This is a genomic window from Providencia heimbachae ATCC 35613, assembly GCF_001655055.1.
Taxonomy (GTDB): Bacteria; Pseudomonadota; Gammaproteobacteria; order Enterobacterales; family Enterobacteriaceae; genus Providencia; species Providencia heimbachae.
Genome location: NZ_LXEW01000041.1, coordinates 1 through 57,671, shown reverse-complemented (window position 1 = coordinate 57,671; position 57,671 = coordinate 1). Strand labels below are relative to the sequence as shown.

49 protein-coding genes and 2 pseudogenes (1 of these 51 running past the window's edge) are annotated in these 57,671 nt (G+C 41.0%); 16 read left to right on the top strand and 35 right to left on the bottom strand.

Features of this window, described 5'->3' with window-relative positions; translation table 11 throughout:
- From M998_RS15280 to mdlC, 4 genes are all read right to left on the bottom strand, one after another.
- Positions 1 to 764, bottom strand: the 5' portion of a protein-coding gene (locus M998_RS15280; RefSeq protein WP_068909660.1) for a hypothetical protein. 130 nt of this gene lie to the left of the window's left edge; 764 of the gene's 894 nt are visible here — the first part of the coding sequence; the start codon lies at positions 762 to 764; its stop codon lies off the left edge, out of view.
- 311 nt (positions 765 to 1,075) lie between these two features.
- Positions 1,076 to 1,279, bottom strand: coding sequence for a hypothetical protein (locus tag M998_RS15275; RefSeq protein WP_068909658.1), 204 nt, complete (start codon positions 1,277 to 1,279; stop codon positions 1,076 to 1,078).
- A 115-nt stretch (positions 1,280 to 1,394) separates the two neighbouring features.
- Positions 1,395 to 1,799, bottom strand: a complete 405-nt coding sequence (locus M998_RS15270) for a RidA family protein (protein WP_068909657.1) — start codon at positions 1,797 to 1,799, stop codon at positions 1,395 to 1,397.
- A 219-nt stretch (positions 1,800 to 2,018) separates the two neighbouring features.
- Complete coding sequence (gene mdlC / locus M998_RS15265; protein WP_068909655.1) at positions 2,019 to 3,650, bottom strand: benzoylformate decarboxylase; 1,632 nt, start codon at positions 3,648 to 3,650, stop codon at positions 2,019 to 2,021.
- A gap of 820 nt (positions 3,651 to 4,470) precedes the next feature.
- Here mdlC and gltS point away from each other — a divergent pair.
- From gltS to M998_RS15240, 5 genes are all read left to right on the top strand, one after another.
- Positions 4,471 to 5,676 (top strand): sodium/glutamate symporter, encoded by a 1,206-nt coding sequence (gltS, locus tag M998_RS15260; RefSeq protein ID WP_068909653.1) that lies wholly within the window; start codon positions 4,471 to 4,473, stop codon positions 5,674 to 5,676.
- Positions 5,677 to 5,874: 198 nt separating this feature from the next.
- Positions 5,875 to 6,783 carry a LysR family transcriptional regulator gene (locus M998_RS15255; protein WP_068446330.1) on the top strand — a complete coding sequence of 303 codons (909 nt, stop codon included), beginning with the start codon at positions 5,875 to 5,877 and terminating at the stop codon, positions 6,781 to 6,783.
- 57 nt (positions 6,784 to 6,840) lie between these two features.
- A complete protein-coding gene (locus M998_RS15250) occupies positions 6,841 to 8,082 on the top strand; it encodes a D-amino acid dehydrogenase (protein WP_068446333.1) in 1,242 nt (413 codons plus the stop codon).
- Between the two features lie 3 nt (positions 8,083 to 8,085).
- Complete coding sequence (locus M998_RS15245; RefSeq protein WP_068446335.1) at positions 8,086 to 8,439, top strand: RidA family protein; 354 nt, start codon at positions 8,086 to 8,088, stop codon at positions 8,437 to 8,439.
- Between the two features lie 269 nt (positions 8,440 to 8,708).
- Complete coding sequence (locus tag M998_RS15240; RefSeq protein ID WP_068909651.1) at positions 8,709 to 10,355, top strand: alpha-keto acid decarboxylase family protein; 1,647 nt, start codon at positions 8,709 to 8,711, stop codon at positions 10,353 to 10,355.
- 144 nt (positions 10,356 to 10,499) lie between these two features.
- On the opposite strand, the gene M998_RS15235 is transcribed toward M998_RS15240, so the two are convergent.
- Positions 10,500 to 11,474: an XdhC family protein gene (locus tag M998_RS15235; RefSeq protein ID WP_068446339.1), complete on the bottom strand. Its 975-nt coding sequence runs from the start codon at positions 11,472 to 11,474 to the stop codon at positions 10,500 to 10,502.
- 9 nt (positions 11,475 to 11,483) lie between these two features.
- Entirely contained in the window at positions 11,484 to 12,044 is a 561-nt protein-coding gene (locus M998_RS15230) for a nucleotidyltransferase family protein (RefSeq protein ID WP_068909649.1), read from the bottom strand.
- A gap of 245 nt (positions 12,045 to 12,289) precedes the next feature.
- Between M998_RS15230 and M998_RS15225 the strand changes: the two genes are divergently transcribed.
- The 3 genes from M998_RS15225 to M998_RS15215 are packed head-to-tail and all read left to right on the top strand — an operon-like array spanning position 12,290 to position 16,865.
- A complete protein-coding gene (locus tag M998_RS15225) occupies positions 12,290 to 15,085 on the top strand; it encodes a xanthine dehydrogenase family protein molybdopterin-binding subunit (RefSeq protein ID WP_068446342.1) in 2,796 nt (931 codons plus the stop codon).
- Entirely contained in the window at positions 15,082 to 15,633 is a 552-nt protein-coding gene (locus M998_RS15220) for a (2Fe-2S)-binding protein (protein WP_068446344.1), read from the top strand. The genes M998_RS15225 and M998_RS15220 overlap by 4 nt, the downstream gene beginning before the upstream one ends.
- Positions 15,630 to 16,865, top strand: a complete 1,236-nt coding sequence (locus tag M998_RS15215) for a cytochrome c (protein WP_068909647.1) — start codon at positions 15,630 to 15,632, stop codon at positions 16,863 to 16,865. The genes M998_RS15220 and M998_RS15215 overlap by 4 nt, the downstream gene beginning before the upstream one ends.
- 48 nt (positions 16,866 to 16,913) lie before the next feature.
- Here M998_RS15215 and M998_RS15210 read toward each other — a convergent pair whose 3' ends face one another.
- The gene (locus M998_RS15210; RefSeq protein WP_068446347.1) at positions 16,914 to 17,474 is read right to left on the bottom strand and encodes a DedA family protein; all 561 of its coding nucleotides are present in this window, start codon (positions 17,472 to 17,474) and stop codon (positions 16,914 to 16,916) included.
- 396 nt (positions 17,475 to 17,870) lie between these two features.
- On the opposite strand from M998_RS15210, the gene M998_RS15205 reads away from it, so the two are divergent.
- From M998_RS15205 to M998_RS15195, 3 genes are read left to right on the top strand one after another with little or no spacing between them, the layout of a single operon-like run.
- Positions 17,871 to 20,789, top strand: a complete 2,919-nt coding sequence (locus tag M998_RS15205; RefSeq protein WP_068909645.1) for a xanthine dehydrogenase family protein molybdopterin-binding subunit — start codon at positions 17,871 to 17,873, stop codon at positions 20,787 to 20,789.
- Positions 20,786 to 21,352 (top strand): (2Fe-2S)-binding protein, encoded by a 567-nt coding sequence (locus tag M998_RS15200; protein ID WP_068909643.1) that lies wholly within the window; start codon positions 20,786 to 20,788, stop codon positions 21,350 to 21,352. The genes M998_RS15205 and M998_RS15200 overlap by 4 nt, the downstream gene beginning before the upstream one ends.
- Positions 21,353 to 21,363: 11 nt before the next feature.
- The gene (locus M998_RS15195) at positions 21,364 to 22,704 is read left to right on the top strand and encodes a cytochrome c (protein ID WP_068909641.1); all 1,341 of its coding nucleotides are present in this window, start codon (positions 21,364 to 21,366) and stop codon (positions 22,702 to 22,704) included.
- 259 nt (positions 22,705 to 22,963) lie between these two features.
- Here the strand turns inward: M998_RS15195 and M998_RS15190 are convergent, their stop codons facing one another.
- From M998_RS15190 to M998_RS15175, 4 genes are all read right to left on the bottom strand, one after another.
- Positions 22,964 to 24,262 (bottom strand): c-type cytochrome, encoded by a 1,299-nt coding sequence (locus M998_RS15190; RefSeq protein ID WP_068909640.1) that lies wholly within the window; start codon positions 24,260 to 24,262, stop codon positions 22,964 to 22,966.
- On the bottom strand, positions 24,255 to 26,531 hold the full coding sequence (locus M998_RS15185) for a xanthine dehydrogenase family protein molybdopterin-binding subunit (RefSeq protein WP_068909638.1): 2,277 nt from the start codon (positions 26,529 to 26,531) through the stop codon (positions 24,255 to 24,257). The genes M998_RS15190 and M998_RS15185 overlap by 8 nt, the downstream gene beginning before the upstream one ends.
- Positions 26,528 to 27,001 carry a (2Fe-2S)-binding protein gene (locus tag M998_RS15180; RefSeq protein WP_068909636.1) on the bottom strand — a complete coding sequence of 158 codons (474 nt, stop codon included), beginning with the start codon at positions 26,999 to 27,001 and terminating at the stop codon, positions 26,528 to 26,530. Before M998_RS15180 ends, M998_RS15185 begins: the two co-directional genes overlap by 4 nt.
- Before the next feature lie 480 nt (positions 27,002 to 27,481).
- On the bottom strand, positions 27,482 to 27,670 hold the full coding sequence (locus tag M998_RS15175) for a lysozyme inhibitor LprI family protein (protein WP_068909634.1): 189 nt from the start codon (positions 27,668 to 27,670) through the stop codon (positions 27,482 to 27,484).
- Between the two features lie 68 nt (positions 27,671 to 27,738).
- Between M998_RS15175 and M998_RS15170 the strand changes: the two are divergent.
- Positions 27,739 to 28,047 (top strand): annotated as a pseudogene (locus tag M998_RS15170) (Fic family protein); the annotation flags it as partial.
- Here the strand turns inward: M998_RS15170 and M998_RS19680 are convergent.
- From M998_RS19680 to rlmF, 3 genes and pseudogenes are all read right to left on the bottom strand, one after another.
- Positions 28,044 to 28,208, bottom strand: coding sequence for a hypothetical protein (locus M998_RS19680; protein ID WP_169817214.1), 165 nt, complete (start codon positions 28,206 to 28,208; stop codon positions 28,044 to 28,046). The pseudogene M998_RS15170 and the gene M998_RS19680 sit on opposite strands and share 4 nt — an antisense overlap.
- Positions 28,209 to 28,343: 135 nt before the next feature.
- Positions 28,344 to 28,470 (bottom strand): annotated as a pseudogene (locus M998_RS20110) (IS3 family transposase); the annotation flags it as partial.
- Positions 28,471 to 28,627: 157 nt separating this feature from the next.
- Positions 28,628 to 29,593 carry a 23S rRNA (adenine(1618)-N(6))-methyltransferase RlmF gene (gene rlmF / locus M998_RS15165; protein WP_166696097.1) on the bottom strand — a complete coding sequence of 322 codons (966 nt, stop codon included), beginning with the start codon at positions 29,591 to 29,593 and terminating at the stop codon, positions 28,628 to 28,630.
- 867 nt (positions 29,594 to 30,460) lie between these two features.
- Between rlmF and mutS the strand changes: the two genes are divergently transcribed.
- Entirely contained in the window at positions 30,461 to 33,028 is a 2,568-nt protein-coding gene (mutS, locus tag M998_RS15160) for a DNA mismatch repair protein MutS (RefSeq protein WP_068446361.1), read from the top strand.
- A 1-nt stretch (position 33,029) separates the two neighbouring features.
- Complete coding sequence (gene miaE, locus M998_RS15155) at positions 33,030 to 33,797, top strand: tRNA isopentenyl-2-thiomethyl-A-37 hydroxylase MiaE (RefSeq protein ID WP_068909633.1); 768 nt, start codon at positions 33,030 to 33,032, stop codon at positions 33,795 to 33,797.
- A gap of 83 nt (positions 33,798 to 33,880) precedes the next feature.
- On the opposite strand, the gene rpoS is transcribed toward miaE, so the two are convergent.
- The 15 genes from rpoS to cysJ all read right to left on the bottom strand — a co-directional run bounded on the left by rpoS (position 33,881) and on the right by cysJ (position 49,508).
- On the bottom strand, positions 33,881 to 34,867 hold the full coding sequence (gene rpoS, locus M998_RS15150) for an RNA polymerase sigma factor RpoS (protein WP_068446364.1): 987 nt from the start codon (positions 34,865 to 34,867) through the stop codon (positions 33,881 to 33,883).
- A 54-nt stretch (positions 34,868 to 34,921) separates the two neighbouring features.
- Positions 34,922 to 35,983: a murein hydrolase activator NlpD gene (gene nlpD / locus M998_RS15145; RefSeq protein ID WP_068909631.1), complete on the bottom strand. Its 1,062-nt coding sequence runs from the start codon at positions 35,981 to 35,983 to the stop codon at positions 34,922 to 34,924.
- A gap of 315 nt (positions 35,984 to 36,298) precedes the next feature.
- Positions 36,299 to 36,925, bottom strand: coding sequence for a protein-L-isoaspartate(D-aspartate) O-methyltransferase (locus tag M998_RS15140; protein ID WP_068446368.1), 627 nt, complete (start codon positions 36,923 to 36,925; stop codon positions 36,299 to 36,301).
- Positions 36,922 to 37,683, bottom strand: a complete 762-nt coding sequence (gene surE, locus M998_RS15135; RefSeq protein ID WP_068909629.1) for a 5'/3'-nucleotidase SurE — start codon at positions 37,681 to 37,683, stop codon at positions 36,922 to 36,924. The genes M998_RS15140 and surE overlap by 4 nt, the downstream gene beginning before the upstream one ends.
- Entirely contained in the window at positions 37,661 to 38,719 is a 1,059-nt protein-coding gene (truD, locus tag M998_RS15130) for a tRNA pseudouridine(13) synthase TruD (protein WP_068446372.1), read from the bottom strand. The genes surE and truD overlap by 23 nt, the downstream gene beginning before the upstream one ends.
- Entirely contained in the window at positions 38,685 to 39,197 is a 513-nt protein-coding gene (ispF, locus tag M998_RS15125; RefSeq protein WP_068909628.1) for a 2-C-methyl-D-erythritol 2,4-cyclodiphosphate synthase, read from the bottom strand. The genes truD and ispF overlap by 35 nt, the downstream gene beginning before the upstream one ends.
- Positions 39,198 to 39,209: 12 nt before the next feature.
- On the bottom strand, positions 39,210 to 39,935 hold the full coding sequence (gene ispD, locus M998_RS15120) for a 2-C-methyl-D-erythritol 4-phosphate cytidylyltransferase (protein WP_068909626.1): 726 nt from the start codon (positions 39,933 to 39,935) through the stop codon (positions 39,210 to 39,212).
- Positions 39,936 to 40,002: 67 nt separating this feature from the next.
- Positions 40,003 to 40,302, bottom strand: a complete 300-nt coding sequence (gene ftsB, locus M998_RS15115; protein ID WP_068446377.1) for a cell division protein FtsB — start codon at positions 40,300 to 40,302, stop codon at positions 40,003 to 40,005.
- Positions 40,303 to 40,461: 159 nt separating this feature from the next.
- Entirely contained in the window at positions 40,462 to 41,073 is a 612-nt protein-coding gene (cysC, locus tag M998_RS15110; protein WP_082787594.1) for an adenylyl-sulfate kinase, read from the bottom strand.
- Positions 41,074 to 41,078: 5 nt separating this feature from the next.
- Positions 41,079 to 42,521: a sulfate adenylyltransferase subunit CysN gene (gene cysN / locus M998_RS15105; RefSeq protein WP_068909625.1), complete on the bottom strand. Its 1,443-nt coding sequence runs from the start codon at positions 42,519 to 42,521 to the stop codon at positions 41,079 to 41,081.
- Between the two features lie 52 nt (positions 42,522 to 42,573).
- The gene (gene cysD, locus M998_RS15100; RefSeq protein WP_068446383.1) at positions 42,574 to 43,482 is read right to left on the bottom strand and encodes a sulfate adenylyltransferase subunit CysD; all 909 of its coding nucleotides are present in this window, start codon (positions 43,480 to 43,482) and stop codon (positions 42,574 to 42,576) included.
- 15 nt (positions 43,483 to 43,497) lie between these two features.
- Positions 43,498 to 44,910, bottom strand: coding sequence for a siroheme synthase CysG (cysG, locus tag M998_RS15095; protein WP_068909624.1), 1,413 nt, complete (start codon positions 44,908 to 44,910; stop codon positions 43,498 to 43,500).
- Between the two features lie 328 nt (positions 44,911 to 45,238).
- Positions 45,239 to 45,973: a phosphoadenylyl-sulfate reductase gene (locus M998_RS15090; protein ID WP_068909622.1), complete on the bottom strand. Its 735-nt coding sequence runs from the start codon at positions 45,971 to 45,973 to the stop codon at positions 45,239 to 45,241.
- Entirely contained in the window at positions 45,970 to 47,703 is a 1,734-nt protein-coding gene (gene cysI, locus M998_RS15085) for an assimilatory sulfite reductase (NADPH) hemoprotein subunit (RefSeq protein WP_068909620.1), read from the bottom strand. The genes M998_RS15090 and cysI overlap by 4 nt, the downstream gene beginning before the upstream one ends.
- On the bottom strand, positions 47,703 to 49,508 hold the full coding sequence (gene cysJ, locus M998_RS15080; RefSeq protein ID WP_068909618.1) for an NADPH-dependent assimilatory sulfite reductase flavoprotein subunit: 1,806 nt from the start codon (positions 49,506 to 49,508) through the stop codon (positions 47,703 to 47,705). The genes cysI and cysJ overlap by 1 nt, the downstream gene beginning before the upstream one ends.
- Before the next feature lie 362 nt (positions 49,509 to 49,870).
- On the opposite strand from cysJ, the gene queD reads away from it, so the two are divergent.
- The gene (queD, locus tag M998_RS15075) at positions 49,871 to 50,236 is read left to right on the top strand and encodes a 6-carboxytetrahydropterin synthase QueD (protein ID WP_068446392.1); all 366 of its coding nucleotides are present in this window, start codon (positions 49,871 to 49,873) and stop codon (positions 50,234 to 50,236) included.
- Positions 50,237 to 50,537: 301 nt separating this feature from the next.
- Here the strand turns inward: queD and queE are convergent, their stop codons facing one another.
- Positions 50,538 to 51,209: a 7-carboxy-7-deazaguanine synthase QueE gene (gene queE / locus M998_RS15070; RefSeq protein ID WP_068909616.1), complete on the bottom strand. Its 672-nt coding sequence runs from the start codon at positions 51,207 to 51,209 to the stop codon at positions 50,538 to 50,540.
- A 176-nt stretch (positions 51,210 to 51,385) separates the two neighbouring features.
- Here queE and hutT point away from each other — a divergent pair, with 176 nt between their 5' ends.
- Complete coding sequence (hutT, locus tag M998_RS15065; RefSeq protein WP_068909614.1) at positions 51,386 to 52,768, top strand: L-histidine transporter HutT; 1,383 nt, start codon at positions 51,386 to 51,388, stop codon at positions 52,766 to 52,768.
- A 65-nt stretch (positions 52,769 to 52,833) separates the two neighbouring features.
- Here hutT and megL read toward each other — a convergent pair whose 3' ends face one another.
- From megL to M998_RS15040, 5 genes are all read right to left on the bottom strand, one after another.
- Positions 52,834 to 54,018 (bottom strand): methionine gamma-lyase, encoded by a 1,185-nt coding sequence (gene megL, locus M998_RS15060; RefSeq protein WP_068909613.1) that lies wholly within the window; start codon positions 54,016 to 54,018, stop codon positions 52,834 to 52,836.
- 15 nt (positions 54,019 to 54,033) lie between these two features.
- Positions 54,034 to 54,426, bottom strand: a complete 393-nt coding sequence (locus M998_RS15055; protein WP_068909611.1) for a helical membrane plugin domain-containing protein — start codon at positions 54,424 to 54,426, stop codon at positions 54,034 to 54,036.
- 15 nt (positions 54,427 to 54,441) lie between these two features.
- Positions 54,442 to 55,629: an NAD(P)/FAD-dependent oxidoreductase gene (locus M998_RS15050; protein WP_068446402.1), complete on the bottom strand. Its 1,188-nt coding sequence runs from the start codon at positions 55,627 to 55,629 to the stop codon at positions 54,442 to 54,444.
- 210 nt (positions 55,630 to 55,839) lie between these two features.
- On the bottom strand, positions 55,840 to 56,400 hold the full coding sequence (locus tag M998_RS15045; RefSeq protein WP_375342655.1) for a DUF1287 domain-containing protein: 561 nt from the start codon (positions 56,398 to 56,400) through the stop codon (positions 55,840 to 55,842).
- Positions 56,401 to 56,497: 97 nt separating this feature from the next.
- Entirely contained in the window at positions 56,498 to 57,289 is a 792-nt protein-coding gene (locus tag M998_RS15040; protein WP_068909607.1) for an endonuclease/exonuclease/phosphatase family protein, read from the bottom strand.
- Between the last annotated feature and the right edge of the window lie 382 nt (positions 57,290 to 57,671).

Sequence of the window (57,671 nt, the reverse complement as noted above, 5' to 3'; positions counted from 1 at the left end):
TGATGAAAGTTTTTATTTAACTCATCATGAATATCTGTGTCATCAGAGTCTTTTATCTGTATAACCAAGTTAATTAACTGTTCCGCGATAAATTGCATTTGAGGATCTGAAAAGCTTACCATCGGTATATCATAGCTAAAATGCATATTAATCGAATTTATAGGATTTTTATTTGATGGTTCAGGCAGGAGGTTTTCACTGTATTCATTTGAAAAATATTTAATTAATTCAACCTGATCAAAACATTTAGATTGGATATTTCCATCTAATTTATTATTGGATATAGTGATAGTATCAGGAAACGCTTCCCCAACCGGATAGCGACATCTAAATAAATTTGCATCGATAACTTGTGCATCCGCACTTCTTATGGGCAATTTAAGTTCGTGACTATTAATGACTACATGGTGATTTACAGGCTTAAAGCTCCCCTCTTTACCATCAACAGCGAAAACTTCAGATAAACTGTAATATACAAGGTGGTTAGGGTTAAGTATTCCACCAGAGTTATGCTCGAATACCATAAAAGTCATTGTATTACCTTGGCTATCCTCCATGATATGTTGCCCCGTAGAGAGAGATATCACACCATTATTGCTTGGTAATACCTCATAATTTCTACCATCGATTTTAAATGAAATATTGCTGGTTGTTGGATTACTATAATAAAATTTACCTTTATCTCCCGTGAGATCAAAATCATCACACGCCGATAAGAAAAGTATCATCGTAAAAACAAATCCCATCTTTAGTATCATTTTCATTCGTTTTTCCAACCAACCTAAGAACGTATATTATTATTTTTTCTAATATTTTACTGTGATAACTATAAATACCAGCATTAATGAAGAATGGTGAGTAAATATCATTTACCTTGAATAGAATAACAATCTATTTAGAATGGTTTTAATCCATATTTATAAAAATAACTTTACGATATGTGCTTTTGTTTATCTTTAACGTAAAAATCTGTTCCACACTAAAATTATAAGTATTGATAATAGTTAGAATACTAATTCTACCATTGGTGTTAATCATTGATTAATACGCATTAGAGATACAAATGCTTGTCACTTTAATCAACTTTTATTGAAAAACAATTACAACCACAATAAAAGCGAGTCACCATGGCTAGCTTAGGCTGTTTTCCTTTCCTTTTGCAGACTGAATTTTCAATTTCAATTGCATGCTTTATTTCATTGATTTCAAAACGAGAAAGACGCTTATTTTTCCCCGTTTCGCTACGAATGCGTTCTCCGCCCATTTTATGACCAGACACATCAACCCCTTTAGGATAATGATTTACAATGATTTAATAATAGCGCTAAAAAACAGAATAGATGTTAGTTCATCATCTATTCTGTTTTTCAATATCGTATGCCTAAAAGCTTATTTTAATTTAAAACCGCATGAGCCTCTATTTCTATCAGCCATTCAGGTAAAGATAGACCCGTAACAATGATCCACGATGATGCTGGAGGCGCTAAATCAAACTTTTCCTTTAATGCTTTAGCAATATCGATTTGATCTTCAGGACTATCATAGCCTTGTTTAATATAGATCCTGAGCATAACAACATGAGATAAATCACCACCCGCATCTCGTAAAACATGTTCTATATTGAGAAGCGACTGTACCGTTTGTTCATACACTCCACCCGATACCGTTTGTTGATCCGCATTTACACCCACCTGCCCTGAAAGAAATAGTTGGCGTGTACCCGTTGTTTCAATTGCCTGACTGAAACCGTATTGTAGCGAATCAAAAACTGAAGACGGGTTGATTGATTTTTTTTGCATATATTCTCACCAACTAAACAATAGTGAGCTCAATGCTAATATAAACGCTGAATAATTCAAGACGCAGCTAGGCGACAAGGAGATTATTTGCAAGGAACATAGGTAAATTATTCGATTGAATGCAGCCAATAACATGCAACTTGAAGTATGACGAATATATCTAATCCGATAAAAAAATAGCCTCCACGAGAGAGGCTATTCTTATGATATTTTAAGCCGCTAAATAAGTGGCGGTATTGCCGGTAAAATCGGGACTTCGATAACGGTGGGTCCTTTACGAGCAAACCCATCTTTACAAGCTTGCTTAACTTGCTCAATAGTATCTGCTTTTATTGCAGTGCAACCATAGCCTTTACCTAACGCGACAATATCCAACCCCGGAATATCAAGACCTGGGACGCCGGGAGTTTTCTCAAGTACAGCAAATGATTTTAAAATTGCATACTCACTATTTTTCGGGATCACAAAAATAATGGGTAAATTATGTTGCGCTGCAGTCCATAACCCTTGTATTGAATATTGCATCGAGCCATCACCAATAACAGCCATAACCGGACGATGACGGCCATTGTCCCTTTCTGCTAATGCAATACCAACACTAGCCGGTAAATTCCAACCTAATGAGCCACTTGCAAACGTATAGAATGAGTCAGGTGTTTCAATTGGCCATGCACGGTGTAATTCACCAAGATTGGATGGTGACTCTTCAACAAGGATAGTTTCTTGAGGTGAAATTTCTCGTAGTGCTTCAAATAGCTCAGCCGCACTTAATACTGAGGAGTTTGATTTTTCTTCAGGTGCTGCAGGATAAGAAGCCATTCCATGAGATTGTTTCTCCACTGCTTTTATTAATGCAGGCCTTGCGATAACTCGCTCAGTTAACCCTTCAATGGCTAACACCGCATCGCTCAATAGGCTATCGCCAACTGGCGCTCTACCGATTTCAATCGGGTCATCAGTAATATGCAATAACCGCAAACCTTCTGGAATATAACTGCCTGCTACATAAGGATAATACCTAAAAACAGGCGCACCAATAATAATGGCTAAATCATGCCCTTTTAATTTTTCACAAAGTGGTTCAATCGCGAATGGCAGCCCCCCAGCATAAAGGGGATGAGTCTCTGGAAACGGTGGGCGCTCTGATGCAGGAGCTGCCCATACCGGCACATTTAGCTTTTCAGCAAGCTTTATGCCGGCGTCCCAACCTTGGCCTCTTGCAATCGCAGAACCATAAATTAATAGCGGTTTTTTTGCCGTTGATAACGCATCAGCAAATTCTTGTAAACGATCCGGATCATAGCCTATACGTGTAGGTATTGAACGTACTACGGCAATCTCTTCCTGTGCGGGTTTATCCCAATCATCCAGAGGTATTGAAAGAAAAACGGGCCCAGCAGGGGGTTGGATCGCCATTGCATAAGCACGCATAAATGCCGCGGGAACATCTTCAGCACGCGCAGGCTGATAGCTCCATTTGACCCATGGCTTTGGTAATACTTCAGGTTCAATATTCGTTAACCAGGGTTCCATTAACAGCATTTCACGGGTTTGGTTTCCTGCTGTAATAATAAGCGGTGTTCGATTCATATAAGCGGTTAATATGTTGCTCATTGCATTACTTAAACCTGCAGAGGTATGTACATTAACCATCGCTACCTTACGCATGCCTTGAGCATAGCCATCTGCAGCGGCAACCGCTGAAGATTCATGTAACGTTTGTATATACCGAAAATCACTCGGAAAATCTTTTAAAAATGTCTCTTCTGTCGAACCGGGATTACCAAAAACAGTTGTAATATCAAGCTTACGTAGCAAGTCGAATGTGACTTGGCGGATGGTTTTCTTCATTAAAAATACCCCATAGAAACAACAGATAGCTTCATTTACGTACTAAAATTAAATTTCAGATGATGAACAATATCTTCAAATAATTTTCATCATAGCAAAAAAGGGAAACAGCTAATATCACAGGCAGCCAACTCGATATATTAAAAACATTAGCCAAAGTGAATCAAAAAAACAATATTCCTGATAAAAACAGAAGGTTAATTAATGTACTTATTTTGATGGTATCAATAAGATGGTTAAATAAACCAAGGATCAATTCACAAACAAAACAATCATACGAACTCTTATCGTAATGATTGCATTAACTCCATTTAAATAAACAGGCTAATTTAACTGGTGATGTAAATATTTCTCAAATTAATTCACAGTAAACATCATCAAGTTTATAAATTATTTCTCTGATTGAAATAGCAATACCTCTTCAAATAAAAAAACGTATTTGCCTTAATAGCTTTATTTCTTTAAATGATTACTTTTCTTTTTTATGTGACTCGTCACATTTCTTACATTTAGGCTTCTGAACCGAAGATAGCAAAATTTATTCATTTATCAATTCAATGATTGGAACCATTTCAACCATTAATTATGGTAAACACCTATGACTAGCGCCGTTTCTCTAAGATAAATAGCAAAATATTTAGTGATAAAAAATCGAACTAACCTAAATACACTTAGTTTAGGTGGCTTTATGGTTAACTAAAAGTTATAGATACCCAAACAAAACTCATTGTTAAACAAAGGTTAACCAAAGTAGTTTGTTTCGTCACTAATGTTAAATAACAACAGTGAACGCTCTGGTAACCTAACGTGAGGTAAAATAATGATCCTAGATGCCAGCTACACTTTATTAGTAGCGTGCTTAGCGCTACTCATCGGAATGTTTGTTGTAAAATACACTCCTTTTTTACAAAAAAATCATATACCCGAAGCGGTTGTTGGTGGCTTTATCGTTGCAATTATTTTACTTATTGTTGATAAGGTTGCGGGTTATTCATTTACATTTGATGCCTCATTACAAAGCATATTGATGATAACTTTTTTCTCATCAATTGGATTAAGTTCAGATTTTTCGCGATTAATCAAAGGTGGTAAGCCTTTAGTTTTACTCACAATTGCAGTAACTATCTTAATTGCTATCCAAAATACCGTTGGGATGGGAATGGCAGTTATGTTAGATGAAAGTCCATTTATTGGTTTAATTGCAGGTTCCGTTACTTTAACCGGCGGCCACGGTAATGCAGGCGCTTGGGGACCAATACTTGCAGATAAATATGGTGTTACTGGTGCGGTTGAATTAGCAATGGCATGTGCCACTATGGGCTTAGTCCTTGGTGGGCTAATTGGAGGCCCAGTTGCGAGACATTTATTGAAAAAAGTTACCATCCCTAGTGCAACTGAATTAGAAAAAGAAACCATTGTTGAAGCTTTTGAGCAGCCCAGCGTTAAAAGAAAAATTAATGCCAACAATGTGATTGAAACTGTCTCAATGCTGATTATCTGTATTGTTGCGGGTAGCTATATTAGTGAACTCGTCAAAGATACCCTATTACAGTTACCCACTTTTGTTTGGTGTTTATTCGTGGGTATTATCATCCGTAATGTGCTTACTCATATATTTAAACACGAGGTATTCGAGCCAACCGTTGATGTACTCGGTAGCGTCGCATTATCTCTATTTTTAGCCATGGCATTGATGTCGTTAAAATTCGGTCAACTCGCCAGTATGGCAGGCCCAGTACTATTAATCATTGCGGTACAAACCGTTGTCATGGTTCTATTTGCTTGTTTTGTTACCTTTAAGATGATGGGCAAAGATTATGATGCAGTGGTTATCAGCGCAGGACATTGTGGATTTGGTATGGGAGCAACCCCCACCGCCATTGCAAATATGCAAACTGTCACAAAAGCATTTAGTCCATCTCATAAAGCCTTCTTAGTTGTCCCTATGGTTGGTGCATTTATTGTTGATATATCCAATAGCATATTGATTAAAATCTTTCTCGAAATAGGAACTTATTTCGCTTAATTTTTCAGTTATACGGTTCAGTCTATAATAGGAATATATGGGCTGAACCGTAAAATTTAGCATTCTACCTTCCAATTATTCCCCTTAAATATATCTTTAATTGTTTTTTATTATTTATAAGTGACTACATCACCGGATTGATTGCTATTTTTTCTGTAGAATAAGTGTATTAGCAAAGTATTTTGTAGGTTATGGACAATGAAATTAAGGCATCTTGATATTTTTTATGCAGTAATGACCTGTGGATCATTAACCCGTGCGGCGGAGGTATTACATATCTCTCAACCTGCTGCCAGTAAAGCACTGAAACATGCAGAACAACAATTAGGTCTGGTATTATTTCAGCGGATAAGAGGAAAATTAATACCTACGGATGAGGCGAATCTGTTATTTGAAGAAGCTAAAGCGGTTTATCAAAATTTAGATAGACTCAGAATTTTAGCACAAAATTTATCTCGTAACCCACAAGGGAAGCTCGCTATTGGTTGTTTACCTAGCTTAGGACTCAATTTAGTCCCCGAGGTTACAGCTCTCTTTATTAAAAAGCACCCCAATATAAAGCTCACTATTGGCACACACCACACAACAGATATTCTGCAACTATTAGCACAACAAGATTTAGATATTGGAATTGGTTTTAATCTTTCTATTGAAGGTGGCATAACTGTACTTCCTATTGCCGATATCCCACTGGTTTATGTCGATAGCCTGCCCCCCACTCAATCCCCTGTTTCATTATTTGATATTGACCAAGCGCGTTGGATCCACCCAGGATCAGATTCTCTCGCACAATTACTCCAAAAACTTCATGAGTTTTCCGAATCAAATATTAGCGTGCACACCTACCATATGGCGGCAGAATTTGTCCAAGCGGGGCTAGGTTGTAGCATCACGGATATATTTTCAGCTGAACACACCCTTCCTGATTCAATGATCTATCCATTAAAAGAAGAATTGAAATTAGCGGTCTCCGTTTTTCATCGTGCTGATAAACCGTTAACAAAAGCGGCGCAAAATTATGTCAATACATTGTCACTCACGCTTGAAAAAAGAAGTAACCTAGTTAACCAAAAGTTATACTCAGGTAAAGAAAACTCAATTGTTTAGTTAGCTTATTCGCCGTTAAATAACCATTCCTTAGTTATTTATTGGTGACGGAATATTATGGCTAAACATGTGGTGGTTATTGGTGCTGGCGTTATTGGATTAAGTACCGCGTATGCTTTAGTTAAAGCAGGCCAAACAGTCACACTGATTGAGTCTGAATCTGATGTCGGTATGCAAACCAGTTTTGCAAACGGAGGTCAACTTAGCTACCGCTATGTTTCCCCTCTCGCTGATGCGGGCGTCCCATTGCAGGGTCTACGTTGGATGGGAAAAAATAATTCACCTCTCAATTTAAGAGTTGAACCGTCGCTACAGCAATGGTCTTGGCTCGCTCAATTTACTTTAGCCTGCAACCGAGCAACCAATAAAATTAATGGTACCCACTTATTAAGGTTGTCATTGCTAAGCCAAGAAATTATGAATACATGGCGCAATAATGGTGATCTTGCTGATTTTGCTTGGGAAAAATCAGGTAAGTTAATTATTCATCGTGATAAAAAAAGCTTTAATAAAGCGAGCGAAACTGTCGATAAACAATTTCAAAAAATTTTAAATACAAATGAAGTTATTGAATTAGAGCCATCGCTAAAAAATATTCAATCCCAATTAGTTGGTGCAATATACGCACCCGATGATGAAAGCGCCGACTGTTATTTATTTTGCAAAAATATCCTACAATATTTATCAACACAGCCTCAATTTAATCTTTATCTACAACATTCTGTTCAATCTTTTATTAAACAAGATAACCGCATCACTGGCGTCGTCACTCACCAGGGAACGCTTATTGCTGATGATGTTATTGTTTGTGCCGGAAATGGTAGTCGAGAAATCTTAAAACCATTAGGCATCAATGTGCCTATTTTAGGCTTAAAAGGTTATAGCTTAAGTGTCGATTACCCAAAAACTGAACATATTGTCCCCAAAGTCAACGTGACAGATTACGGTAATAAAATTGTCTATGCGAAATTGAACGATCAACTACGCATTGCCGCAATGGTCGATATCGGTTATGACAAATTTGGCTTACGTGAAAACCGAATTGCTGCGCTTAAACATATTATTAAAAAAACATTTCCTGATTTGCCAAAAGTTGATAATGCAGAAAGTTGGTGTGGTTTGCGCCCATCAACCCCAAAAGGACCACCAATATTAGGAAAAACGCCATATCATAACCTTTGGCTAAATATTGGTCATGGAAGTCTAGGGTTTACATTAGCGGCGGGTAGTGCTGTCATCATTAGTCAGTTAATAACAGAACAAAAATCTCCCATTTCTTTATCCGGATTAACGAGGTAGTACATGTCCATCAAACGTAATAACCCAAAACCACGCTTAGCTGATAGCGTCGAATATGCAGGCTTAGTTTACTTATCAGGGCAAGTACCAAGTGATTTAACTGGTGATATCACGAAACAAACTGAAGAAGTTTTTGCAAAAATTGATGCATTACTTGCTGCAAGTAATAGTGATAAAACACGTATTTTATCTGCGCAAGTTTGGATTAAAGATATAAACCGGGATTTTGCTGCATTTAATGCAGTTTGGGAATCTTGGATGCCTGTTGAAAATAGCCCTGCCCGAGCCGCCGTTGAAGCGAATATGGCTAGAGAGCAGGTGCTTGTTGAAGTTATGGTTACTGCCGTTCAACGCTAAACCTAGATTAAAATATAATGGCATTAAATCTGTATTGATAAATACGAATTAAGTGCCATTTTTTATCCTCTATCCGTTCCCCCCTCCTAAAATTAAATCCAATAAAAATATTTGCCAAATTTTTTTACTTAGTTCTATAGCAAAAAAAACACTCTCTCTTTTAATTTCTCTACTACCATTAAATAGGTTACCAACAATACTATCTTCTGGATAAATTCAATTATAAAGCATATTGACTCATCGAATTAACAATACACTGGAGAAATAAAATGACCAAGACGGTTATTGAGCATATTTTATCTAGGTTGCATGACTTAGGGATTTCGGATGTGTTTGGTGTCGCTGGCGATTACTCTTTTCCAATAAATGATGCCGTTTGTGCAAGTAGTAATATGCGCTGGATAGGCAATTGTAATGAGCTAAATGCAGCCTATGCGGCTGACGGATATGCAAGAATTAAAGGTGTCGCAGCACTATCAACCACCTTTGCGGTTGGGGAATTAAGCGCACTCAATGGGATTGCGGGGGCTTTTGCCGAAAGATTACCCATATTTCATTTAGTTGGTATGCCAACTAGTGCGGTTCAAAATAGTCATCGGTTAGTTCACCATACTCTTGGCAACGGCAATTTTGATACCTTTTATCATATGAGCCAGCATGTTGTTTGTGCCCATACCATTATAACCCCAGAAAATTGCCTCGAAGAAACGGAGCGGTTAATTGCTTGGGCACTACGTGAACGTCGCCCTGTTTATTTTGGCATCCCCTCTGATTATGCAAAAATGCCAATTACAGAGCATTTTGTAAAACCCTTTAATTTACCAAGAAGTCACCAAATAACATTATCTAAAGTCATAAATTTAATTTCGCAAAAGATGATCCACAGTCAGAATTCCTGCGCACTTATAGGCTCGCTCATATTACGTTTTAATTTAGTAAATCAAGTTCAAATGCTTATTGAAAAGACAAATATTCCCTACGCAACGATGTTTATGGATAAAAGCGTATTAAGCGAAACAAATTCTCAATATATTGGTATTTATAATGGCCGTTTAATGAACCCACAAGTTACTGAGTTAGTAGAGAATTGTGATTGCGTTCTAAATATTGGTGCATTAATGACAGATGTCAATTCAGGGGGATTTACCGCTAACATTAACCCTGATCATTTAATTCAAATTATGGATGACCATGTCATCATCGGGTCGACGGTATATTCAGAAATTTACCTGCACGAGATACTTCCCGCATTAAAAGATAATTTGCCCGTTATTTCTAATCAAAAATTAAGCGCCAATGGTTTAGGTCAACCCATCCAATCTAAATTAGGTGAAATAACAGAAAGTTATCTATATCCCCGACTAGAAAAAATCTTCGAACAAGATGATATTATATTTGCAGAAACAGGCACATTTTCTATGGGATTAGGTTTTGCACTTTTACCTAAAGATGTCTCTTTTCACACTCAATCTTTATGGGGTTCTATTGGGTGGGCGACGCCTGCCGCATTTGGTGCCGCGATTGCCGCGCCAAACCGACGCACTATTTTAGCCACGGGGGAAGGTTCTCATCAGCTTACCGTTCAGGAAATTAGCCAATTTGCACGTTTTGGACTTAAACCCATTATTTTTGTTTTAAATAATGATGGCTACCTTATTGAACGCCTTTTATGTGACGAACCTGAAAGCTATTACAATGACATTGTTCAATGGAATTATAGTCAAATTCCAGCCGCGCTGGGGTGTGAGGGATGGGTCTGCAAAAAAGTCACCACATGCGATGAACTCGATAAAGTGCTTAATATGATTGATTCAGCAGATACCGCATTTTACATTGAAATCGTGACTGATAGATATAATTCATCGGAATTACTCAGAAAAATGAGTGAATTTGCATCATCTTTATATTCATCTTGATCATGATTCTATCGATACCGATTCAATTAGTATAGTTTCAATCAATACACCAATAATGCGTGTTGTACGAGGATAGCTCAGGGAGCACATACACAAGTATGTGACCTGAGTAGCCGAATGAAGCCAACACCGCCACAGCATGAATTATGACGTGTATTGGTGTGTATTTTTGTGGAAGACAATATCGGCCATAACCGCTAGCGCAATCTCTGAGGGTGTCTTACTGCCGATGGGAATACCTATCGGTGCATGAATACGATCTAATTCCGCGTTGGTCATTCCCCCTGAGCTAATTAGGCGTTCCCGTCGACGTGCGCTGGTGCGTGATGAGCCCATTGCGCCTATATAAAATGCTGATGTATTTACTGCTTCCATCAATGTTAAGTCATCTATTCGAGGATCGTGAGTTAGGGATACGATTGCGGTATTGGCTGTACAGCTATTTTCTTCTAAGTATCGTGCGGGGAATAGTGGGATCACATCAATTTGTGGTGATATTTGATCGGCGAATCGGGATAGCTCCTCTTCACGATGTTCACAAATAATCACTTCGAAACCTAATGTTAGCGCAAAATCTGCACAATATAATCCAACATTCGAAATACCGGCAATAATCAGCCTAGGAGGAGCCGCAATATATAACTGAATCGTGTTATCTTGGCGCTCAATTTGAGTAAGGTGAGAGGCATTAGATGCTTGAGTTATTTCACCTCTCATGGGTAATGTCACTTTTTTGATAATGGCGGTATAGCCTTGAAGTGCCCTTTGTATATCGAGCAGGTAATTGTATGATGCGTTCCCATTAGGTAAATACTCAATCAATACATCTAAACTTCCATCACAGGGTAAGTTAACTTTTGCTTCAATACCACCTTGCCCATAACGCACTATGTGGCTGGCGTTAAGGTATGCACCATCTTGTATGCGCTCGATAAAATCCTCTTCGATACAACCACCCGATAGTGAACCTGAATATTGCCCATCTGCTTTTGCGACAAGAAGAGAACCGGGACTACGAGGCGATGAACCATAAGTACTGAGTACTGTACATAACCATACTGGCTCTGTTTTTATCCACGTTATCGCTTGAGTTATAACAAATACATCTTCGCGTAGCATATTTGGATCCTATTTATCATCGAAAGTAGGGTAATCAATATCTCTGATAATATTTGCATCATTTATGTCTAGTTGATAAACAAAATGATGCTGTAATATTGATTTTGCACCATCATCTCCCGATAAATCCATTAATTGTTGTCGATACTTTGCGGATATTCCTACTGGATGAGCGGGCATTTTATTATATATTGGACGAACTAAAGGCCACTTTTCCAATTCTTCAGCCACTTTAATAAAAAGTTCACTATTTACATAAGGCATATCTGCTAAATGAATTAACCAGCCATCCCAATGTGCCGTATTTCTCACACCAAAGGCAATAGACTCACCTAAGCCATGACTATTTAATAATGAAAACGGAATATTAAATTGTAAGCAACTGTTAATAACACCCTGATTTTCAGTCCGTGTAACGACATGGATAGGCAGCCCACTTCTAATTGAATTATCGAGCGTTTTTTCAAATAACGTTTGAATTCCCAAGACACTATTGAGTTTATTCCCCTGACCACCAGCAGCTTGAAAACGCTCACTTTTTCCTGCTGCCGCAATAATTATTCCAATCATGATGGTTTACATTAAGCATTAATATATTTATTCTTTATAATATAAATAAATAATATTAAATACTATAATTAAGTTTAATTGGTCATCCATTTGTTTTAGATGCTCGAATAATGACATCAATCATTAGCGTTGCATTTAACTATTCCAACCAAATATTGAACCAAATAAACAACTAATATGTTTAATTTTCGAACAAATAAACAACTAGAATGTTTAAACTATAAAAATAAGTGTAAGGGCGTATTATGAGCAAAAGCAATGTCGAACTCTCCCGCAGACACTTTCTAAAATGTGCCGTTATTGCGGGTATCTCCGTTTATTTAGCCCCTTTGTATAGTCGTGCTTTTGATGTGTTATTTGAAGAAAAAATTCTTCAATCCCCTGACTGGGATCCTATTGATAAACGCATCAAATTTCGCATAGATGGCTATGCAAAAGTCCAAGGTGAAAAAGTCTTTGCTCGCGATATTCGAGCGCGAGACATCCCTCATTGGCCAAAACAACAAGGTCATGCATTTTTACTGCGAGTGACTCAAGCCGATAAAATTTATGAAGGTTTTGACCTAAGCCTACTGAAAGATGGGCTAATGCCAGATAGAATTGTCACTGCTGCTGACTTAGAGAAAGACGGTGTCGCATTCCCTGAATTTTATGGTGATGACTTACTGCTGCCTACAGGGAAAACCCCTGCTTATCTCGGTCAGGCAGTTGCCTTACTCATCTATCATGACTTTGCAAAATTTCGTTTTGCCAAAGAAACACTAAAATTTCGTGACGATGTTATTCAATATGGCGCACTCACCGGACCGCTACAGCGCGACCCATGGGGCAGCTATCGTGGTGTCCGTATTGGGGCTGAAGATCCATTTGCTGCCGATATCTATTCCAGCTTAAAAGATATGCCAATTTCACCGATTGGTATGAAAAAGCACCTTCCAATCTGGCCTGAAGGTCGTGAAGGTGGCAAATTAGACGAAGAAGGCATGTATCATGCTGACCAATTAGCTAAACAACTCGAAAATCCGCCTGAAGATTGGCTGGTCATCAAGCGTAATTATTTCTCACAATCTATTGATACTGCAGCCCTTGAGCCAGATAACGCCAATGGTTGGTATGATGCAAAAACACAATCATTTCATCTGGTGATACCAACGCAATCACCACAAGAAGTTGCCGCCTCACTACCTGAAATGCTAGCAAAATCGCATTTTCCGATTAAGCAAATATTCTTACACCCTTGCTTTACCGTGGGTTATGGCTCAAAAGATCACACACCTTTTCCTTACTATGGTGCTATGGCAACATTATATGGTGATGGTGTTCCAATTCGTTTGGCAAATGATCGTTATGAACAATTCCAATCGACCATCAAACGTCATGCGTTTGATATGGATTATACTTTAGCGGTCAATAAAAAAACGCATAAAATTGAAGCGCTTAGTGCTTCATTTGTCGGTGATGGCGGCGGACGCTGTAACTTCACGCCTTCCGTTGTGATGGTTGGTGCAACAGGTGCACAAGCCATCTATTACATTCCCCGTAGTGATTTATCGGCAGTTGGAATTGCCTCTCGAGCTGTTGATGCCGGATCTGCTCGTGGCTATGGCACACTGCAAGCCATGGCAGCAACCGATATGCTGATGGAAGAAGCGGCTAAATTACTGAATGCTGACCCGATTGAGTTTCGTTTAAATAATATCATTAAGTCAGGGATGAAAAATACGCAAGGCGCGATCCCCGGCGGTGCTATCCGCGCAGATGAAGTATTAACTCACTGTGCAAAACATCCGATGTGGAAACACCGAGCTCAACGCAAATCCGATTACGAAACCAAAAATCCGGGAAAACTTTTTGGGACAGGCATTTCCTGTGTACAAAAAGATTTTGGGACCGGGGCAGAATCCTCCTTTGCTCGCGTAGAACTTACGCCAGAAGGCAAAATTGCTATCTACCATAGTGGGGCTGAAATTGGGACAGGTATGTCCACATCGCAATCCGTCGTCTGCGCTAAATGGCTAGGAAAACCCGCAGAAGAAGCGCATTTTTCAGTGGTTGATTGGTCTATTCTGCCGATGGTTTCAACTGGAAACCCATTTGCTATGGCGCAAGAAGAACAAGACCGCCTAGCGCAAGACCCCCTCTGGACGCCAAATTACTGCTCTCCTGCCAGTGCCAGTAACTCTGCCTATTACTTCACTCACAGCACTGAAGAAGCTGCCCGCTTAGTATTCGAATTTGGCTTGTGGCCTGCAGCAATGTCGATTTGGCAAGAAGGCATCGGCGGCGGTCAAGCTACACCTCTGGTTGTGCGCCGTGAGGATGCTCGCTGGGTAGAAAATGGATTAACCGCTGATGGCCTTGAAGTTCTCTCTTTATCTCGCTTAGTTGAGCGCACATTCAAAATGGGTGGATTAACCGGCGCTGTTTGCCATGTCTTTAATCGCTGGCAATGGGCAGAAGCCGATTACCAAATTAATGACGAACTTCATCGATTACCTGTTGATGGGCTTTCATTACGCTTTGCCGATAAAGATTACCAAGTGTGGAAACGCAAAAAAGCTTATTACCCTGATACACAACGTAATAATGCGGGAGTCACTTATTACAGCGCCGTCGCAACAGTATCGGAATTAGCCATCGATACAGCGACTGGGCACGTTGAACTCCTTGATCACCATAGCGTCGTTGAGTGCGGTAACTTGATTGTGCCTCAACTGGTTTCAGGACAAATTCAAGGAGGCCTAGCGATGGGGATAGGCCATGCGCTTCATGAATATTTACCTCTCTATGAAGACGGGCCCGGCAATGGAACATGGAACTTTAACCGTTACCATCTGCCATTAGCTAGCGATGTGGCGGTCTGGAAACAGACCAGCGAAGTGTTACCCGGCTTATCAGACACCGATCCACCAAAAGGGGTGGCTGAAGTTGTGATGATCCCGGTCGTTTCTTCTATCGTAAACGCCATCGCTGATGCAACAGGGCACCATTTCTTGCATCTACCTATCCGTCCTAACGATATTTTAGAGGTATTACCATGAGCCTAAACTTCCTGCCACTTACGATTAATATTAATGGTCAACAGTATGGGCCGATGGATGTGCCTGAAGGTCTCATGATGATTGATTTTCTTCATGAATATGTTGACCTCACGGGCTCACGATTGGGTTGTGGCCAAGGTATTTGCCACGCCTGCGTGGTGATATTAGATAACCCATCAGGTACCAGCGAAGAAGTCCGAACTTGTATAACCGGCGCGCATTTTTTCAATAACAAGCAGATACGTACCATCGAAGGGGCTGCGACTAAAGAAGAGGATGGCAAAGTTAAGTTATCTTCTGTGCAGCAAGCCTTTGTCGAGCACTTTAGCTTCCAATGTGGTTATTGCACACCGGGATTTGTCAATGCGGCAACCATTTTTATTGAAGAATTACAACGTAATCCTATCGCCACAGAAGATTTGGAAGATGCTATCAAACAAGCATTGAATAATCATATTTGCCGTTGTACTGGCTATGTTCGCTACTATGAAGCCGTTCGCGATATCGTCCTACGCACCCCTGGCTTACTCAAGGAGACCATAAAATGATTAAACGCATTTTACTGTGGCTCATCGCGATCGGTATCGTGGTTTGGGCTATTCTCTATTGGTATGAAAGCCGGACGCTAGATGGGCCAGCGCAACAAGTTAACGCTTCTGAGCAAGAAATCGAGCGCGGTCGCTACCTTACACTAGCAGGTGATTGTGCAGCCTGTCATACCGCTGCTGACGGTGCGCCAATGGCTGGCGGCTACCCTGTTGACACCCCGTTTGGGGTAATTTATAGCAGCAACTTAACCCCCTCTACCGATTTCGGTATTGGCCGTTGGACAAAAGCCGATTTTCATCGCGCATTAACAGAAGGGATTTCGCCACCAAGTCGCAATCTTTATCCTGCAATGCCTTATACCTCTTATAAAGGGATGACCCGTGAAGATTCAGACGCCATATACAGCTATTTAATGAGTCGTAAGGCCGTTGATGTCGCTCCACCTGAAAACTCACTCCCGTTCCCATTTAATCAGCGCATGGCAATGATGGGATGGAATTTATTATTCTTCAATGACAAGCCATTACCCAATAGCTCACAAGGTAGCTCTCCTGAATGGGTCAGAGGGAAGTATTTAGTTAATGTCCTTGAGCATTGTGCCGAGTGTCATACGCCTCGCGGCATAATGGGCGAAATGGAGATGGATAAATTTATGAAAGGCGGTTCATTAGGTCGCTTCACTGCACCAGACATTACACCTGAAGCTCTGGCGGCAAGAGGATGGACGACAGAAGATCTGCACCAATTTTTCATGACCGGACTCGCTCCTCAAGGCTCAGCGTATAGTGATATGCACCCAGTGATTTATTTGAGTTCACAACACCTAACTTCTGACGATAATAAAGCGATTGCGACTTATCTGATGGGAGATAACCCGCCAGAAACCTTAGCAGCGAAAACCGGTGTTGGCAGTGCACAAGGTCGCCAACTTTATCTCGAATCCTGCTCTGGTTGTCACAACTATGATGGTAGTGGTAAACCGAATGTTGCGGTTGCAATGAAAGGAAACTCAACGCTGCGTGATGCTGATAGCACAAACCTCATTAATACTATTTTAGATGGTTTGCCTGAGCAGCCGTTCCCAAATAACCAAAACATGCAAAGTATGCCAGGCTTCGCGAATAAGCTTGATGATAAGCAAATTGCCGAGCTGGTCAATTTCTTACGCGTTGAATGGGGCGGGCAACCCGCTAATATTACGCCTGAGCAAATTAAAGCGCAGCGTCAATAATTGTTGTTAAATGCAAAATAAGGCTTATTGGTGATAAATCAATAAGCCTTATTTTTTGACAGTATGACGCCTTTTTTTACGCCAAAATAGCAACAATAAAATAAAAATAATGGCAAACAAAAACCATGATAAGTAAGAGTGAATGGGCAGTGCCAATATCATAGAACTGACAAAATAACCCACAGAGACAATTGAGCAGCCCCATATCGCACCACCAATAATATTTAATACAAAAAATTTAAAGGGGTTAACTTTGCTCGCACCAATAATAATGGGTCCGATAGTTCTCATACCATAAGCGAAACGAATACCGATGATAATGATATTTTCTCTTTGCCGGATCAATTGCTGTACACGAACAATTTTATTTTTATGGCGTTGAAATTTAGGTAAAATACGCGCCCCAGAAAATCGACCCACCAGAAAAAGTACATTATCACTCACAATGCCACCCAACGCGGCAATCAGCATCGTCCAAGGATAAGAAAGCAATTGATTATGCGCTGCAATACCCGAAAAGAATGCAGCCGTTTCCCCTTCAATCATTGTTCCTAAAAAGACCGCCCAATAACCATATTCGGTTATCCAACGTGTTAATTCATCCACCATGGGTAAAACACCTTCATATTCGTTCAGCCGTTAACTCATAACAACATGATTAATCTATAGTTACATGACATTCCTTCAAGAAATCAGGCTAAAATTATTTTTCTATTCCATGAAAACATTTTCACATCATAACAATATTTTAGTTCAACTAGTTTTTTCCTTTACCTTTATCCAATAAAGAATAACAGTTTAATATTATCCACTCTCTTATATAAATGACTTTACTCATCAATGATATATCATTATAGATAGAGTTAAAAAATGCTTAAACCCATCTAATTATGAACACCTAATTAAGCAACGAAACGATGAGCTTTATCTACAAAATAATAAATATTTTATATTCATTCATATTATTTATAAAAATCCCAAAATAATAAATTTAGGAAGTGAACAATGACGGGACAAATTTCCAGACGAAGTTTTATCAAGCTGGGTACTATTGCAGGAATTGCCGTCATGGTTGGCAGACTGCCTTTCGCAATCGCTTTAGAGCTTGATTCAGACACCCCTTCAACCGATTGGATTGGTCAGAATGGCAAAGCCCGCTTCCGTTGGGATGGTGTCGAAAAAGTCACCGGGCAAAAAAACTTTGCTCGCGATTATCGCGCAAAAGATATTCCCGGTTGGCCGCAAAAACAAAGCTATGCTTTCATGTTAAAAGCCACGCAGGCAGATAAAACATTTGAAGGCATAGATATCTCACTATTAGGCGAAAACCTACAACCTGACCGCATTGTGCTACAAGAAGATTTAATGCGAGATGGTTTGAATATCCCGCAAGATACCAGCATGGGAAAAGGCTTCTATGGCACTAATATTTTAGTGCCTAAAGGTGAGACACCACCGATTATTGGCCATCCCGTCGCTATCCTTATTTATCATGATTTTGACCGATTTAGCGCAGCCCAACGTAGGTTACGCTTTGAAACTAGCGCCGTGAAATACGGTCAGCTAACCGGTGCAAAACCACCCGCCAACTATGGTGCCGCACGTTACGTGCGTATTGGTGGAGAAACGCCACTATCCCCTTCTATTTTTTCTCCTTATCAAGATTCGGGAATCAAAGGTGGATTTGACGGAAATACCCCAGTTTGGCCACCTTATGATGCTAAACATGCGATTAGTATCCCGCCCGTTATTCGTAAAGATCGCGGTGGTGGTTTTATTCAAGCACTTCATCAAGCAGAAGAAAAACCAGATGCCCAAGAAAAAGGGATGGATTACGCTCGGCTTATTAATCAAGAAATTGAAGCTGCACGCCAAAACCCAGATAAATTTGTACTGGAACGCCATGGGTTTTCTCAGTCTATCGACCCTTGTGCCATGGAGCCCGATAACTGCAATACTTGGTATGACGAGAAAACAAAAACATTGCATATCTTGACTGCAACCCAATCTCCGGCAGGGGTTGTCAATGCCGCAGCTGAACTTTCAAAGCACAATAAACATTTTACAGTTGAAAATATTATTTTGTTAACCGGTTCAACCGTCGGTTATGGTTCCAAAGATTACTCGGTATTTCCATTCTATGCGATGGTCGCCAGCTTTTACGCTAACGGGCTGCCTGTTCGTATGGCAAATGACCGTTACGAGCAATTTCAAATGGGCATGAAACGCCATTCTATTGAAATGGACGTCACCATTATCGGCGATAAAAAAACCGGTAAATTTGATGTATTAAAAGGCACTTATAACTGTAATGGCGGTGGTCGAGAAAACCTTTCTGTTGCCGTTTCTCACGTAGCGGTTCGTGGTGCACAATCGATTTATTATTTTCCGAAATCGGATCTCACCGCTCTCGCCATGGCAACACCTGCTGTCGAAGCGGGGTCAATGCGCGGTTTTGGTTCGTTGCAATCAATGGCGATCACTGAATTGATGGTTGATGAAATCGCTCATCAACTCAATATTGACCCTATCGAATTGCGCCGTCGAAATGCGATTTTAGAGGGTTATCCTAATACACAAGGCGGCGTTATTGCCGGCGATCCACGCAACGTCGAAATGCTTAACCTTGCAGAAAAGCACCCTCTTTGGCTCAATCGTGATAAGAATAAAGCCGAGTATGATGCTGCTAACCCCGGAAAATTGTACGGTGTTGGCTTTTCACAAGTTCAACAAGTTTACGGTTCCAGTGGTGTTCCCACCATTTTGTCCCTTGAGTTTGATGCTAATGGCAAGCTAACTATGCGCCATTGCATGCAAGAAATCGGAACCGGTGGCACAACAGCGCAACAAGTTATGGTGTGGCAAGCCCTGAGTAAAGCTCCCGATATCGTCGAATTTGGTGTCACCGAATTTGACCAATTGCCCCTAAAAACCAGTTGGGCTGATCAGAAAAAACAAGATGAGCTATCAAAAACCGATCCTTATTGGACACCGGCACTCATCCCTGACATGAGCTCTTCAAGTGGGGTTTATTATATTGGTTTTGGAACTCGCCAAGCAGGGCATTTTTTACTTGAAAACTCATTATGGCCTGCGGCGAAGAGCATTTGGAGTGAAGGCTCCGGTGGCGGTGCTTTCAATGGCTTAAATGTTGAATTTTCGGACATACGCGTTGGTCCCGAGGGAATTGGTGGCGGGGGTATGAAACCTATCCCCTTTGATGTTTTAGCCAAAAAAGCGCATCAGATGGGGCTTATCACCGGCGTTGCTGTTCATGGCTATTCAAGCTGGCAATGGGCTCGTGCAGACTTCGACATCCCAACTATCGGCCTAAAAAATCTGCCGTTAGACGCCCTATCAATTCGTTATGGTGATGGTGCTTCCCAAGAATTGAAAAACTTGATGACAACTGGCGGCTACCACTTTATTAAACGTAAAGTTGCTTATTACCCGCCTACACAACGGGCTAAAGCCGACCCAACGACTGTGACACCCGCATCCTGTTTAGTTGAGCTCAACGTCAACACCACCACTGGTGAAGTGGAAGTGATGCGCCACCATATGATTATGGATCCCGGCACGATGATTGTTCCTGAACTGGTTTCAGGGCAAATCCAAGGAGGAACCGCTATGGGGATCGGTCATGCCCTAATGGAGGAGTTACCCCTTTATGAAGAGGGCCCCGGCAATGGCACATGGAATTTTAACCGTTATGTGCTTCCTCGCGCTAAAGATGTCGCCGTTTGGCAGCAAACGATTGATTACTTGCCGCCACTTTCAGAAACTTCGCCACCGAAAGGGATGGCAGAACTGGGGATGATCCCAATATTGCCAGCTACCAGCAACGCATTAACCCATGCCACTGGCAAACGTTTCTATGAATTTCCAATTACGGTAGATAAAATTAAAAAGGCACTCTCATGAAAATAAAAAATGCCGTCCCTATTATTGAAAGAAAACCATTAACCCTGACGATTAATGGCCAAAAAATTGGTCCTATCGATGTGCCAGTTGGTATGCCGATGATCGAATTTTTGCATGAATATCTCGACCTCACGGGGACTCACTTCGGTTGCGGCCAAGGTATCTGCCATGCTTGCACCATTATGGAAATACTCCCTGACGGCTCAACCATTGAAAGCCGTACCTGTATTTTTGGCGCACACTACTTTAATCATAAAAACATTGTCACCATCGAGGGACAAGCCAAGCTGGATGATCAAGGTAGAGTGGCTGAATTAACCCCTATTCAACAAGCCTTTATCGAAAACTTCTCTTTTCAATGTGGCTATTGCGCCCCTGGCTTTGTCACTGGCGCGACGGTGTTTATTAATCAACTAAAACAAGCCCCCGTTAAACGGGCAGACTTAGAACATGCGATTGAAGATGCCTTAAATGAGCACATTTGTCGTTGTACCGGCTATGTTCGCTACTATGAAGCAGTACGAAAAGTTGCGTTAGCCACACCCGGCTGTGTGATTGAGTAGAGGAATAGACAATGACAAAGAGTCGTTCAATACGCAAAATATTGTATACCATTATTATTGTTGGGATTTTATTTTCCTTAGCCGTATTATTTGGTGCTTTTCGTACATCAAGCATTGGCCCAAACTTAGATAAACCGCTCACATCAGAAGAGGTTGCGAAACTCATTCCGCGAGGAAAAGAGCTTGCCATTGCGGGTGACTGCTTTGGCTGCCACTCGCTACCCGAAGGCCCATTAGCGGCAGGCGGGCGTGCAATCGGGACACCATTTGGCACCATTTACTCCACAAACATCACACCAGATAAAACCTTTGGTATCGGCAATTATACACGTGCGGATTTTCATCGGGCACTTAAAGATGGCATAGGCAAAGAAAGAGGCAATCTGTACCCTGCAATGCCGTTTGTTTTTACACATATGACAACATCTGAAGACTTGGATGCCCTGTATGCCTATGTAATGACCCTGCCACCAATGCCTGTTGCAAATAAAGAAAATACCGGGGTTTTTGTTCTCCCTGTACGCCCTTTTATGAATTTTTGGACATTACTGAACTTTCCGAAGCATGATGCACCAAACAATCCACAACGTTCGGCACAATGGAACCGAGGTGCTTATATTGTAGAAGGACTCGCGCACTGTGGTGCGTGCCACTCTCCACGTAACTTTATGATGGGCGTCGATTTTTCACGTTCATTACAAGGTGGTGAAGAAGCAGGGTTAGCTATCCCAGATATTACCGCTGAAGCGCTATCAAAACATGGTTACGATACCGCCTCTCTCAGTCAATTCTTACAAACGGGTATTTCACCACAAGGCTCTTCATTTGCCGATATGAATACGGTAACGCATTTCTCCACCAGTCAAATGGCGATAAAAGATGTTGAGGATGTATCCATTTATCTTCTTACAGATAAAAATGGCCAATTACTTGGAGCAAAATCAGCACCAGACGCACTGCCTGAAACCAGTAATCAGCAAACTGATAGCACTCAACCAGTGAGAATTCAAACAGATAGCACGTTGGAAACCGGCCGTATGATGTATATGTCAACCTGTGCAGGTTGTCATGGTATCTCGGGTGAAGGTGTGCCTAATGGCATCCCTGCGCTAAAAGGCAATGCGATATTAGCAATGGATAACCCAGAAACCTTTATCAATGTCGTCTTAACGGGGATCCCAACGACGACTTTCCCAAATGGTCAGCGTATGTATGCCATGCCAAGTTTTGCCGATGATTTAAATTCGCAAGAAATTGCCGATTTAATCACTTGGGCTCGCGCCGAGTGGGGAGGACAAGCCAAACCTGTCACCACCGAGCAAGTTGAAAAAGTGAAAAAAGCGACGCAATAACTAAAATACTCCTCGGCGACTCATATTAATTCAAAGAGGAGTATTCATAATAACGGCATTTTTCCCCCCCAATAAATCTAATAATATTTATTGGGGGCATGAAGGGATATTAAGCCTTAAAAATAACAATAATATCGATTGGCATGAAAAATAAGCTGAATGGAAGCGTTTTATCACGATCAAAACATCCATTCAACTTATCCATTTAAGCCCTAAATGATACCGTTCATGGCCACACCTTTAGCGACCAATATTCCTTCTATTTCCCAGCAGTCTCTGTGCGGATCTCTGCCACTTTCTGCTCTAAATTTGGCCATGGTGCCTTTTCTATCAACGTCGTTCTTAAGTAATTCAATAGGGTTGCGATTTGACTATCACTTAAGTTATGACGAAATGCAGGCATGCTCCCCAATCCTTCTGTCGCCTCATACTGAATACCATCTAATACGATACGGATAGCGTTATCCGGTGTTTCTGCATATAGATTGGTATTTAGTGCAAGAGCCGGTCGGATTCCTGACATTTGAGCACCTTTAGCCTGCGCATGGCATGCCATACAAGCACCAGAATATAACCTTGCCCCCTCAGAAGAAAGTGGCTCAATTTTATCTTCAGTTTGTAACGCGATATCAGTGGCAGACCGTATTTCTTGCGTATTTGACGTTGATGATGTCAAGTAAGTTGCTATCGCCTGTCTATCTTCTTCTGTTAGCTGAGAAGTGCCTTCTCGGATCACCGGCGCCATTGGCCCTGCTGCAACACCATGATTAGCCGAGTAACCGGTCCTCAAAAAATCGGCCATATCTTGATGAGTCCAAGGCATTGGGCTTGGTGAATTTCCCAATAATGCTGGCACAGTCCAGCCTTCAGCATCTCCTCCCATCAAATGATCCTTCCCACCTTTTTCACCAAATAGAATATCTCTTGGCGAATGACAAGCACTACAGTGACCTAACCCTTCTGTTAAGTAAGCCCCTCGATTCCAAACATCACTTTGGGTCGTGTCAGCCTTGGCCGGTCCGGCAGTAAGATATAACTGATTCCATGCCCAAATACCTTGGCGAATATTAAATGGAAAATTTAATGATGTTTTCGGTGCTTGATAACTCACGGGTTTTTGGCTCATTAACCACGCATATAAGTCATGTAGATCTTCATCTGTCGTTCGAGTAAACGCCGTATAAGGGAATGCGGGGTACAAATAGTTCCCTTCACGATCAACTCCATGACGCATTGCACGCTCAAATGCCTCATAAGACCAAAGTCCAATTCCTGTTTCATTATCAGGTGTAATATTTGTGGAGTAAATCGTCCCAAACGGTATTTTCATCGCTAATCCCCCGGTATTCGTGTCACCTCTAGCACGGGTATGACACACTGAGCAGTCTCCTAGCGCCGCCAGCTTTTCACCTCGAGTAATTTGTTCTGCGCTGAATGTCTGTTTCACATAGGGATCAATAGGAGCAATAGCCGATTGCCAACTCAGTGCAAAACCGCCAACAACAATGACCACAATCGCTAACGCTCCGTAACCAAAGATTTTTTTTGCTTTACTCATGGCTTGCTCCTTGCGCATTTGATGCAGTATCTACAGCGCGTAAAATACGTTCAGGCGTAAATGGAACCTCTCTCATTCGAACACCTAAAGCATCAAAAAGCGCATTAGCGACAGCAGCTGCACTTGGTACCGCGGCTGATTCTCCTGCACCCATCGGAGGCTCATTTGGCATATCCACTAATTGGATATCTATCTCTGGTAATTCATCAAATCGCAAAATGGGGTACCCTCCCCATTCAAGGGATGTTGTGCCCGATTTATCAAATGTGGCGAATTCTTTTAACACTCGGCTACAGGACTGAATAATATTGCCGTGAACTTGATGACGTACCCCATCAGGATTGATCATTTGCCCACAATCATGTGCAACATACACTTTTTTAATGACCACTTGCCCTGTACGACGGTTAACAGTTAAATCACAAACCCAAGCCGCCCAAGCTGCACCAAATCCCGGAAACTTACTGTGAAAGTAACGCGCCCATGCAAATCCTCGCCCACTCACTATTTCTTGTGATGCGGGAGCTGGGTTTCTGTGCATTGGTCCATCAACCCAATTGGCTTGTTTTTTTACCGCATGTATAAGGGCAATCGCACGAGGGTCATCAAGATATCTCAAACGATATGCGATTGGATCTTGCTTTGCTAAATAAGCAATTTCATCAATCCAAGACTCATGTGCAAAAACATTTGGTAAGGCTGAAACACCACGCATCCATGATGCTCTGACGATTGGCGCTGTATCTTTTGACATAACCCGCATCAATGGGTAAAGGTACTGAGGTATAGCGGTACGATCCCCCATCTGTTGAACATCCGCTTTGTTTTCTTTTTTCCCAGTCAGGATAAGCGACAATGTGGTCGCATTGTTCGAAGGGTAACGAGTCGTAAACTCATACGCAGCCACTTCATTTTTTTCATTGACCCCTCCCCTAACTTGAATAAGCTGCCCTGTTCCCTTTGGCTCCCAGCCCGCTTCTTGTTCGCGCATCAATTGAACTCGAACAGGCCACCCCGTTGCTTCAGAAAGCAGTACCGCATCAGCACTGACGTCATCAGCGCAATTGCGCCCGTAACACCCCGATGCTTCCATTCGATGAACATAGATTTGCGACAAATCTCTACCTAACTGTAGTGCCAAGTCTTTGCGTAGATCATGTGGGTTTTGTGTACCAGACCAAACATCAACTTTGTCGCCTTTCACATCAGCCACTGCACAAGATGGGCCAATAGAAGCATGTAAATGATAAGGCCAAACATAGTCTGAATTAACAGTTTTTGTGAGTGAATCTAAGGCATTATCGAACCCTTTATCATCACGCAACATGCGTTTTTCACTGGGTTGGACATCCAAAGTCTCATGCAACTGATCTAAACTGAGATCAGGCAACCCATCCCACTTTTTCCAAGTGACTTTAAGTTGTCGCATTGCTTCTATCGCTTGCTCTTCGCGTTCTGCCACCACACCAACAAAGTCATTAATACGAACGATTTTGACAATTCCTGAGAGATGCGCGATTGATGTTTCATCAATCGAAATCAAGCTATTCCCCAAAGGCGCACTGCTATCTGCCCCTGCGTATGGGGGGCGGATCACACGACCATGCAGCATATTTGGTACACGCATGTCATGAACCCAAGTCAATTCTCCTGTCACTTTTCCCTTAATATCGACGCGAGGAACAGATTTACCAACATAAAAAGCTTCTGAAGCAGGCTTTAATGTCACTTTTTCATCTAACTCGAAATGTAAATTTTGCCCTTTGGCTAACTGAGCATAACTTAAACGGCGTTCAGGCCGAGCAGCCACCAACACTTCACCATTCTCAGTACGCAAATCTCCTACGGAGACAGCAAACGCTTTCGCCGCAAGTGTCATTAATTGTAATCGTACCTGAGCTGCGGCTTGGCGTAACGGTATTGAGGTAACTTGAATTGTTGCACTTGCAATTGTTGGCCCTTGATCTGGTGTATATTGTGTATCACCTAAAATCATCGTTACTGAGTAAAAAGGTACCCCGATTTCATCGGCAACAATTTGCGCTAAAGACGTTCGGATCCCCGTTCCCAAATCCACATGGCCATTAAACGCGGTCACATGACCATCCGCAGCTAAAGCAATAAAACTGTCAACATAATCCAATGGAATCACTGCATTTTTGTCGAGTAGATTGGCGGAAGCAAAAGATAAGTTAGGCACCATATGGCTGACCATGATGACACCACCCGCTTGAAGTAAGCGGCGGCGAGTAATATCAAAAACACTCATACTTGGCCTCCTTGCGCAATAATCATTTTCGCTTTTTGTGCTGCTTTTAAGATTTCCACATGAGTACCACAACGACATAAATTAAATGCTAATTCTTTTTTAATCTCATCTTCACTGGCATTTGGATTACGTTTAAACAACGCAACCAATGTCATTATCATCCCATTGGTGCAATAACCACATTGTGCTGCCTGCTCATCCACAAACCCCTGTTGCACAGGATGAAGCTCATCACTTTCACTTAATCCTTCTAATGTGGTGACTTTTCTCTTTCCCACCATCGAAATTGGTGTCGAACAAGAACGAACGACCTCACCATCAATTAAAACGCTACAAGCCCCGCACTCCCCTAATCCACAACCATATTTAGGTCCATTAAGTAAAAGGTCATTGCGTAATACATATAAAAGTGGTGTTTCCGGTGAAATATTTTTTAATTCTATTAATTTTCCATTGATATTTAATCGCATATCATTCCCTTACACATTGCTTATTAAAATAGGTAAAATAAAAAAACAACCTATTGATAAACAAGAAAATATTATGTTTTTCATTATTGACTTTTCAGAATATCATTAGCTACCATTCTAATAATTAACACTATGTGCCAGGTAAGATTTTTTTATGTTTATATTACTGAGAGGTTTACCATAATTAATAACCCATCAATTCTCTTTTATACTTAAATAATGAGTAAGACAGGTATCCCTCTTAACTAAAAGGGGAGATATTCTACAACCGTACGTCACTAATATTATTTTAATAACTGTACAAAATATTAGTAAAAACCCCTCACTAAAAAATTAAGGGGTTAATTAAGGCGAAGAATAATAAGGCTTTCTCTATATTAGATAATAGCGCATCGTGAAATACATAAAGGTATCAAAATACATAATGAAAAATACTATTGAAGACTTAGCGCTTCAATTCTGGAATAAGTCAGTTTAACTTTACACGCTAACATCACATCCCCCCATTCCGCTTCCACCAAGCAAGACATCACCTTGACGTTGACACTCACTGGTTCTGAACTCCAGAAAAGCATCCTGTGATTTTTTTAGTGAAGCAATAGCTTGTGTTGTTGCAAAAGAGTCAATTTTTTTCCGCTCAGTTTCATTATCCGTAAGTGATTTACTCATCACTTCATCAGCTCTATCTAGTTTACTTTGCAAACATGCTTGAACCGCTGTCCGTGGAGCATCGGCAATTTGCTCAATTTGAAAGAGACTTTCTTGCAAAATACACCCCTTGCTCAAATATGAGCCGAGAATGCGTCATAGAAGCTATTGCAACAGTACATGTGGAATTAATCCTGATACACCCTTTTAGGGAAGGAAATGGGCGCTTATCGCGCTTACTGGCAGATGTAATAGCGGTACAAGGTAGACTACAACCATTATATTACGAAAGCTGGACTCAGAACCAGATACAGTACATTGCAGCAATCCACGCAGGATTAAACCTTAACTATGAACCAATGAAATATTGGGTTAATGAAGCCTTAAAAGCGAACTAGATTGCGAGTTTCAAATGCCCGAATTTTTTACGCTTAGATTTCATCTCTTCTTCAAGGCGACGAGACTTCTGCCCTGTTTCAATCGCAGTAGACGTTGTCACCGCACGAATTAGCTGAGTGCGAGTTGGTTTTGTTGCTTGAGTTAATTCATTTTTGTTCATAGTTATCTCACTACAAACTGACGATAGTGCATTTTATCATCGTTGTTTTATATGGCAACATAGATCACACGCCGTACAAGCTAAATATATTTATATCTCAACGCTCTAGAGAAATTAAGCATCAGAGTGTAGTGGTCAATAAAAATTGGTCACCGTTTTAGAGTTTTCCCCAATATAATCGTTCTGATTCATTGGGCGTTAAGCCACCGTTATATTGATGAGGTCTGAGTTGACTGTAATATCCAATTATATACCGGATTAAAATATCAATTAAGTAAGGTAACTATTGTATTTTGAATGAATAACTTTTTTAAGATTTTTAGTATTGGAAGACATATTGAGAATAACGCAACATGCAGAAATTGAAAGGGAAATGCGAAGTTTTATCGGTGCCGGTTAAATAACCGGCACCAAGGAAATTAACGCCAGCGTTCTGCTGCCCAGGCGACCTGCTGTTGTGCGTCGTGGAAAGTCCAGGCCACGAAGCGACTGATTTTTTGCCCCTGCGCCATTTCAATGGTACGGACTTCGGCCGCACCCACCAGCTTCAACGCGTGATAAATCGAAGGCAAGGTAGTGTTTTTAGAAATCAACGAGGTGAACCACAGGCAGTTTTGCGCCAGACTAACGCTCTCCTCTACCATTTTACGCACAAAGGCTTCTTCGCCGCCTTCACACCATAGCTCTTTATTTTTGCCGCCAAAGTTCTGTACCGGCGTGTCGGCTACCTCGCTTTTACCCAGCTTGTGCAGTTTGCGGCGGGTGCTGGCTTGCGCTTCCTGTTCAGAGCTGTGGAACGGTGGATTACACAGTGTGGCATCAAATTTCTCCGCCACGCCGATGATGCCGTTCAAAATAAATTCGGGTTGTTTTTGCAAACGCAGACGCACGCCGTTTCTCAGCGTCGGATTCATCTCCACGATCATTTTGGCCGTATTGAGCGATACCGGATCAATCTCCGAACCGGTAAAACGCCAGCCGTATTCACGCAGGCCAATGATCGGATAAATACAGTTGGCGCCAATACCCACATCAAGGATCGCCACGCCTTTACCACGAGGGATCTCACCACCGTTGCTGGTCGCCAGCAGGTCGGCCAGATGGTGTAAATAGTCGGCACGCCCGGGGATCGGCGGGCACAGATAATCGGCGGGGATGTCCCAGTGTTCGATGCCATAGAAATGTTGCAGCAACGCACGGTTGAGCATTTTAACCGCCGCAGGATCGGCAAAATCTACCGAGATGTCGCCCCAGGCGTTCGGCTTGACGAACGGCTCCAGTGCAGGGCAACTGGCGATCAGCGCCGGGAAATCATAGCGTGAGCGATGACGGTTACGCGGGTGCAAGCCGCTTTTCTGCTGCGGGAAGGTTTTCTTTTTTTCCACCGTGACGGGCTCTCTTAAAAGTATTTCTGACGCGTACGATACCATATACCCTATAGCTTTCAAGTTGCAGGAAGGCGGCAAGGGAAGATAGACGGGGAACATACATCAGTATGTGACCCGGCTGGCTGAGTGCGGCCAACGAACCTGCAGTTTGCATGAATAAGGATATATACCGTCCGTTTTAAGCAATAAACTGCCTAGATGTAAGATTCAATAAGCTGATTTGGCCAAATTGAATACATTAACGCCAAACATGGAACAACTAATACAAAATGTAAATCGTCCAACTAATAATATCTGCACATAATTGGATTATATTCCATTATTAAAGTGTCCTGTTTGATTAAAGCAGATCAGTCAGAACATGTCGATTTAGTGATACAAAAGTATCCTTGTAGCACATCATCTAATAACTGCTCATCTTTAAACAACATCCGCTATTGGCACAGAGCTGACATATAGGCTTAGACTTAGACTTAGACTTAGACTTAGACTTAGACTTAGACTTAGACTTAGACTTAGACTTAGACTTAGACTTAGACTTAACCATCACAAACGCACTGAAGATCCTTCAATCTTAATAGATTCAACATGTCCTTCAATTATATTAATATTTACAATAAAAACGCCACAAAGGTAATATATTAATAGTTCGTATTATTTTTAAATAATTCAGATGATTTAGCCAAACAACGGGTTGTTATTGCTATCATAGGCGTAATACCATAGCCATAATCATCGTTCGCATTTTGGCTTGCATTCATTCATCAGGTTATGTGGTATTTTATACGATAAAAGCATACTCAAACATAAAACACAGAAAATCACATAACCCATTAAACTCAATACGTTAAAACAGAAAATTTTATGACAAACAATCAAGATTTCGAATCCCACACACCTATGATGCAGCAGTATCTAAAACTAAAAGCACAACACAAAGATATTTTGATGTTTTATCGTATGGGGGATTTTTACGAATTATTCTTTGATGATGCAAAAAAAGCATCGCAACTACTTGATATTTCATTAACTAAGCGCGGACAATCTGCCGGTCAACCCATACCAATGGCAGGCGTTCCTCACCATGCTGCAGAAGGCTATTTGGCAAAATTAGTCCAAATGGGGGAATCCGTCGCGATCTGTGAACAAATCGGTGACCCAGCAACCAGCAAAGGGCCCGTTGAACGCCAAGTGGTTCGTATTGTCACTCCCGGTACCATCACGGATGAAGCGCTATTAAATGAAAGGCAAGATAACTTATTGGCTGCGGTATGGCAGGATGCCCAAGGCTACGGTTTTGCGACATTAGATATTACTTCGGGCCGTTTTATTATCAGTGAAATTTCGGGAGAAGAAGCTCTCCAAGCTGAACTTCAACGCACTCGCCCCGCAGAACTTCTCTACCCAGAGGATTTTGCAAGTATGGCACTGATAGAACACAATAAAGGCTTACGCCGCCGCCCTTTATGGGAATATGAATTAGAGACGGCAAAACAACAATTAGGCCTACAGTTCGGTACTAAAGATCTGATCGGTTTTGGTGTCGATAACGCCCATAAAGCCTTAAGAGCCGCAGGCTGCTTGCTACAGTATGTCAAAGATACTCAGCGTACTTCACTGCCCCATATTCGTAGCATTATCATGGAAAAACAAAATGATAATGTCATTTTAGATGCTGCAACTCGTCGTAACTTAGAATTAACACAAAACCTGGCTGGTGGCACAGAAAATACCCTCGCGGCTATCTTAGATTTATGTGTAACCCCAATGGGTAGCCGTATGCTTAAGCGTTGGTTACATACCCCATTACGCAATATTGAGATTTTGAATAATCGTCAACAAGCAATTAGTGCCTTGCAAAGTAATGGTTTTGAATTACAGCCCTATTTACGTCAGATTGGCGATTTAGAGCGTGTACTGGCGCGATTAGCGCTACGCTCCGCACGCCCTCGCGACTTAACGCGTATGCGTCATGCTTTTCAGCAATATCATGATATTCACCAAATTTTAAGCCAATCTAGCAGCACTTATTTGCAAGAATTGCAAAATCGTATCGGGCAATTCGATGAACTACAAACTTTGCTTGAAAAAGCCATTATCGATGCGCCTCCAGTGTTAGTGCGTGATGGTGGTGTAATTGCACCGGGCTATAATACTGAACTTGATGAATGGCGTGCCCTTGCTGATGGGGCCACTGACTATCTTGATAGGCTTGAAATTAGGGAACGCGAAAAACATGGCATCGAGACTCTAAAAGTGGGTTATAACGCCATACATGGCTACTATATCCAAGTGAGTCGTGGGCAAAGTCATTTAACCCCGATTCACTACGTGCGCCGCCAAACATTGAAAAACGCTGAGCGTTACATCATTCCTGAATTAAAAGAATATGAAGATAAAGTTCTGACTTCAAAAGGAAAAGCATTAGCTATCGAAAAGGCACTCTATGACGAGCTATTTAATATGCTGCTACCGCACTTAGCCGCATTGCAAACCAGTGCAGAAGCCCTTGCTGAATTAGATGTTTTAACAAACCTTGCCGAAAGAGCTGAAACTCTAGACTATGCCTGTCCACAATTGACTGATAAACCTGGGATACAAATTACGGAAGGCCGCCACCCTGTTGTTGAACAAGTCCTGAGCGAACCTTTTATCTCGAACCCATTATCGCTATCACCACAACGTCGCCTTTTAATCATTACGGGTCCCAATATGGGTGGTAAAAGCACCTATATGCGCCAAACTGCACTGATTACACTACTGGCCTACATAGGTAGTTTTGTTCCTGCTTCGAAGGCCGTGATCGGTCCTGTTGATCGCATCTTTACACGAGTAGGCGCATCCGATGACCTTGCGTCAGGTCGATCCACCTTTATGGTCGAGATGACAGAAACGGCGAATATTTTACACAATGCCACAGAACACAGCTTGGTATTGATGGATGAAATAGGTCGAGGAACATCAACCTATGATGGTTTATCATTAGCTTGGGCTTGTGCTGAAAATTTAGTTAATAAAATCAAGGCAATGACGCTATTTGCTACCCACTATTTTGAGTTAACAACTTTACCTGAAAAATTAGAAGGGGTGACTAATATTCACCTCGATGCTATTGAGCACGGTGAGACAATTGCCTTTATGCACAACGTGCAGGAAGGTGCAGCGAGTAAAAGCTATGGCTTAGCCGTTGCCTCCCTTGCTGGGGTGCCAAAAGACGTAATTAAACGCGCAAAACAAAAGCTAAAAGAACTCGAAGTTATTTCCAATAGTGCAAATACTAGCCATGTAGACAGTGCACAGTTGAGCTTTTTAGCCGTAGCCGATGAAGAACCGTCCCCTGTGCTCACTGCATTAGATGGTATCGATCCTGATAAGCTAACACCACGTCAAGCACTTGATTGGTTATATCGTTTAAAGGAAATGGATAAGTAGCATGGATGAGTACGCTGAATTATTGGCGCCTATCAGGCAGTTTTTACGATGTGAAACCCCTGATTCATGGATCCACAAGGCAAGCCTTCCTGAAAGTTTGCCTATCATATTGAAAGACCATCTTTTATGTGAATTAAAAGCAGCGCAAAGTGCGATGTTTTTAATCCGCAAGTACGCTGTTGACAAAGAAAGTACAGCGGTGTTACTTGAATGGTTTAAGCCTTATGAATCATTTGCCTATGATAAAATTGGCGATATTCATACACTCAAAAATAAAAATCAGGTATCAAAACAAATCTTAGCAAGGAAACAATCTGCTTATAGCCAAGATTTGATTGATAAAATGGTATTACTGATTAAAGAAGAGCTCCATCATTTTTACCAAGTACTAGAAATCATGCATCAGCGTGATATTCCTTATGATGGTATCACTGCGGGTCGTTATGCGAAGGGGTTATTTAGCCATATTAGTCCCCACGACCCAAGCACACTTGTCGATAAACTGATTATTGGTGCTTATATTGAGGCTCGTTCCTGTGAACGCTTCGCAAAGTTAGCCCCTTTGTTAGATGAGCAACTTGCTAATTTTTATATTTCACTATTGCGTTCAGAAGCTCGTCATTATCAGGATTATTTACATCTAGCGCAGTTAATTAGCAAGAATGATATTACTGAGCGTGTTGATTATTTCGGTATTATTGAAGCGGAATTAATTTCCACGCCGGATAGTGATTTTAAATTTCACAGCGGCGTCCCTGTAAATATTTGATAATTAGCTAACGATGTAAGAATAATAAAAAGCCCCAGTAGTTCAAAATGAATTTACTGAGGCTTTAATTTCTAACAACCGTCTTACATATTGAATAACGATTCCAACGTTAAATCTTCATTATGTAAAATATCTTTGAGACGTCTCAAACCTTCTACTTGAATCTGGCGAACTCTTTCACGAGTGAGCCCAATTTCGCGCCCAACCTCTTCTAGAGTTTCTGCTTCATAGCCTAAAAGCCCAAAACGACGCGCTAAGACTTCGCGTTGTTTTGGATTCAGTTCAAATAACCACTTAACAATGTTATCTTTTAAGTCATTATCTTGAATTGTATTTTCTGGCCCTGAATCATTTTCATCAGAGAGTACTTCAAGTAAAGACTTTTCTGAATCCCCCGCAATCGGCGTATCCACCGAAGTAATACGTTCATTTAAACGTAGCATTCGACTAACGTCTTCAACAGGTTTATCTAATTTTAGGGCAATTTCTTCAGGGCTTGGCTCATGATCGAGCTTCTGCGCTAATTCACGTGCCGTACGAAGGTAAATATTGAGTTCTTTTACAATATGAATAGGAAGGCGAATCGTTCTGGTTTGATTCATGATGGCTCGCTCGATCGTTTGACGGATCCACCAAGTGGCATAGGTTGAAAAACGAAATCCTTTTTCTGGATCGAATTTTTCAACTGCACGAATCAACCCAAGATTACCTTCTTCAATCAAATCGAGTAAGGCGAGTCCTCGGTTATTATAACGACGAGATATTTTTACAACCAGACGGAGGTTGCTTTCAATCATACGCTGACGTGATGGAATATCACCGCGTAAAGCCCTACGAGAATAGAAAACCTCTTCCTCGGCTGTTAGGAGCGGTGAGAATCCAATTTCACTGAGATAAATTTGGGTAGCATCCAGAACACGCGCAGTGGTGCTCTGGAGTAAATCCATTTCATCTTCGAGTTCTGAAACTAGATCCTCTTCTTTAAACTGACTTTCATCAAAAGCATCATCCGAACTACTTTCATCAAGGTCATTATATAACTCGTTAACTTTCAGCGAACTTTGGCTCATCAGTGACTCCTACCCTAGATAATGCGGACAGAATGTCAAAGCACTCTGCCCAGTTTATCGTTGCGGCAAATAGCGCAACGGGTTTACTGATTTTCCCTTGTAACGAATTTCAAAGTGTAATCTAACTGAACTTGTGCCAGTACTACCCATAGTTGCTATTTTTTGACCCGCAGTAACATCCTGTTGATCACGCACAAGCAACGTATCGTTGTGTGCATAAGCACTCAAGTAGTCATCGTTATGTTTTATTATTATTAGATTTCCATATCCACGCAGTGCATTACCTGCATAAACGACTTTTCCTGGAGCAGAAGCGAGCACAGCTTGACCACGAGAACCTGCGATATCTACGCCCTTGTTCCCACCTTGTGCGTCAGAGAAACCTTCAATCATTTTCCCTTCAGCTGGCCAACGCCATTTTATTGACGAATTATTACTGCTCGCTGCCGCTGTTGAAGCTGTGGTGGTAGTTGTATTACTTGCTGCCGTGGAAACTTGCGTTGCAGGTTTCTTATTATTTGGCAACATCTTACCTGAATTTTGACCACCACTGTTTTCAGGATACGCATTAGTTGTTCGAAGATCAACCGGTTGCTGGTGACTATTTGAGGCAATTTGAGTGCTCGGCGTCACATTTGTGTTACCAATATTTATTACCTGGCCAACATTGAGGCTATAAGGCTCTGGAATGTCGTTTTTCGATGCTAACTCACGGAAATCATTACCAGTTAGATAAGCGATATAAAATAAAGTATCACCGCGCTGAACGGTATAGCTATTACCGTTATAGCTTCCTTTTGGGATGCTGCCATAGTCACGGTTGTAAACAATGCGGCCTTCGCCGTTAGTCGTCGCTTGGCTAGATGCTCGGTTAACCGATTGACTATTACTTGAAAGGTTTGGCCGTGATGACGGCATCGCCGTACTCATCCCTGCATCTGGTGATGCACTTGGTGCTGCCCTTTGAGCCGCCTGCTGGTGACTAGATTGCCCATCACCTACACTCGAAATAGGCGCAGCTGCATGGTATGGCGTAGAACAACCCGCTAACAAAAACCCGCTAAATGAAAAGATCACTGCCCATCGAATTCTGCTTATAGGGCTAACAATTTTCATGCTTCTTCTCCCGTGAAGAAAATCTGACGCGACAACTAAAACTTAGGCCGATAAAACCTTATGTCAGCAACATAGAGATAGATTAAAAATATTTCGCTTATTAAAGCAGAAATACAAAATAGTGAACAAGTTAAATATATCAAAAATATAACAATTTGAGATTATGACTTAACAGTTTATGTAAATAACTCAAATTTAGACTGCTAAAATATCATATTTAGATGTATTTGACTGCTATTAGGCTCTATTGATCTTTTCCATTAGTTAATTTAAACCAATACAAAAAATCAACAGCGCTAAATTGTGATCAATAAATTAGATTAAATCACCGGCAACGAGAGGAACAAAACGTACTTTTTCTATCACATTGGTGTGATAATCATTGCCTCTACGCGTGATCAATTTCAATGATTGGTCTTTATCACCAACAGGCAAAACTAAACGGCCACCCTCTTTTAATTGCCCAAGCAGTAATGTTGGAATTTCATTCGGCGCTGCGGTCACAATGATGGCATCAAAAGGTGCTTTAGACTGCCACCCTTCCCACCCATCACCATGACGAGTGGAAATATTATGTAAATCAAGGAGCTTCAACCTACGCTTAGCCGTCCACTGCAAGCTTTTCACTCTCTCCACAGAGAAAACATGCTGGGCTAAATGGGCAAGAACTGCCGTTTGGTAGCCAGATCCCGTACCAATTTCAAGCACTTGGTCATTAGGCTTTAAGCTGAGCAGTGCGGTCATTTTCGCAACAATATAAGGTTGTGAAATAGTCTGCCCATGACCGATTGGTAATGGGATATTGTCATAGGCTTTATGGGAGAGCGCTTCATCCACAAATTGTTCACGAGGAACCTGTGAAATCGCATCTAACAGGCGCTCATCCTGAATTCCCTGTTGGCGTAGTTGTGCCAAAAGATCTTTCATGAGCCCAGTTTTCATTTTACCTTTACTCCTGCTTGCTCTAACCAATCTTCTACTAGCGAATGCGCTTTATAAGCAGTTAAATCCACTTGTAGAGGGGTAATGGAAACATAACCGTTTTGCACAGCTTCAAAGTCAGTGCCTGGGCCTGCATCTCGAATTTCGCCAACAGGCCCTAGCCAATACAGCATATTCCCTTTGGGATCTTCAAGGTTATACACTTCTGATGCTGCATGGCGACTGCCACAGCGTGTCACTTTTATCCCTTTAATTTCTTCATAAGGGATATCAGGCACGTTAATATTCAAGATATTACCTGCCCGTAGAGGGTTTTTCTGTAACAACGCTAAAATATCACAAGTTACCTTAGCGGCGGCTTCATAATGTACATCACCATCTAATGAAACGGCGATTGAGGGTAAGCCCAAATGACGCCCTTCTGTTGCTGCCGCAACAGTCCCTGAATAAATAACATCATCACCAAGATTAGGGCCACAGTTAATGCCTGACACCACAATATCAGGACGAGGACGGACCACTTTGTTAACACCGATATAAACACAGTCGGTTGGTGTCCCTTCTTGCACAGAAAGGTCGCCATTACTTAATGTTTGAATTTTAAGTGGTTTATCTAATGTCAGTGCATTTGAAGCCCCACTACGATTACGATCAGGCGCAATCACTTGTACATCATAATGTTGACGCAATGCTGCCGCTAATGTTTGAATTCCCGGTGCAGTTACACCATCATCATTACTCAATAAAATCTTTAGCATCGACACTATCCTGACTATCTTGGTTGATAATTTCTCTCACGACACTGGTTGCAAAACTACCTGAATTTAAGAAAAAATTCAGTTTTAGCGTTGTATCATTTAGCCACTGCCATTGTAAGTTTTGTGGTTTTATAACCACAGCCCTTCTCACCGGAGAAACTCGCTCGCTTTTCATCAGCGCAATAAAAGGCTGATAATTTTCTAAGCATTGCGTTTCAAAAGCAAGTGCATCATCCTGAGTCCCTAACTCCCCGTCTCCCGGAAGTGGTGCAGTAACACTTAATTCTGATGATAACAAACGTGCTTGTAGCGTTGATAATTCTTCCGCTGTTGCTACAAACCAACTCCCCCGGCCAGTAAGCTGTAATGCATCACCTAATATAGCCTGCTGAGCAATATTATTGATTATGCGTTCACTGGCAATGTGGTTAAACATTGCACTGCGAGCAGCCGATAAATAAAAGCTTCGCTTACTACGCTCTCGAACACTAATCTCTTGATTTGCCCAGCGAAGTGCTTGGGTCAAATTTTGACCACCTCGACCAAAACGTTGCTCACCAAAATAGTTTGGCACACCTGACTCCGCAATTTTTTGTAGGCGTTGTTCAACGTCATTTGGCTCAGAGATATCACGCAGCGTTATCTCAAACTGGTTTCCTTTCAACGTACCAATGCGCAACTTTCTTTTTTGTCTCGTTGTTGCTAACACTCGGCAGCCTTCAAGTTGCCATGTTGAAAAATCAGGCGTCTCTTTACCGGGCATCTGTAAACAAAACCATTGCTCAGTGACCGCATGCCTATCTTTTAAACCCGCGTAACTTACTGCTCTCGCTGAAATTTTAGCAAATTTAGCCAGTTGTTCAGCAACAAATAAAGTATTACAGCCTGTTTTTTCGACACGAACCATCACATGTTCGCCATCCCCATCAAGCTCAAAACCCAAATCTTCTTTTACGATAAAATCTTCTGGGATACTTTTAAGTTTGCCAGAAGATCGTGGTTTACCATGCAGGTACTGTACGTTCATAGCTTTCATTACAATTATCTTTCACTAATAAAACGACTGCTGCACAAGCAATCCCTTCTTTACGACCAACAAAACCAAGTTGCTCTGTGGTTGTAGCTTTCGCATTTACCGCATCCATATGACATTCAAGATCTTCGGCAATATTAATACGCATTTGTGGAATATGTGGCAGCATTTTAGGTGCTTGAGCCATAATAGTAATATCAATATTACCAATACTATAGCCTTTTTCTCGTACACGGCTGAATGATTCTCTTAATAATACTCGGCTATCAGCGTCTTTATAGGCAGGGTCAGTATCTGGAAATAACTTGCCAATATCGCCAAGTGCTGCAGCACCTAAAATCGCATCAGTCACTGCATGTAGAACCACATCACCATCCGAATGTGCTAACAAACCTTGTTCATAAGGCACACGCACCCCACCAATAATAATGGGACCTTCGCCACCAAATTTGTGTACATCAAAACCGTGTCCAATTCTCATTTTTTTTCCTTATTATTTCATTCTTGAAAGGTAGAATTCCGCCAGCGCAAGATCTTCAGGTCGAGTCACTTTTAAATTATCGGCTCTTCCTGCGACCAAAACGGGTTGATAGCCACAATATTCAAGAGCTGAGGCTTCATCGGTAATAATAGCTTTTTCTTTCAAGGCCTTGCTTAGACAATGACGCAATAGTTGCAACGGAAAAAACTGAGGAGTTAATGCATGCCAAAGCGCTTCTCGCTCAACGGTATGTGCAATAAGCTGCTCACCTTGTAAGCTGCGCTTCATTGTATCTCGTACCGGCGCGGCAAGGATCCCCCCACAACATTCATTCGACGTCGCTAACTGAATAATATTTTTTAAATCATCTTGATGAAGACAGGGGCGCGCAGCATCATGTACTAACACCCAACTCTCAAGATAATCGGTTTGCTGAGCAAGATAATCTAGCCCCGCTAAAACTGAATCTGCCCGCTCTTTTCCACCAATTACAGTGATAACTCTGGGGTCTTTTGCAATTTCAAGTTGCTGAAAATAGTCATCTTCAAGGCTAAGCGCCACAATAATACACTTAATATCCGTACTCAGTAGTAGCGCACAGATCGTATGCTCGATAATTGTTTTTCCCGCCACTTGGAGGTATTGTTTAGGGCAATCGGCATTCATACGACTACCAATCCCCGCAGCAGGGATCAGCGCAACAATTTTTAAATCACCATGGGTTGTTGGGTTTATCATTATATGAGTCTTACATCGGAAATTATCAGGCTAATAGATATAGCCATCGGCAATATCTTCAATATCATTATTGCTGGGATGAATTTTGGTTATTATTTTCTTTGACCATTCGATAAAATGATTCACCAGGTTTGACCATGCCTAATTCACTACGAGCACGTTCTTCAATTGCATCTTGCCCATCATTCAAGTCATTAATCTCAGCAAATAGCTGTTCATTACGCATTTTCAAACGTGAATTGACGTTTTCTTGAGCTGCAACATCATCTTTGACCTTAACATAGTCATGGATGCCATTTTTACCTAGCCATAAAGAATATTGTAACCAAGCTAATATTGCGATTAATAGTAGCGTTAATTTACCCATCTTGCCCCCTAAAATGATTTGCTAATCATCCCATAACTAAGGCCATCACGCTACTGTGATGCAAATATTGTGGCAAAAAGTCAGAATAAGTCGGATATGAATGGATTAAATATCATCTGATTTTATATTCAAATAAAAAAAGATGATATTTGTGGTTAATTAAGAGGCGAGTTGAATAATATTTCGGCGCACAAGTAAATCAATTATTTGACTCACTGAATCAGTAACAGGCAGTTGTCCATCAATGTGCAATTCAGGCTGTAATGACGGCTCATAAGGTGAATCAATCCCTGTAAATTGCTTAATCTTCCCTTCTCTTGCTTGCTTATACAGCCCTTTAGGATCACGCTGCTCACAAATTTCAACTGGGGTTGCAACATACAACTCTAAAAACTGATCTTGCTCGAATAATTGCCGAACTTTATTTCTATCCTCTTGATAAGGAGAAATAAATGCAGTAGCTACTACCAGCCCAGCATCAACCATTAATTTAGCAACCTCACCGACTCGCCTAATATTCTCTTGCCTATCCGCATCACTAAAACCTAAATCACCACATAACCCATGACGAATGTTGTCTCCATCGAGTAAATAGGTTTTTATACCCATTGAAGCTAATTGATGTTCAATTGCGCCAGCAAGAGTAGACTTTCCTGAACCAGAAAGCCCCGTAAACCACAAAACCGCGCCTTTATGACCGTTACTATTTTCTCGTTGCATGCGATCAACAACATGTTGATGCCAAACAATATTTTCATTTATCTGTGTCATTTCACTCATTTTCCACCAAGCACATCACGAGCCCCCCAATGGGGAAAATGTCTGCGGATCAATTGGTTAAGCTCGACCTCAAACTCACTAAACGTATTATTTTGTTCAAAAAGTTGCGTTTGAGTATCACGTACCAATCCAGCACCTGCGGTAACATTGGTTAAACGATCAATCAAGATCATGCCGCCGGTATCTGCATTACGTTGATAATTTTCTAATAATAGCGGCTCATCGAATGAAAATTCAACCAACCCGATACCATTCAACGGTAATTCAGTCGCCACTTTTTGCGTTAGATTATTGATATCCACTTGATATTGAATATTTTCCACCTTTGCTCGACTGCGTTTACCGGCAACCTTAATATCAAGCTGTTGCCCTTGCACCAAAGGTTGCTCTGACATCCAAACGACATCAATCAGAGCTTGGCGAGTGCTTTGTAATGGTTCATTTTCTTCGACAATCAAATCACCACGACTAATATCAATTTCATCTTCAAGCACCAACGTGATTGCTTCGCCCGGTACAGCAAAATCTTGCTCCCCAGAAAATGTGACGATTTGTTTAATTTTAGAGACGGAGCCTGATGGCAATACCTTCACTGTTTGCCCGACTTGAACAATGCCTGAAGACAAGGTGCCGCTATACCCTCTAAAATCTAGATTCGGCCGATTAACATATTGGACAGGAAAACGCAGCACTTGCTCTGAGGCTTGTTGCTCAACTTGTACATTCTCCAAAATTTCAAGCAACGTTTCCCCTTGATACCATGGCAAACTACTGCTTTTATTAACAATATTATCCCCATCTAACGCAGAAATAGGCACGAATATAACATTCAGTTCAACGGGAAGTTCAGTGGCAAACTTTTGATAATCGTGCTTAATTTTGTCATAGACTTCTTGACTGTAACCCACTAAATCCATTTTATTCACTGCGACAATCAAATGGCGGATCCCAAGCAATGTACTAATAAAACTATGACGGCGTGTTTGCTCCTGTACCCCTTTTCGAGCATCGATCAGCAAAATAGAAAGTGAGCAAGTTGATGCACCTGTCGCCATATTGCGGGTATATTGTTCATGCCCTGGGGTATCTGCAATGATAAATTTGCGTTTTTCGGTTGAGAAATAACGGTAAGCAACATCAATGGTGATCCCTTGCTCACGCTCTGCAGCAAGACCATCCACGAGTAATGCTAAATCGAGTTTCTCACCTTGTGTACCAATACGCTTACTGTCACTTTGCAATGCAGACAATTGATCTTGATAGATTTGGCGCGTGTCATGTAATAATCGACCAATCAATGTGCTTTTACCATCATCGACATTTCCACAGGTTAAAAAACGCAGTAAACCTTTTTGTTGCTGAGCTAATAAATAAGGCTCAACACCGCCTTGTTGTTCGATTTGTTGTGCAATTGATTCGTTATAAGCTAACTGAGCCATGGCTTTGCTCCTTCCTCTACTTTGCGGGTTAACTGTACTTTTATGTTGCTTATTAAAAGTATCCTTGGCGCTTTTTCAGCTCCATCGAAGCGGATTGATCACTATCGATTAAACGCCCTTGGCGTTCGCTGATGGTTGAAATCAGCATTTCTTCAATGATTTCAGGCAAGGTTTCAGCATTAGATTCCACCGCCCCAGTGAGTGGCCAGCAACCAAGCGTTCGAAAACGAACCTTTTGTTTGGCGATCACTTCTCCTGATTTCAAATCAATACGATCATCATCAACCATCAGTAATGCTCCATCACGCACAATAACTGGACGCTCTTTTGCAAAATATAAAGGAACAATATCGATATTTTCCAAGTAGATATATTGCCAAATATCCAATTCAGTCCAATTCGATAATGGGAAAACACGAATGCTTTCTCCCTTATTGATTTGGCCGTTATAGTTATGCCATAGCTCAGGGCGCTGGTTTTTAGGATCCCAACGATGAGATCTATCTCTAAATGAATAGATACGTTCTTTGGCACGTGATTTTTCTTCATCACGTCGTGCACCACCAAAAGCCGCATCAAAACCGTATTTATCTAAAGCTTGCTTCAACCCCTCTGTTTTCATGATATCGGTATGCTTAGTGCTACCATGAATAAATGGGTTGATCCCTAACTTTTCCCCTTCAGGATTACGGTAAACTAATAATTCAAAGCCATATTTTTCAACTGCCTTATCGCGAAACTCGTACATTTCACGAAACTTCCATCCCGTATCCACATGCAATAACGGAAAAGGTAATTTTCCTGGATAGAACGCTTTACGTGCTAGATGCAACATCACCGAGGAATCTTTACCAATCGAATACAACATGACAGGGTTAGCAAATTCAGCGGCAACTTCACGAATAATATGAATGCTCTCTGCCTCTAACTGCTGTAAATGCGTCAATTTTTTTTCGTTCATGATGGACTCCTCTAATTAAGCCAATTCCAGCACGGCTGAACGCCATCGGATATCTTCGGTTTGCGGACCAAACCACGCAAGTTGTTGATGTAATGCAGTGACTTCGCCAATAATAATCAAGGCTGGCGTAGGGGCTTGCTGCGCTAATATTTCCAACTCATGCAATTTTCCCGTGAGTACTTTTTGGTCGCATCGCGTTCCACAACCAATAACCGCAATAGGGGTATCTTGATGACGACCATATTGGATCAGCTGCTGGCGAATATTTGCCGCTTTTACTGTCCCCATATAGATAGCAAGCGTTTGGTTCCCTCGAGCCAGTGACTGCCAATCGAGCTCCATTCCTTCATTGCGACAATGACCTGTAATAAAAGTAATGCTTTGTGAATGTTCCCGATGTGTTAACGGTATTCCGGCATAAGCCGCTGCCCCGATGGCGGCAGTGACACCAGGAACAACTTGAAATGGGATCCCTGCTTCTGCTGCGATTTGCAGCTCCTCACCACCTCGCCCAAAGACGAATGGATCGCCGCCTTTGAGACGGACAACTTTTTTACCCTGCCTGGCGTATTTCACAATCAAGGCATTGGTTTCTTCTTGAGAAACACTGTGGCTACCTGCACGTTTTCCTACACAGATTTTATCTGCATCGCGGCGCACTAATTCGAGTATTTCGTCACTGACCAAGTGGTCATACAGCACCACTTCGGCACTTTGCAGCACACGTAATCCTTTTAACGTGAGCAACCCTGCATCACCGGGGCCCGCGCCAACTAAAATTAGCTCACCGTTGGTGTCTTTTTCATAAAGTTGTCGTTCTAGCTGCTGCTCTGCTTCACTAAATTGTCCATTTTCGACTAATGACGCGAAACGTCCGCTAAAACTTTTTTCCCAAAAACGTTTTCTTTCACGCATGTTGCAAACTGACTCTTTCACTTTTGCTCGCCAGCGCCCTGCAATTTCGGCCATTTTGCCTAACGAATTTGGTAACATCGTTTCCAATTTTTCACGTAATAAACGCGCTAAAACGGGTGCCGTTCCCCCTGATGAAACCGCTACTATCACCGGGGAACGGTCAATAATTGAAGGAACAATAAAGGAACAGAGTGGCTGGTTATCCACCACATTAATAAAAATTTTTCGCACATTAGCATCATGAAAAACTTTCTCGTTCAATAACTCATCATCAGTGGCAGCTATCACCAAATAAGCATCATCAAGATGATTAGGTTGATAGTTTTCCTGCTGCCATATAAATTTGTTTTGTTGATACTCTTCTTCTAACTGGGAGCACAATGAAGGCGAAATAACCACCAGCGCAGCGTTTGCTTTAATCAATAACTCGGCTTTACGTGCCGCAACTACACCACCGCCAATCAACACAACTTTGCGGCTTCGTAGATCAACAAATAACGGTAAATAATCCATCTTGCTCACCCATCATTATTCAAACTTATTATAAGAAACTTAAAATTGACTATATGACTTGCGTGAATCGGTTTGAAATGACAAAAAGATATGATTAGTAACTGAAAAGAATAAGTGCGCTAATATTAATAAAAAACCGTTAATAATCAGATTTAAACCTCAAAAACAATCAACTTAGATTAAATTTTGTCATTTAAAAAAATGAATATTCATCATAATAAAAAAGGGATAATGTTTTTTTAAATAAACACATCCCTTTGTAATTAAACAAATATTATTTAAATTAAGGCTTTAATTAATCAATATTGAAAAATTAGGGTAATAACGACTAATTTTCATGAAGTCCACATTCACGCTTTAAACCAAAAAAACGCGTATCCTCTTCATTCATTCCCGCTTCCCATTTGCGTGTTGTATGTGTATCCCCAACCGATAAATACCCTTGTTCCCATAATGGATGGTAGGGTAAATCATATTGTGTTAGATATTCATAAACTTGCTTATTATTCCAATCAATCACCGGTAAAATTTTAAAAATACCTCGCCCGACACCTAACACGGGTAATCTCGCCCGACTCGCGGATTGTTCACGCCTTAACCCTGAAAACCAACTTTGTGCTTGTAAATCATCTAAAGCGCGATCCATTGGTTCAACTTTATTTATTTGATTATATTGCTCAATTCCTTCAATACCTTGCGTCCAAAGTTGACCATGAATCGCCTCTTGCCATGCGGGGGATAACGCCGCCCGATAGACGTGCAAATTTAAATTGAGCCTCTCTGTGAGTTGCTCAATGAACTGATAGGTTTCAGGAAAAAGGTACCCGGTATCCGTCAAAATGACCGGGATCTCCGGTATCACCTGCGTGACCATATGTAACGTTAATGCAGCCTGAATGCCAAAACTTGAAGATAAGACCAATTTAGATGGCAAATGCTCTGCCGCCCACTCAATACGCTGCATTGCATCCATGGCTTCAAGTTGCGTATTAAACGACGACAAGTATTCGTCTTGTTGCTGTTTTTCTAATTCAATCACATCAGAAAGCTGAAGTCGGTTCATACCGCCTCCTTAACCTCATAAAAATCAATGGCTGAATTCAGTACCGGTTTTACGACATCGGTACGGATGAGGAAATCACCAAATCCCTCGCGCTCGAATCTTTCACTCGCCCAGTGCCCAATCATCTCATCTAAGAGAGATAAAATTTCTGCACTGGTAATATTTTCGCGATACATACGAGGAATACGCGTACCAATACGGTTACCACCTAGATGAAGATTATATCTATCTGCCGCTTTACCCACTAAGCCAACTTCCGCTAGCATCGCTCGTCCACAGCCATTAGGACAGCCAGTCACACGTAAAACGATGTGCTCATCAGCAACCTGATGAGAAGCCATGATTTTTTCTATTTCACTGACAAACTCAGGTAAAAAGCGTTCGGCTTCAGCCATCGCCAATGGGCAAGTTGGAAATGAAACACACGCCATTGAATTTTCACGCTGAGGTGAAATATTATCACTCATTAATCCATGCGATCGCGCAATGGCTTCAATAGCGAGTTTATCTTCTTCTGGTACGCCGGCAACGATCAAGTTTTGGTTAGCCGTTAAGCGAAAGTCCCCTTTATGAATGCGAGCAATCTCTGCCACACCTAATTTTAGGGGCTTTTCAGCGGTATCAATTAAACGCCCATTTTCAATAAACAAGGTTAAATGCCAGCGATTATCGATCCCTTTTAACCACCCAATTTGATCACCACGTTCAGTAAATTGATAAGGGCGAATGGATTCAAAGATAACACCTGAACGCCTTTCTACTTCCGCTTTAAATGTCTCGATACCGACTCGTTCAAGGGTATATTTAGTTTTGGCATTTTTGCGATCAGTTCGATTTCCCCAATCCCGCTGCGTCGTCACAATTGCTTCTGCGATAGCTAATGTTTTATCCAACGGAATAAAACCAAATTCGCTTGCCAAGCGTGGAAAGGTAGCCGTATCACCGTGGGTCATTGCCAAGCCACCACCAACTAATACGTTAAAACCAATTAGCTCACCCTCTTTGGCAATTGCCACAAAATTCATGTCATTAGCATGAAGATCCACATCATTTAATGGTGGGATCACCACTGTCGTTTTGAATTTCCTAGGCAAATACGTTTGCCCCAAAATAGGTTCTTCATCAGTAGTGACAATTTTTTCTTTATCTAACCATATTTCTGCATAAGCACTGGTACGGGGTAGTAAATGCTCCGATATTTTCTTTGCCCATTCATAGGCTTGCTGATGTAATTCCGATTGAACAGGGTTAGAAGTACAAAGCACATTACGATTGACATCATTGGCAGTTGCTAATGCATCTAAACCCACATGACTGAGCATCTGGTGTGCTGGCTTCACATCGCCTTTTAATATTCCATGAAATTGGAATGTTTGGCGGTTAGTGATCCGCACGCTGCCATATAAGGTATGTTCCGATGCGAATTTATCGATGTCCAACCATTGTTTTGGCGTGATAATTCCCCCCGGCAAGCGACAACGCAGCATCATGGCATGACGCGGCTCCAGTTTTTGCTCCGCACGTTCGGCTCGAATATCACGATCATCTTGTTGGTACATGCCATGAAAACGGATCAATAAAAAATTATCACCCTCAAATCCACCGGTTAGGCCATTTGTGAGATCTTCTTTGATAGAGCCACGCAAGTAGTTACTGTCTTGCTTCATTCGCTCACTGTCGGCAAGCTTACCTTCAACAATTAAGGGTTTTTGTTGTTGTTCATTGCTCATTAATAAACATCCCTCTGATAACGGCGCATTACACGCAACTCACTTAAAAATTCATCAGCTTGCTCGCTATCCATGCTTCCATACTGACTGATGACATCCAATAATGCCTGCTCCACATCTTTTGCCATGCGATTTGCATCACCACAGACGTAGATGTGTGCACCTTCCACAATCCAATCCCAGACTTCTTTACCTTGTTCACGCAACTTATCCTGCACATATACCTTTTGTGCCTGATCCCGTGACCATGCCAATGAAATTTGAGTTAATAAGCCATCTTTGACATAACGCTGCCATTCAACTTGATAAAGGAAGTCATCGACAAAATGAGGATTACCAAAGAAAAGCCAATTTTTACCCTTCGCACCATCGTTATCGCGTTGCTGTAAGAAGGCGCGAAAAGGCGCAATTCCAGTACCTGGACCAATCATGATGACCGGGGTTGATGGCTCACTTGGTAGGCGGAAATTTTCATTATGCTCAATGAAAATACGCAGCTCATCACCTTCGCCTAAGCGATCCGCTAAAAAACCGGATGCGCCCCCCGTACGTGGCCGGCCATCAATGTCATAGCGAACAACACCGACAGTAGCATGCACTTCATCTTCCGACTCGGCTTGAGATGAAGAGATAGAATATAGTCTTGGTGTCAGGGGCCGTAAGAGATCAATAAATGCCTGAGCGCTGGGTTGCGCTGCGGCTTGACGCACCATATCAACAATCGGCGTAGTTTGTGCGTAGTGTAAAATTGCAGACTTATCACTTATCAATGCTAATAACCCATCATCTTTTGAAAGTTGGGCATATTTCTCAACAATGATATGGGTATTTTGAGTAAGTTCTAGTTGGTAAATCAATGCATCACGCAATAAATGACGCTGCTGACCAATAAAGACCTCTTCATCACCATTAAGCCATAATAATCCCACCAGCTCATCGACTAAAGCAGGGTCATTATCAAACCAAATTCCAAGTGAATCACCCGGCTGATAACGTAGCCCCGAATCACCTAAATCAATTTCAATATGCCTGACATCTTTTTGAGAACCTCTGCCTGTTATCTTTTGATTATTCAGTAATGATGCAGTCAAAGGCGCTGTTTTACTGTAAGGGGATGAGTGTATTTCATTTACACTGCCTGATTGTGTGACGATTAACTGGCTAGTTGTTTGGGTTGGCACTCTTTCTTTCAGCTTTTGCGTTAAATTTTCAACCCATTCATCCGCAACGGCTTGGTATTCCACATCGGCATCAATGCGCTCAAATAAAGATATCGCACCCAATTTCGCCAATTGCGTATCGAAATCCTTCCCTGCTTGGCAAAATTTCTCATAAGAAGAATCACCTAGCGCAAAAACCGCATAGTTTGTTTCACTTAAATTAGGCGCTTTTTTAGAATAAAGGTATTTATACAGTGCTACCGCTTCTTCCGCAGGTTCCCCTTCACCTTGTGTTGATGCCACAATCACCAAGATTTTTTCTTGGTTTATCTGTTTAAATTTGTAGTCACCCGCATTGATTAAATTAACATTAATTTTTTCGCTAATTAAACGCTCTCTAAGTTGTTCCGATAAACGGCGGGCATTTCCTGTTTGTGACGCAGAAATAATCGTCACTGTTTCTTCGGGTGCAACAGGTACACTAACAGGCATACCATTACCTGCGTTTTGGTTTATCGTTCCCCATAAATAACCTGAAAGCCATGCCAGCTGGTGCGATGAATAATCATCCACCGCTGTTTGTAAACGTGCCAGTTGCTCCGTTGATATAGGTAATGCCGATAAAGGAGGCTGTTTTTTTGTCATTATCCTGTAACCTCAAAATTGCTCATATTTAAATATTCTCTAAAAACAAAACCATGTCGATTAAACAAACGAGAGCATTATTCTAATTAAATAAGCCTCAAGTCTTATGCAATTATCAATAAGTTAGATGACAATATTGCGACCTAAAATATGAAAAGCATATAACTATGACGGATATAAGGTTATAACAGCCTGCTATATTGAGATAAGAAACGATAGCCATAACTAATAGCTAAAAAGCCTAAAGAAAATATCTGATGAATAATACTCATAAAATCGATTAGCAATAATTCGTCAATTAAAGATATTTTGAGTCAAAATTACAGTAGAATGCACTATTTATTATTAATAAGGACACTTTTATGAGCACAACAATCTATAAGGATTTTTACTTTGAAGCCGCCCACAAACTTCCTCATGTTCCCGAGGGGCATAAATGCGGTCGCCTCCATGGTCATTCTTTCATGGTGCGCTTAGAGATCACTGGAAATGTTGATGCACATACCGGTTGGATTATTGATTTTTCTGATGTTAAAAAAGCATTCAAGCCTATTTTAGAACAGCTCGACCATCATTATTTAAATGATATCGATGGATTAGAAAACCCAACCAGTGAAGTATTAGCACGTTGGGTCTGGCTAAAAACCAAGCCGTTATTACCTTTATTAAGCGCAGTGACTATCAAAGAAACTTGCAATGCAGGTTGTATCTATCGTGGTGAAGATTAATCTTATCTAATCCTTTGAATTTATAAAATAAAAACAATCACCCTAAATAATTTGAATTGCAGCTAGGCGGCAAGCAAAGCTATCTCGTGGAGCAGACAAAAGTATGTGACTCGAGTAACTGAGCGCAGCCAACAACGCTGCGGTTCAAAGTATGACGGATATAAAAAATTACCCTAAATAATTTGAATTGCAGCTAGGCGGCAAGCAAAGCTATCTCGTGGAGCATACAAAAGTATGTGACTCGAGTAACTGAGCGCAGCCAACAACGCTGCGGTTCAAAGTATGACGGGTAAGCAGATAATTACGGGATTGCTAAATATTTATGCGTCTGAATAGACAACCGCCAATTCCGCTCAATGCATGTATCAATACATAATCTTGTCGCTGAAGCTTTTTGACTGATGGGTTGTAATGCCACTATCGGTGCAGGTTTTATTGTTCGCAATGCCAATATATTATCCAGCGCTTCAATATCTTTTTCTCTCGCTACTGGATGTTTTATTTCATTAGCGCGATTAACCGCTTGAGAGAGTACTTGTAAGCCGCCTTTCATCCCTACTTTCGGGGAAACGGTTACCCACGTTGTTTCACTACACTGAATCGGGTAGGTTCCACTGGTTTCTATTTGGCACTGATAACCATTTAATTCAAGCAATTGTGTTAATGGTGTCAAATCATAGATACAAGGCTCGCCCCCCGTGATCACGATGTGTTTTGCACTATAATTCTTTGCAGTCATCAAAGCGATTAGTGCTGTAGCATCTGCCATTGCCCACTCATCGTTATCTAACGTTTTTAGCGCGATATCACCCAGCACGGTTTCTTTGTTTGTTTCTACTTCCCATGTTTGCTTTGTATCACACCAGCTACAGCCTACGGGGCAACCTTGCAACCGAATAAAAATAGCCGGAACACCGGTAAAAACTCCCTCTCCTTGTAAGGTTTGAAAGATCTCATTAATTGGGTATTTCATATCACTCCTAAAATAGTCAACCTGATGTGTATTATATTGCAGATATCTATCTCACGAACAAGGCACTTTGTGATAATGTAGCCACCTTGGGTTCATAAAGTACGCCAGAATCGATAAACAAAACCGAAACAATATTCGGTGCATTATCTCATACTAAGAAAGAGACAGGAAAAGACATGCAAAGTAGTGAACAAAATCAACTCAGAAAGGGGCTGAGCGTCAGGCATATTCGCTTCATGGCGCTAGGATCTGCGATTGGGACTGGGTTATTCTATGGTTCAGCATCAGCCATTCAGGCTGCAGGACCGGCAGTATTAATCGCTTATATGGTCGGTGGTGCAGCTGTTTTTATGGTGATGCGTGCATTAGGTGAAATGGCTGTTCATAATCCCGCTCCGGGCTCTTTCTCTCACTATGCTAGCCATTATATGGGGCCATTAGCGGGTTTCTTAACTGGCTGGAACTATGTTTTCGAAATGCTAGTTGTGTGCTTGGCCGATATCACCGCCTTTGGTATGTATATGGGCTTCTGGTTCCCTGATGTCGACCAATGGATATGGGTGCTTAGTATCGTGCTATTTATTGGCGCACTCAATTTATGTCATGTCAAAATCTTTGGTGAGATGGAATTTTGGCTTTCTATTGTGAAAGTCAGCGCCATTATCGCGATGATTGTCGGTGGCGCTTTCTTAATGTTCTACGGCTTTGGCAAAGAAACCGGCCATGCAGTTGGCATCCAAAACCTATGGGAACATGGGGGCTTTATGCCTAATGGTATTGAAGGGGTGATTGCCTCCCTTGCCATTGTTATGTTTGCATTTGGTGGCATTGAAGTTATCGGTATCACGGCGAGTGAAGCGCAAGATCCAGAAAAAACCATCCCAAAAGCTATCAATGCCGTACCTATTCGCATTCTATTATTCTATGGGTTAACGCTATTTATACTAATGTGTATCTATCCATGGAACCAAGTTGGTCAAAATGGCAGCCCATTTGTCCAAATTTTCTCAAGCCTTAACATCACTTCCGCTGCAAACATTCTTAATATAGTGGTAATTACCGCCGCAATTTCAGCGATTAACAGTGATATTTTCGGTGCAGGCCGCATGATGTACGGCATGGCGCAAAACAAACAAGCGCCAAAAGTTTTCACTAAGCTCACCAGCAATGGCGTACCTTGGGTGACGGTATTGGTGATGTCAGTTGTCATGCTGCTTGGCGTATACTTAAACTTCCTCTTACCTGAGAAAATCTTCGTTATTATTGCCTCAATAGCAACCTTTGCAACCGTTTGGGTTTGGTTGATGATTTTACTTTCTCAAGTTGCTATGCGCCGCCAAATGAGCAAGGAAGACGTTAAAAAACTCAAATTCCCTGTTCCTTTTTGGCCTATCGGACCGGCAATTACCATTGCATTTATGGTCTTTGTTATCGCACTACTTGGATTTTTCAAAGACACTCAAGTCGCCTTGATTGTTGGCTTTGCTTGGGTAGCAATACTGACAATTGCATTCTTCTTTATGCGTACTTTTCAAAAATCTCGGGAAGCGGACCTGTAGAAATTAAGACATGAAATAATTCGAGTTGCAGAAGATAATCTGCAACTCGATATCTTGCTTTATAATCAAATTAAAGCTTGTCTAATATCAGCAATCAAATCATCGGCACTCTCTAAACCAATTGAAAGGCGAATCAATCCATCACTAATACCATACTGTTTTCTTTCTTCTGGGGAATAAGTCGAGTGAGTCATACTCGCTGGATGCTGAGCTAAAGATTCACAATCGCCTAAACTGACAGCCCGAGAAAATAAATTGAGACGATTTAAAAACTGTTTGCCCGCTTCAAATCCACCGTTTAGCTCACATGCAATCATCCCTCCCGGTAACTTCATTTGCTTTTGCGCTAATGAAAATTGGGTAAAATTAGCTAATCCAGGATACATTATTTGTTCAATTTTTGGGTGAGAAGCTAAGTATTCCGCCACCTTCTGTGCGTTTTCAACAATTCGCTCCATACGTATAGGTAATGTTTTCATTCCCCTCAGCACTAAGTTTGCATCGTGGGGTGATAAACATGCACCTGTCATATCTTTTAGCCCAACCAAACGGATTTGCTTAGCCAGTTCTGCGGTAGTAATAACTGCGCCAGCCATTACATCCCCATGTCCATTCATATATTTAGTCAATGAGTGAAGGGATATATCCGCGCCCAACGTAATTGGTTTTTGTATATAAGGGGTACAATAAGTATTATCAACAGCAACAAGTATATTATGATGATGTGCTATCTTACTGACTGCCTCGATATCAACCAAACGCATATTTGGGTTAGCTGGTGATTCAAAAAATATCATTCGCGTTTTAGGCGTAATTTCTTGTTTAACATTCACCGGATTACTCATATCAATATGACGGACATTAATACCAAAGCGTGCAAGTCCATGATTAAAAAAAGCATAGGTACAACCATATACCGTCATATCAACCAATAATTCATCACCCGGATTTAATAGTGACCAGAAAGTCGATGTAATTGCCCCCATTCCTGAAGAAAAAACGACAGCCGCTTCACCTTCTTCTAAATTTGCGATTCGTTTTTCTAATAAATCTAATGTCGGATTGCTTATTCGGGTGTACATATAACCATTTTGTTCACCACTAAAACAGGCTGCTCCCTCTTCTACTGTTTTAAATACATAAGTAGACGTTTGGTATATAGGGGAAGCTAGCGATCCTAAATTTTCATTAGAACGATAATGACTATGTATTATTCTTGTATCAAAAGAACTTACCTTATCTAAATTCATACCACCTCCGAAAAATTAATCTTCTTTGGCTTGAGATAACCGAGAGCCAACAATTTGCAATGTTCGTAAAACGGTACTAATGCCACGTAATGTATTAGGGTCTTTTAATAGGCTATACGTTGAGCGAAAATTAGGCGCCTTATCATCATAAAGAGCTTCCATTTTGGCCATATTGTAAGCCGTTCCAAGCTCCCATACAGGTGTTAGGGTATCTTCAAACGAATTTGATAATTTCTCTACTGTACCTAAATCAAGGATATCCACTAAATCCGATACTAATGAAAGTAAATCAACAATATTATCCATGCGCTTTAGTTGTAATAACGGTGCTAATTTTTCGGCAAGATGATCACCCGCCTCAGAATTCAGTAACTCTGCCAGTTTTGCTTGCGTATTATCATTCGACATGATGTTTTCCCCTTATTACACTAAGCCGCGAATGGCAGCCCAATAGATACCTCGATTAAAGCCATTTCTCAGTAATCCGCCCAATTTAGTTGGCGGAATGGGGACTACATCATGTTTATAGTCGTACTGTAGTGGCATTCCGGCATGTAGCCCCATTTGAGCGACAGCCTGTACCCGCCCATCATAAATAGCAGACGGGTAGCCATAGGTTAATTCGCCACAAATATTATCAGCAATAATCGCAGCCTGATTATGGCAACTTCCACCCGCCTTACTAATCGGTAAATCAACGGTGTCTCCAATAACATAAACACCATCAACTCCATATACTTGCATAGTTTCATGGTCTGTCGGTAGCCAGCCTTCGCCATTATTATGCTCACTTAATCCAGTATTAATCACGGCTTCAACAGCTGTGATTGGTGGGGTGCTAATTAAAATATCAAAAGGCTGCGCATCACCTTCTTTTGAATAAGCTATTTTTTTATCCGGATCGACATTATTTAAAGTAAACCCTCTCTGAGCCTTAATGTTTTTAATATTAAAGATTTCAGGAATAACTTCACACACAGGCTGCTGTAAGAAAAGACAATTTCGTAATAACTGAGAAACCGTCGGATAAGTATAAACAATTTCAATATTATCTCTTACGCGGCGTTTACGTAAAAAATCATCTAGCATCAAAGTGGTTTCCATTGGTGCAATACCGCATTGGTGAGGTACATTCGGTGTTTCAGGGAAAGAAACCGTAATAAAGATCCGCCCTTTTTCTATTTTAGATAATTGATCTGCTAATTTTCGAGCAGGGTCATAAGCATAGAAATGATTGCCAATTTCTTTCAAACCTTCAATCCGGTCAGGTCTAGGAACGCAACCTGTCGCAACCACTAAAAAGTCATAGTTATAATTTTTACCATTTCTAGATTTTAATTCTTTATTTTTAAAGTCGAATGATTCTATCTTATCAATAACTAAATTAATTTCTGGTCGTAATAGTGAACGTTCACTACGACTTAACTCTTCTTGAAAAAATAAATTAAATGCAACATACATGAAAGCAGGTTTGTAATAATGAATAGGATTATCTGTTATTAACGTAATTTTTATTTTTTTAGCAAAAATATCTTTATTCAATTTTCGTGCGAGTGTGTTTGCAAGCATTGTCCCGCCGGTACCACCACCAACAATAACTATATTTTTCATGATGTTAATTGACCTTAAATCGATTGAATGACTAAATAATCATGTTTACACCTTATAAATATAGTTCATTTTAAATAATAGCCAATATATTTAGATAAATATAATTAATAACATAATAAATAAAATCAATTATCTTTATACAAAAAATTAGTCTAACAAATAAATAAAGATTATAATTCACACTGTAACTGTCACAGATAAATATCAATCTTATTTAAGATAAGCATAGTGACCCGTTATATTCCAATTAAATAAAACATCTTCAGCCACTTGCCCATACCCAATATTATGCATAACTAAATAACGCTGGTTATCTATTGACTTTAACGTAGTGACAATACCAATATGAGGTCTACCGTTATCTAGCCGCCATGAAACAATATCACCGGGAAGGTAATCGTTCTCATTCATTGTGATGGGTTTTACAGAACCTTTACGAGCAAAAAATACTTCTAAGTTCGGTACGCGGCGATGGTCAATATTTGTATCGGGTTTATTTAGTCCCCATATTAAGTGGCTAGGATACAAACTGAAATTTTTTTTAATGTCTTCATGTAAACGCTGTTGTAGGTCTATCCCCATTAGTCTATAACTACGGATAACAACATCAGAACAAACACCATAGTTTTTAGGAATATCGCCGTTAGGGTAATCAATTTTACGGTACGAAGAGTCATATATAACTAAGCGAGGTAATTGTTCCGCATACTTAGCTAGAGTAAGGCTTTCATTTCCTACAGCGCTAAAGGAATACAGAGAAATAATAAATATTAGTAGAAGCCGCAATGATTTATCCTCATCGATCTATAATTATAAAATCTACAATAAATAGAGAGATAAATAAGGTGGTTTTATCTTAAAGATGAGATTACTTTGGCAATTTAAATTGCGTGATTATCGGGTTATGATCGGATGCATCTGTACTTACTACATAACTATCATTGATTTTTAATCCTCGATAAAATATATAATCGAGTGGTCGGCCAAACGCTTTAGTACGTACATCGATGGTATAATTAATTTCTTTTAGCCCAACACTACGTATAAAACGCTTCAATGCATTAACTCTTTGGCGACTCCAAGCATTAAAATCCCCCGCTAAAATAACCGGACCAACATGTTTTCCGATATGGATACCTAATTTGTTGAGCTGTCTTGTATAAACATCAACACCAAAGCTAAAATTGATAGCATGTACATTAGCGACCATCAATTGTTTTCCATTTGGTAAAGGATACACAGTGATCAATGCTGACTTGGCTAAGCGCAATAAAGGTTCTTTTTCACGTAATGGACAGCAATAAATAGGATGTGAAGTTGCTAAGGTCATTACACCCGCAGGATGAGGAGAGAAAGGTAATGCAGGAACTTGATCGGCAATTAATTGATGAGATGCAGCAAACGATATCAGCTCAGGGGACATTTGTGCTTCTTGCAGTAATATCAGCTTTTTATCTTTGACTAACTCGGCTAAAACAGCTTTCCAATTAGGTCGTTGCTGTTTATATATATTCCAAGTCACCACATCTAACGTTTCACCTGCTGAAAATAAAGGCAAGCCAATTGGAAGTGATTCCCCTAGCATATGTATAGGCATAGGTTGAATACGTTTAGCGGGCTGACCTGCAATATATCTAACAGAATAGGTTCTTTTCGCCACGTTTCGAATTCCTACATAATGGAAAAATAGCTAGGATCTAACATTATTTACTTTACGCTTACCTCAGTATACCAAACATAGCCTGTTATATCTTATCTAGTTGAGGCGATTTAGCGCATAATCCACACCGACTAATAAAGCTTAAGCATCTAACTACCATAAAAGATCGTACAGCCCTTGTGTCTTTTAATCATTGCTAACAAACCTACTATTCCAAGCAAGTGAGTTGCTATTCAGCACTTTGTGTCAGGCAAATCTAGCTAGATAGTGGATGCAAAAATTAAATAGACGGTTTAGTGAGAATAAAAAAGGGGGGGTCTGCTGTATTGCGTATTGGCAAGGCTCTATCCGTGAAGTCCACGAGAGCAAACGGCAAAACAAG

What these genes read in the sequence shown, in the direction of transcription:
- M998_RS15195 (WP_068909641.1), top strand. Translation starts at nt 21,364, where the DNA reads ATGACAAAGAGTCGTTCAATACGCAAAATATTGTATACCATTATTATT.
- M998_RS19680 (WP_169817214.1), bottom strand. Translation starts at nt 28,208, where the DNA reads ATGAACAAAAATGAATTAACTCAAGCAACAAAACCAACTCGCACTCAG.
- mdlC (WP_068909655.1), bottom strand. Translation starts at nt 3,650, where the DNA reads ATGAAGAAAACCATCCGCCAAGTCACATTCGACTTGCTACGTAAGCTT.
- surE (WP_068909629.1), bottom strand. Translation starts at nt 37,683, where the DNA reads ATGCTAAAGATTTTATTGAGTAATGATGATGGTGTAACTGCACCGGGA.
- gltS (WP_068909653.1), top strand. Translation starts at nt 4,471, where the DNA reads ATGATCCTAGATGCCAGCTACACTTTATTAGTAGCGTGCTTAGCGCTA.
- M998_RS15255 (WP_068446330.1), top strand. Translation starts at nt 5,875, where the DNA reads ATGAAATTAAGGCATCTTGATATTTTTTATGCAGTAATGACCTGTGGA.
- mutS (WP_068446361.1), top strand. Translation starts at nt 30,461, where the DNA reads ATGACAAACAATCAAGATTTCGAATCCCACACACCTATGATGCAGCAG.
- queE (WP_068909616.1), bottom strand. Translation starts at nt 51,209, where the DNA reads ATGAAATACCCAATTAATGAGATCTTTCAAACCTTACAAGGAGAGGGA.
- M998_RS15215 (WP_068909647.1), top strand. Translation starts at nt 15,630, where the DNA reads ATGATTAAACGCATTTTACTGTGGCTCATCGCGATCGGTATCGTGGTT.
- M998_RS15270 (WP_068909657.1), bottom strand. Translation starts at nt 1,799, where the DNA reads ATGCAAAAAAAATCAATCAACCCGTCTTCAGTTTTTGATTCGCTACAA.
- cysN (WP_068909625.1), bottom strand. Translation starts at nt 42,521, where the DNA reads ATGGCTCAGTTAGCTTATAACGAATCAATTGCACAACAAATCGAACAA.
- M998_RS15090 (WP_068909622.1), bottom strand. Translation starts at nt 45,973, where the DNA reads ATGAACCGACTTCAGCTTTCTGATGTGATTGAATTAGAAAAACAGCAA.
- M998_RS15235 (WP_068446339.1), bottom strand. Translation starts at nt 11,474, where the DNA reads ATGCTACGCGAAGATGTATTTGTTATAACTCAAGCGATAACGTGGATA.
- M998_RS15225 (WP_068446342.1), top strand. Translation starts at nt 12,290, where the DNA reads ATGAGCAAAAGCAATGTCGAACTCTCCCGCAGACACTTTCTAAAATGT.
- ispF (WP_068909628.1), bottom strand. Translation starts at nt 39,197, where the DNA reads ATGAGAATTGGACACGGTTTTGATGTACACAAATTTGGTGGCGAAGGT.
- M998_RS15185 (WP_068909638.1), bottom strand. Translation starts at nt 26,531, where the DNA reads ATGAGTGTTTTTGATATTACTCGCCGCCGCTTACTTCAAGCGGGTGGT.
- M998_RS15245 (WP_068446335.1), top strand. Translation starts at nt 8,086, where the DNA reads ATGTCCATCAAACGTAATAACCCAAAACCACGCTTAGCTGATAGCGTC.
- rpoS (WP_068446364.1), bottom strand. Translation starts at nt 34,867, where the DNA reads ATGAGCCAAAGTTCGCTGAAAGTTAACGAGTTATATAATGACCTTGAT.
- M998_RS15175 (WP_068909634.1), bottom strand. Translation starts at nt 27,670, where the DNA reads ATGAGTAAATCACTTACGGATAATGAAACTGAGCGGAAAAAAATTGAC.
- cysJ (WP_068909618.1), bottom strand. Translation starts at nt 49,508, where the DNA reads ATGACAAAAAAACAGCCTCCTTTATCGGCATTACCTATATCAACGGAG.
- cysG (WP_068909624.1), bottom strand. Translation starts at nt 44,910, where the DNA reads ATGGATTATTTACCGTTATTTGTTGATCTACGAAGCCGCAAAGTTGTG.
- megL (WP_068909613.1), bottom strand. Translation starts at nt 54,018, where the DNA reads ATGAATTTAGATAAGGTAAGTTCTTTTGATACAAGAATAATACATAGT.
- M998_RS15210 (WP_068446347.1), bottom strand. Translation starts at nt 17,474, where the DNA reads ATGGTGGATGAATTAACACGTTGGATAACCGAATATGGTTATTGGGCG.
- miaE (WP_068909633.1), top strand. Translation starts at nt 33,030, where the DNA reads ATGGATGAGTACGCTGAATTATTGGCGCCTATCAGGCAGTTTTTACGA.
- M998_RS15180 (WP_068909636.1), bottom strand. Translation starts at nt 27,001, where the DNA reads ATGCGATTAAATATCAATGGAAAATTAATAGAATTAAAAAATATTTCA.
- hutT (WP_068909614.1), top strand. Translation starts at nt 51,386, where the DNA reads ATGCAAAGTAGTGAACAAAATCAACTCAGAAAGGGGCTGAGCGTCAGG.
- M998_RS15050 (WP_068446402.1), bottom strand. Translation starts at nt 55,629, where the DNA reads ATGAAAAATATAGTTATTGTTGGTGGTGGTACCGGCGGGACAATGCTT.
- M998_RS15055 (WP_068909611.1), bottom strand. Translation starts at nt 54,426, where the DNA reads ATGTCGAATGATAATACGCAAGCAAAACTGGCAGAGTTACTGAATTCT.
- ispD (WP_068909626.1), bottom strand. Translation starts at nt 39,935, where the DNA reads ATGATAAACCCAACAACCCATGGTGATTTAAAAATTGTTGCGCTGATC.
- cysD (WP_068446383.1), bottom strand. Translation starts at nt 43,482, where the DNA reads ATGAACGAAAAAAAATTGACGCATTTACAGCAGTTAGAGGCAGAGAGC.
- M998_RS15220 (WP_068446344.1), top strand. Translation starts at nt 15,082, where the DNA reads ATGAGCCTAAACTTCCTGCCACTTACGATTAATATTAATGGTCAACAG.
- M998_RS15190 (WP_068909640.1), bottom strand. Translation starts at nt 24,262, where the DNA reads ATGAGTAAAGCAAAAAAAATCTTTGGTTACGGAGCGTTAGCGATTGTG.
- M998_RS15200 (WP_068909643.1), top strand. Translation starts at nt 20,786, where the DNA reads ATGAAAATAAAAAATGCCGTCCCTATTATTGAAAGAAAACCATTAACC.
- M998_RS15230 (WP_068909649.1), bottom strand. Translation starts at nt 12,044, where the DNA reads ATGATTGGAATAATTATTGCGGCAGCAGGAAAAAGTGAGCGTTTTCAA.
- cysC (WP_082787594.1), bottom strand. Translation starts at nt 41,073, where the DNA reads ATGACACAGATAAATGAAAATATTGTTTGGCATCAACATGTTGTTGAT.
- queD (WP_068446392.1), top strand. Translation starts at nt 49,871, where the DNA reads ATGAGCACAACAATCTATAAGGATTTTTACTTTGAAGCCGCCCACAAA.
- M998_RS15250 (WP_068446333.1), top strand. Translation starts at nt 6,841, where the DNA reads ATGGCTAAACATGTGGTGGTTATTGGTGCTGGCGTTATTGGATTAAGT.
- nlpD (WP_068909631.1), bottom strand. Translation starts at nt 35,983, where the DNA reads ATGAAAATTGTTAGCCCTATAAGCAGAATTCGATGGGCAGTGATCTTT.
- truD (WP_068446372.1), bottom strand. Translation starts at nt 38,719, where the DNA reads ATGAAAGCTATGAACGTACAGTACCTGCATGGTAAACCACGATCTTCT.
- ftsB (WP_068446377.1), bottom strand. Translation starts at nt 40,302, where the DNA reads ATGGGTAAATTAACGCTACTATTAATCGCAATATTAGCTTGGTTACAA.
- M998_RS15205 (WP_068909645.1), top strand. Translation starts at nt 17,871, where the DNA reads ATGACGGGACAAATTTCCAGACGAAGTTTTATCAAGCTGGGTACTATT.
- M998_RS15240 (WP_068909651.1), top strand. Translation starts at nt 8,709, where the DNA reads ATGACCAAGACGGTTATTGAGCATATTTTATCTAGGTTGCATGACTTA.
- cysI (WP_068909620.1), bottom strand. Translation starts at nt 47,703, where the DNA reads ATGAGCAATGAACAACAACAAAAACCCTTAATTGTTGAAGGTAAGCTT.
- M998_RS15140 (WP_068446368.1), bottom strand. Translation starts at nt 36,925, where the DNA reads ATGAAAACTGGGCTCATGAAAGATCTTTTGGCACAACTACGCCAACAG.